Source organism: Actinosynnema sp. NPDC002837 (assembly GCF_040295345.1).
Lineage (GTDB): Bacteria > Actinomycetota > Actinomycetes > Mycobacteriales > Pseudonocardiaceae > Actinosynnema.
On sequence record NZ_JBEOVG010000022.1, the window covers coordinates 57,672 to 107,594 of the forward strand.

The 49,923-nt window shown below is 73.3% G+C and carries 46 protein-coding genes (1 of these 46 cut by a window edge); 23 read left to right on the forward strand and 23 right to left on the reverse strand.

Going from position 1 to position 49,923, the window contains the following annotated elements:
* A protein-coding gene (locus ABTZ99_RS17990) for a glycine betaine ABC transporter substrate-binding protein (RefSeq protein ID WP_498779606.1) crosses the window boundary here: on the forward strand, positions 1 to 141 show its final stretch. It extends 834 nt beyond the left edge of the window; the window shows 141 of its 975 coding nt (coding positions 835-975); its start codon lies off the left edge, out of view; the stop codon is at positions 139 to 141.
* Between the two features lie 7 nt (positions 142 to 148).
* Here the strand turns inward: ABTZ99_RS17990 and ABTZ99_RS17995 are convergent, their stop codons facing one another.
* Positions 149 to 748, reverse strand: a complete 600-nt coding sequence (locus ABTZ99_RS17995; protein WP_499612371.1) for a cysteine hydrolase family protein — start codon at positions 746 to 748, stop codon at positions 149 to 151.
* An 82-nt stretch (positions 749 to 830) separates the two neighbouring features.
* Positions 831 to 1,661: an NAD(P)-dependent oxidoreductase gene (locus ABTZ99_RS18000; protein ID WP_499612373.1), complete on the reverse strand. Its 831-nt coding sequence runs from the start codon at positions 1,659 to 1,661 to the stop codon at positions 831 to 833.
* A gap of 52 nt (positions 1,662 to 1,713) precedes the next feature.
* On the opposite strand from ABTZ99_RS18000, the gene ABTZ99_RS18005 reads away from it, so the two are divergent.
* Positions 1,714 to 2,073, forward strand: coding sequence for a MerR family transcriptional regulator (locus tag ABTZ99_RS18005; RefSeq protein ID WP_499612375.1), 360 nt, complete (start codon positions 1,714 to 1,716; stop codon positions 2,071 to 2,073).
* 67 nt (positions 2,074 to 2,140) lie between these two features.
* The gene (locus ABTZ99_RS18010; RefSeq protein ID WP_499612377.1) at positions 2,141 to 2,887 is read left to right on the forward strand and encodes a dienelactone hydrolase family protein; all 747 of its coding nucleotides are present in this window, start codon (positions 2,141 to 2,143) and stop codon (positions 2,885 to 2,887) included.
* Between the two features lie 135 nt (positions 2,888 to 3,022).
* Here ABTZ99_RS18010 and ABTZ99_RS18015 read toward each other — a convergent pair whose 3' ends face one another.
* The 4 genes from ABTZ99_RS18015 to abc-f all read right to left on the reverse strand — a co-directional run bounded on the left by ABTZ99_RS18015 (position 3,023) and on the right by abc-f (position 9,076).
* Positions 3,023 to 4,258 carry an MFS transporter gene (locus ABTZ99_RS18015; RefSeq protein ID WP_498779600.1) on the reverse strand — a complete coding sequence of 412 codons (1,236 nt, stop codon included), beginning with the start codon at positions 4,256 to 4,258 and terminating at the stop codon, positions 3,023 to 3,025.
* Positions 4,259 to 4,263: 5 nt separating this feature from the next.
* The gene (locus ABTZ99_RS18020; RefSeq protein WP_498779599.1) at positions 4,264 to 5,487 is read right to left on the reverse strand and encodes a GGDEF domain-containing protein; all 1,224 of its coding nucleotides are present in this window, start codon (positions 5,485 to 5,487) and stop codon (positions 4,264 to 4,266) included.
* Positions 5,488 to 5,785: 298 nt separating this feature from the next.
* Complete coding sequence (locus ABTZ99_RS18025) at positions 5,786 to 7,447, reverse strand: ABC-F family ATP-binding cassette domain-containing protein (protein ID WP_498779597.1); 1,662 nt, start codon at positions 7,445 to 7,447, stop codon at positions 5,786 to 5,788.
* Between the two features lie 3 nt (positions 7,448 to 7,450).
* Positions 7,451 to 9,076: a ribosomal protection-like ABC-F family protein gene (gene abc-f / locus ABTZ99_RS18030; RefSeq protein WP_498779596.1), complete on the reverse strand. Its 1,626-nt coding sequence runs from the start codon at positions 9,074 to 9,076 to the stop codon at positions 7,451 to 7,453.
* Between the two features lie 289 nt (positions 9,077 to 9,365).
* On the opposite strand from abc-f, the gene ABTZ99_RS18035 reads away from it, so the two are divergent.
* Positions 9,366 to 10,397: a DUF2330 domain-containing protein gene (locus ABTZ99_RS18035; RefSeq protein ID WP_498779595.1), complete on the forward strand. Its 1,032-nt coding sequence runs from the start codon at positions 9,366 to 9,368 to the stop codon at positions 10,395 to 10,397.
* Positions 10,398 to 10,462: 65 nt separating this feature from the next.
* Here the strand turns inward: ABTZ99_RS18035 and ABTZ99_RS18040 are convergent, their stop codons facing one another.
* Entirely contained in the window at positions 10,463 to 10,885 is a 423-nt protein-coding gene (locus tag ABTZ99_RS18040) for a cupin domain-containing protein (protein ID WP_499612381.1), read from the reverse strand.
* Positions 10,886 to 11,353: 468 nt separating this feature from the next.
* Between ABTZ99_RS18040 and ABTZ99_RS18045 the strand changes: the two genes are divergently transcribed.
* A complete protein-coding gene (locus ABTZ99_RS18045) occupies positions 11,354 to 12,265 on the forward strand; it encodes a carbohydrate-binding protein (protein WP_499612383.1) in 912 nt (303 codons plus the stop codon).
* A 268-nt stretch (positions 12,266 to 12,533) separates the two neighbouring features.
* Here the strand turns inward: ABTZ99_RS18045 and ABTZ99_RS18050 are convergent, their stop codons facing one another.
* From ABTZ99_RS18050 to ABTZ99_RS18060, 3 genes are all read right to left on the reverse strand, one after another.
* Positions 12,534 to 13,613 (reverse strand): DUF4034 domain-containing protein, encoded by a 1,080-nt coding sequence (locus ABTZ99_RS18050; protein WP_499612385.1) that lies wholly within the window; start codon positions 13,611 to 13,613, stop codon positions 12,534 to 12,536.
* A 317-nt stretch (positions 13,614 to 13,930) separates the two neighbouring features.
* Positions 13,931 to 15,691, reverse strand: coding sequence for a hydroxysqualene dehydroxylase (locus ABTZ99_RS18055; RefSeq protein ID WP_499612386.1), 1,761 nt, complete (start codon positions 15,689 to 15,691; stop codon positions 13,931 to 13,933).
* A gap of 219 nt (positions 15,692 to 15,910) precedes the next feature.
* Complete coding sequence (locus ABTZ99_RS18060) at positions 15,911 to 16,372, reverse strand: hypothetical protein (RefSeq protein WP_499612387.1); 462 nt, start codon at positions 16,370 to 16,372, stop codon at positions 15,911 to 15,913.
* A 110-nt stretch (positions 16,373 to 16,482) separates the two neighbouring features.
* On the opposite strand from ABTZ99_RS18060, the gene ABTZ99_RS18065 reads away from it, so the two are divergent.
* The 4 genes from ABTZ99_RS18065 to ABTZ99_RS18080 all read left to right on the forward strand — a co-directional run bounded on the left by ABTZ99_RS18065 (position 16,483) and on the right by ABTZ99_RS18080 (position 21,914).
* A complete protein-coding gene (locus ABTZ99_RS18065) occupies positions 16,483 to 17,154 on the forward strand; it encodes a DNA alkylation repair protein (protein ID WP_499612389.1) in 672 nt (223 codons plus the stop codon).
* Positions 17,155 to 17,349: 195 nt separating this feature from the next.
* Positions 17,350 to 18,255, forward strand: a complete 906-nt coding sequence (locus ABTZ99_RS18070) for a glycosyltransferase (protein WP_498779586.1) — start codon at positions 17,350 to 17,352, stop codon at positions 18,253 to 18,255.
* Positions 18,256 to 18,264: 9 nt separating this feature from the next.
* The gene (locus tag ABTZ99_RS18075; protein ID WP_499612391.1) at positions 18,265 to 20,130 is read left to right on the forward strand and encodes an ABC transporter ATP-binding protein; all 1,866 of its coding nucleotides are present in this window, start codon (positions 18,265 to 18,267) and stop codon (positions 20,128 to 20,130) included.
* On the forward strand, positions 20,127 to 21,914 hold the full coding sequence (locus tag ABTZ99_RS18080) for an ATP-binding cassette domain-containing protein (RefSeq protein ID WP_499612393.1): 1,788 nt from the start codon (positions 20,127 to 20,129) through the stop codon (positions 21,912 to 21,914). Before ABTZ99_RS18075 ends, ABTZ99_RS18080 begins: the two co-directional genes overlap by 4 nt.
* Before the next feature lie 9 nt (positions 21,915 to 21,923).
* Here ABTZ99_RS18080 and ABTZ99_RS18085 read toward each other — a convergent pair whose 3' ends face one another.
* A complete protein-coding gene (locus tag ABTZ99_RS18085; RefSeq protein WP_498779581.1) occupies positions 21,924 to 22,223 on the reverse strand; it encodes an ArsR/SmtB family transcription factor in 300 nt (99 codons plus the stop codon).
* 61 nt (positions 22,224 to 22,284) lie between these two features.
* On the opposite strand from ABTZ99_RS18085, the gene ABTZ99_RS18090 reads away from it, so the two are divergent.
* The 3 genes from ABTZ99_RS18090 to ABTZ99_RS18100 all read left to right on the forward strand — a co-directional run bounded on the left by ABTZ99_RS18090 (position 22,285) and on the right by ABTZ99_RS18100 (position 25,127).
* Positions 22,285 to 23,337 carry a flavin-containing monooxygenase gene (locus tag ABTZ99_RS18090; protein WP_499612425.1) on the forward strand — a complete coding sequence of 351 codons (1,053 nt, stop codon included), beginning with the start codon at positions 22,285 to 22,287 and terminating at the stop codon, positions 23,335 to 23,337.
* Between the two features lie 111 nt (positions 23,338 to 23,448).
* On the forward strand, positions 23,449 to 24,873 hold the full coding sequence (locus ABTZ99_RS18095; RefSeq protein WP_499612395.1) for a condensation domain-containing protein: 1,425 nt from the start codon (positions 23,449 to 23,451) through the stop codon (positions 24,871 to 24,873).
* Complete coding sequence (locus tag ABTZ99_RS18100; RefSeq protein ID WP_498779579.1) at positions 24,870 to 25,127, forward strand: acyl carrier protein; 258 nt, start codon at positions 24,870 to 24,872, stop codon at positions 25,125 to 25,127. Before ABTZ99_RS18095 ends, ABTZ99_RS18100 begins: the two co-directional genes overlap by 4 nt.
* 156 nt (positions 25,128 to 25,283) lie before the next feature.
* Here the strand turns inward: ABTZ99_RS18100 and ABTZ99_RS18105 are convergent, their stop codons facing one another.
* On the reverse strand, positions 25,284 to 26,147 hold the full coding sequence (locus ABTZ99_RS18105; protein WP_498779578.1) for an SDR family NAD(P)-dependent oxidoreductase: 864 nt from the start codon (positions 26,145 to 26,147) through the stop codon (positions 25,284 to 25,286).
* A 544-nt stretch (positions 26,148 to 26,691) separates the two neighbouring features.
* On the opposite strand from ABTZ99_RS18105, the gene ABTZ99_RS18110 reads away from it, so the two are divergent.
* The 3 genes from ABTZ99_RS18110 to ABTZ99_RS18120 all read left to right on the forward strand — a co-directional run bounded on the left by ABTZ99_RS18110 (position 26,692) and on the right by ABTZ99_RS18120 (position 29,872).
* Positions 26,692 to 29,049: a SpoIIE family protein phosphatase gene (locus ABTZ99_RS18110; protein ID WP_499612398.1), complete on the forward strand. Its 2,358-nt coding sequence runs from the start codon at positions 26,692 to 26,694 to the stop codon at positions 29,047 to 29,049.
* An 81-nt stretch (positions 29,050 to 29,130) separates the two neighbouring features.
* Complete coding sequence (locus ABTZ99_RS18115) at positions 29,131 to 29,532, forward strand: four-helix bundle copper-binding protein (RefSeq protein ID WP_498779575.1); 402 nt, start codon at positions 29,131 to 29,133, stop codon at positions 29,530 to 29,532.
* A gap of 100 nt (positions 29,533 to 29,632) precedes the next feature.
* Positions 29,633 to 29,872 (forward strand): DUF2795 domain-containing protein, encoded by a 240-nt coding sequence (locus ABTZ99_RS18120; RefSeq protein ID WP_498779574.1) that lies wholly within the window; start codon positions 29,633 to 29,635, stop codon positions 29,870 to 29,872.
* Between the two features lie 72 nt (positions 29,873 to 29,944).
* Here the strand turns inward: ABTZ99_RS18120 and ABTZ99_RS18125 are convergent, their stop codons facing one another.
* Positions 29,945 to 30,586, reverse strand: a complete 642-nt coding sequence (locus tag ABTZ99_RS18125) for a dienelactone hydrolase family protein (RefSeq protein ID WP_498779572.1) — start codon at positions 30,584 to 30,586, stop codon at positions 29,945 to 29,947.
* A gap of 353 nt (positions 30,587 to 30,939) precedes the next feature.
* Here ABTZ99_RS18125 and ABTZ99_RS18130 point away from each other — a divergent pair, with 353 nt between their 5' ends.
* A complete protein-coding gene (locus tag ABTZ99_RS18130) occupies positions 30,940 to 32,898 on the forward strand; it encodes an endo-1,4-beta-xylanase (RefSeq protein ID WP_499612401.1) in 1,959 nt (652 codons plus the stop codon).
* Between the two features lie 4 nt (positions 32,899 to 32,902).
* Here ABTZ99_RS18130 and ABTZ99_RS18135 read toward each other — a convergent pair whose 3' ends face one another.
* Positions 32,903 to 33,421 carry a hypothetical protein gene (locus ABTZ99_RS18135; protein WP_499612403.1) on the reverse strand — a complete coding sequence of 173 codons (519 nt, stop codon included), beginning with the start codon at positions 33,419 to 33,421 and terminating at the stop codon, positions 32,903 to 32,905.
* Between the two features lie 186 nt (positions 33,422 to 33,607).
* Between ABTZ99_RS18135 and ABTZ99_RS18140 the strand changes: the two genes are divergently transcribed.
* Positions 33,608 to 34,195 (forward strand): superoxide dismutase, encoded by a 588-nt coding sequence (locus ABTZ99_RS18140; RefSeq protein ID WP_499612404.1) that lies wholly within the window; start codon positions 33,608 to 33,610, stop codon positions 34,193 to 34,195.
* A 4-nt stretch (positions 34,196 to 34,199) separates the two neighbouring features.
* Here the strand turns inward: ABTZ99_RS18140 and ABTZ99_RS18145 are convergent, their stop codons facing one another.
* The 3 genes from ABTZ99_RS18145 to ABTZ99_RS18155 are packed head-to-tail and all read right to left on the reverse strand — an operon-like array spanning position 34,200 to position 36,009.
* On the reverse strand, positions 34,200 to 34,505 hold the full coding sequence (locus ABTZ99_RS18145; protein ID WP_499612406.1) for a GNAT family N-acetyltransferase: 306 nt from the start codon (positions 34,503 to 34,505) through the stop codon (positions 34,200 to 34,202).
* Between the two features lie 26 nt (positions 34,506 to 34,531).
* On the reverse strand, positions 34,532 to 35,518 hold the full coding sequence (locus ABTZ99_RS18150) for a hypothetical protein (protein ID WP_499612407.1): 987 nt from the start codon (positions 35,516 to 35,518) through the stop codon (positions 34,532 to 34,534).
* Positions 35,515 to 36,009, reverse strand: a complete 495-nt coding sequence (locus ABTZ99_RS18155; RefSeq protein WP_498784342.1) for a SigE family RNA polymerase sigma factor — start codon at positions 36,007 to 36,009, stop codon at positions 35,515 to 35,517. The genes ABTZ99_RS18150 and ABTZ99_RS18155 overlap by 4 nt, the downstream gene beginning before the upstream one ends.
* Positions 36,010 to 36,187: 178 nt before the next feature.
* Between ABTZ99_RS18155 and ABTZ99_RS18160 the strand changes: the two genes are divergently transcribed.
* Positions 36,188 to 36,922 (forward strand): GNAT family N-acetyltransferase, encoded by a 735-nt coding sequence (locus tag ABTZ99_RS18160; RefSeq protein WP_499612409.1) that lies wholly within the window; start codon positions 36,188 to 36,190, stop codon positions 36,920 to 36,922.
* Here ABTZ99_RS18160 and ABTZ99_RS18165 read toward each other — a convergent pair.
* Positions 36,845 to 37,753 (reverse strand): S1C family serine protease, encoded by a 909-nt coding sequence (locus ABTZ99_RS18165; RefSeq protein WP_498784338.1) that lies wholly within the window; start codon positions 37,751 to 37,753, stop codon positions 36,845 to 36,847. The genes ABTZ99_RS18160 and ABTZ99_RS18165 overlap by 78 nt on opposite strands.
* Positions 37,754 to 37,860: 107 nt before the next feature.
* On the reverse strand, positions 37,861 to 39,078 hold the full coding sequence (locus ABTZ99_RS18170; protein ID WP_499612412.1) for an SGNH/GDSL hydrolase family protein: 1,218 nt from the start codon (positions 39,076 to 39,078) through the stop codon (positions 37,861 to 37,863).
* 191 nt (positions 39,079 to 39,269) lie between these two features.
* On the opposite strand from ABTZ99_RS18170, the gene ABTZ99_RS18175 reads away from it, so the two are divergent.
* Positions 39,270 to 40,034 carry a hypothetical protein gene (locus ABTZ99_RS18175; RefSeq protein WP_499612414.1) on the forward strand — a complete coding sequence of 255 codons (765 nt, stop codon included), beginning with the start codon at positions 39,270 to 39,272 and terminating at the stop codon, positions 40,032 to 40,034.
* Positions 40,035 to 40,075: 41 nt separating this feature from the next.
* On the opposite strand, the gene ABTZ99_RS18180 is transcribed toward ABTZ99_RS18175, so the two are convergent.
* The 3 genes from ABTZ99_RS18180 to ABTZ99_RS18190 all read right to left on the reverse strand — a co-directional run bounded on the left by ABTZ99_RS18180 (position 40,076) and on the right by ABTZ99_RS18190 (position 43,011).
* Positions 40,076 to 41,221, reverse strand: a complete 1,146-nt coding sequence (locus tag ABTZ99_RS18180; protein ID WP_499612416.1) for a glycosyltransferase — start codon at positions 41,219 to 41,221, stop codon at positions 40,076 to 40,078.
* 103 nt (positions 41,222 to 41,324) lie between these two features.
* On the reverse strand, positions 41,325 to 42,470 hold the full coding sequence (locus ABTZ99_RS18185; RefSeq protein ID WP_498784329.1) for a glycosyltransferase: 1,146 nt from the start codon (positions 42,468 to 42,470) through the stop codon (positions 41,325 to 41,327).
* Between the two features lie 49 nt (positions 42,471 to 42,519).
* Positions 42,520 to 43,011, reverse strand: coding sequence for a MarR family winged helix-turn-helix transcriptional regulator (locus tag ABTZ99_RS18190; protein ID WP_498784327.1), 492 nt, complete (start codon positions 43,009 to 43,011; stop codon positions 42,520 to 42,522).
* Between the two features lie 74 nt (positions 43,012 to 43,085).
* Between ABTZ99_RS18190 and ABTZ99_RS18195 the strand changes: the two genes are divergently transcribed.
* The 3 genes from ABTZ99_RS18195 (at position 43,086) to sigJ (ending at position 46,877) form a co-directional block, all read left to right on the forward strand.
* Complete coding sequence (locus tag ABTZ99_RS18195) at positions 43,086 to 45,101, forward strand: MMPL family transporter (protein ID WP_499612419.1); 2,016 nt, start codon at positions 43,086 to 43,088, stop codon at positions 45,099 to 45,101.
* An 82-nt stretch (positions 45,102 to 45,183) separates the two neighbouring features.
* Positions 45,184 to 45,924 (forward strand): SDR family oxidoreductase, encoded by a 741-nt coding sequence (locus ABTZ99_RS18200; protein WP_498784323.1) that lies wholly within the window; start codon positions 45,184 to 45,186, stop codon positions 45,922 to 45,924.
* A complete protein-coding gene (sigJ, locus tag ABTZ99_RS18205) occupies positions 45,921 to 46,877 on the forward strand; it encodes an RNA polymerase sigma factor SigJ (protein WP_499612421.1) in 957 nt (318 codons plus the stop codon). The genes ABTZ99_RS18200 and sigJ overlap by 4 nt, the downstream gene beginning before the upstream one ends.
* A 110-nt stretch (positions 46,878 to 46,987) precedes the next feature.
* On the opposite strand, the gene ABTZ99_RS18210 is transcribed toward sigJ, so the two are convergent.
* Positions 46,988 to 47,710 carry an SAM-dependent methyltransferase gene (locus tag ABTZ99_RS18210; RefSeq protein ID WP_498784319.1) on the reverse strand — a complete coding sequence of 241 codons (723 nt, stop codon included), beginning with the start codon at positions 47,708 to 47,710 and terminating at the stop codon, positions 46,988 to 46,990.
* Positions 47,711 to 47,934: 224 nt separating this feature from the next.
* Here ABTZ99_RS18210 and ABTZ99_RS18215 point away from each other — a divergent pair, with 224 nt between their 5' ends.
* Positions 47,935 to 49,809, forward strand: coding sequence for a pectate lyase-like domain-containing protein (locus ABTZ99_RS18215; RefSeq protein WP_499612423.1), 1,875 nt, complete (start codon positions 47,935 to 47,937; stop codon positions 49,807 to 49,809).
* The last annotated feature ends 114 nt before the right edge of the window (positions 49,810 to 49,923 follow it).

Below are 49,923 nucleotides of genomic sequence, written 5' to 3' on the forward strand. Positions count from 1 at the left end.
CTGGCGCCGATCGTGGCGAAGCTGGACAACGACACCGTGCGCGCGCTCAACGCGGAGGTGGACGTCGACGGCCGGGACCCGGCCGCCGTCGCCCGCGACTGGCTCGTGCGCGAGGGGTTCGTCTCGCTGCCCGCGTCCTGACGTCCTCTCAGGACCGCGCGCGCAGGAGTTCCAGGACCTCGTCCGCGGTCAGGCAGCCCGCCGTGGTGAGGTCGAGGTTCGCCAGGGAAGCGGTGTGGGCGGCGTCGTCGGCCGCGGTCACGCAGTCGCTGACCACGTGCACGGTGAAGCCGAGGTCGGTGCCGTGGCGCGCGGTCTGCTCGACGGTCAGGTTGGTGGCCACGCCGGTCAGCAGCAGCGTGTCGACGCCCCGCTCGGACAACCGGGCGGCCAGGTCGTTGCCGGCGAGGCCGGACAGCTTCTGGTTGTCGACGACGGTCGGTGTGCCGCCCGCCAGCTCCGGGATCAGCCGCGCGCCGGGCGCGTCGGGCCGGAACGCCTCCTGCGCGTCGCCGACGGCCCGCATGAAGCCGGTGTTGCGCACCAGCCCGCCCTCGCCCTCGGGAATGGTGAACCTGGTGAAGAACACGGGGACACCGACCGCTTCGTGAAAACGCGCCGCTCGTCCGACGACGCCGCTGCGGGCCACGGGCTCGGCCAGCATCGGCCCGAAGAACCCCTCCGGCTTGATGACGTTGACCTGCCAGTGCAGCGCCAGCACCGCTGCCCGCTGTGGATCGAGGCTCATGCCACGATCCTGCCTCGCCCGCCGGACCCGGCGTTGCGAGGGGGCGGCTTCCGGGTCGGGCGGCCGTGCGCCGTGTCGGTGCTCAGAGCACGGCGAGGCGGGAGAAGCCGGCCGAGCCGTGCCCGGCGTCGATCGCCCGCCGCACGGCGGCACGTCCGGCGTCGAGGACGCCGTCGTCCAGGCCGTTGGCCCGGACGGTGTCGATCACGTCGTCCAGGATCGCCGCCGCCGAGACGAGGGTGGAGGCGTCGCCGGGGAAGTGGTCGGCGGCGAGGTGCTCGGCGACCACGTCGATGAGCCCGGGGACCAGGCCGGCCATCACCTTCGCGTGCCCGGCGAGCTCGGCCGGGGTGATCTGCTCGGCGGCGGCCAACCGGAACGCGTGCACGACTCCGAACATCGACGTCCAGAACAGGTCCAGCAGCGAGGCGTTGAACGCGGCCGCCCGGCCGGGATCCGCGCCGAGGTACGTCCCCTGCTCGCCGAGCGCGGACAACGTGGCCCGGTGCGCCTGGTAGACGTCCTCCGGTCCGCTGTAGAGCAAAGCCGCCCCCGGCCCGCCGACGACCCCGTTCAGCAGCACGCCGTCGAGGTAGTCGACGCCGTGCCCCGCCGCCCACGCGGCCATCTCGCGGGCCTGCGTCGGCGAGCCGTTGGTGAGGTTGAGCAGGGTGCGGCCCGTCAGCGCGTCGGGTTCGAGCACCGAGCGCACGGCCTGGTGGTTCAGCACGCACACGACGACGAGGGGACTGGCGGCGATCGCCTCGGCGGCGGTGGCCGCCGTGGTGGCGTCGAGGTCGTCTCCCTTGCCCGGCGTGCGGTTCCACACGGTGGTGGGATGGCCGGCGGCGGCGAGCGCGGTCGCCAGCGCCCGGCCCATCGGTCCGAGTCCGAGGACGGTCACGGGTGTCATGGCGGCTAAGCTAAACCTTGACATCGGCGTCAGAGTCAAGTCGGGAGCCGGGGTGCGGATCGGGGAGCTGTCGCGACGGACCGGCGTCAGCGAGCGCGCGTTGCGGTACTACGAGGAGCACGGCCTGCTGCACCCGGAACGGCGGCCGAGCGGCTATCGCGTCTACCGCGACGCGGACGTGGCGGCCGTGCGCCGGATCAGGGTCCTGCTCGCGGCCGGGTTGAGCATCGCGCAGATCGTGCAAGCGCTGCCGTGCATGGTCGACGACGACGATCTCTTGGCGCCCGGCTGCCCCGAGCTGGTCGACGAGCTGGTCAAGCACCGGGACCGGATCGGCGAGGCCATCGGCGAACTCGAAGCGACCCGCGGCAACCTGGACCTGATCATCGCCGCCGAACGACGAGCGGGCTGACGCCGGCGGCCCGGCCGCCCGGGTAATCGGCTCGCCACACCAGCGGGAACGCCGGTTCAATGCCGGCATGCGAATCACCTCGGACACCGTCGCCGACGGCATCCGCGAGCAGCTCTTCACCATCGGGGAGATCCCCGGGGTGCTCTGGACGCCCGCCGAGGGCTCCGGTCCCCGTCCGCTGGTCTTGATCGGGCACGGCGGCGGCGGGCACAAGAAGGGGTGGGAGGTCGTCTCCCGAGCTTTCCCCTACGTCACCTCGTGCGGCTTCGCGGTGGCCGCGATCGACGCGCCTGGTACCGGGGACAGGCCGGCGCACCCGGAGATCCGGCGGCTCGTCGCGGTCATCCAGGAACGGGAGGCAGCGGGCGAGCCCTTCGGCCCGGCGTGGCCCGAGCTCAACGACACCGTGGCGGCAGAACTCGTACCCGACTGGCAGACCACCCTGGACGCGCTCCAGGGACTCGACTCCGTCGGCAAAGGCTTGCCCGTCGGGTACTACGGCCTGTCCCAGGCCGGCGAGATGGGCCTCCGCCTCGTCGCGGCCGAACCTCGGATCACGGCCGCGGTCCTCGGTCTGGTCGGGAGCGACTGGCTCATCGACACCGCGGCGCGGATCACGATCCCGGTCGAGTTCGTGCTGCAGTGGGACGATGAAGGGAATCCGCGGGACTCCGTCATGAAGCTGTTCGACGCGCTCGGCTCCGCCGAGAAGACCTTGCACGCCAACCCCGGCAGCCACTTCCGAGTCCCGGCCTTCGAGATCGACAGTTCGATCCGGTTCTTCGCCCGGCACCTGGGCAGCCCTGGCCACTGATTGCGGCGCGGGCCGTCCGAATCACAACCGCGGGACCGACGGGGCGCGGCGCCGGAACCCCGTGGTGCGGTTGTCGTTCTGGAGCGGACGCGGCGGACGGCCTGAACGCCGCCGGGCGTCGCATCGACGAGATCCTCACGGGGCGACGGTCCGGCCCACCCGGGTGGCCCCGCTGCGCCGCCAGAGCACGCCGACGCCCAACGCCGCCAGCACTCCCAGCACCCCGCCGGCCGCGACGACCTGGTGCGGCGGCACGTGCTCGGCGGCGAGCCCGGCGGCGGCGACACCGAGCCCCTGGGCGATCTTGAGCGCGGTCACGGCCAAGCCGTAGACCTGACCCCGGGCCTCGTCCGGCGTCCACAGGGCGAACGTCGGCGAGGCGATGGCGTGGTAGCTCGACGCGGCGCCGGACGCCAGGAACAGCAGCACCAGGGCCGGCAGGCCGGGGTGCAGGAAGCAGACGACCAGCGGCGCGCTGGTGGCCACCGCCAGCACGGGTAAGGCGCGCAGCTGGGCGGCTTCCGGGCGGGTGGCCACGACCAGGCTCGCCAGCGCGCACCCGGCCGGGTAGGCGGCGAACAGCAGCCCGGCCGCGACCGGCCCGCCGCCGAACTGGTCGGCCAGCGGCACGGCCAGCGCCTCGCCGCTGATGTAGAACGCGGACAGCGACGCGAAGCAGATCAACGCGAGGAGCCTGCGGTCGCGCCACACCAGGGTCGCGCCGGCCGTCATCGCGCGCCACCACCCCGGCCGTCGCGCGCCGTTGCCACCGGGCGCGGGCCGGCCCTTCACCCACCAGGCCACGGCGGCGGCCGACACCGCGAACGACACCGCGTCCAGCAGCAGCACACCGCCCGTGCCCACGGCGATGACCAGGACACCGCCGGCGGCGAACCCGGCGACCTGGGCGGCCTGGCTCACGGTGGACAGCGCGGCGGCGCCCGCGCGGAACGCGGGACCGGGCAGGACGTGCGGTAACAGCGCGGTCCGGGCCGGCACCGCGGGCGCGCCGGCCAACTGCAGCAGCACCAGCAGCCCGCACACCACCGGCCACGGCAGGACCGGCACGGCCATCAACGCGACCAGCACGGCCCGCACCAGGTCGGAGCACACCATCACGGCGCGCCGCGGGTACCGGTCGGCCAAGCCGGCCAGCAGCGGACCGCCGATCAGGTCCGGCAGGAACGTCAACGCGTAGGTGATCGCCGCCCACGCGGGCGAGCCGGTGTCGCGGAACACCAGCACCGTGAGCGCGACCCGGGCGAACTGGTCGCCGATGGTGGAGACGGTGTGGGCGGCGAACAGCGCCCGGAACTCGGTGGAGGCGAACACCTCGCGGTACCGGGCCCGCCCGGCGTCCTGGTCGACCATCCGGGTCAGCCGGCGGTGCCGGAGGGCGCGGTTTCCACCCGGTCCCGACCGTTGTGCTTCGCGCGGTACAGCGCGGTGTCGGCGGCCAGCAGCAACTCGTCCACGGTGCGGCCGTGCACGGGGAACACCGCCACGCCCAGCGACGCGGTGATCCGCAGCGCGCCGTCCACGCCGAAGGCCGCGCCCGGCACGTCCGTCAACGGCTCGCGCACCGCGGCGCGGATCCGCTCGGCCACCTGCCGGGCGTCGGCCGGGTCGGTCCCGGGCAGCAGCACCACGAACTCCTCGCCGCCCCACCGGCCGACCAGGTCGCCGTCGCGGACCTGGCGGCGCAGCTCGGTGGCCACGGCGCGCAGCGCGTGGTCGCCGGCCAGGTGCCCGCGGGTGTTGTTGATCGCGCTGAAGTGGTCCAGGTCGAGCAGCAGCACGGCCATCGGCGCGTCGGTCGCCGCGGAGCGGGACAGCTCGGCGGCGGCCCGCTCGGTCCAGGCCACGGAGGTCAACGTGCCGGTCTTGCCGTCCACCCGGGCGGCGGTGCGGTAGACCGGCAGCAGCAGCCCCAGGTGCATCCCGAGCATGGTGACCACCAGCACCGGCACCACCCACGGCGCCGTCACCAGCACCACGGCCAGGCCCGTGCCCAACCCGATCGACGCGGCGATGACCAGCTGCTGGCTCAACGGCCCCAGCACGTCGCGCCCCGGCCGGACCGGGGTGGACAGCAGGATCGCGCCGACCACCAGCGCGAGGTTGACCAACCAGTACGCGACACCGGCCGCCACGAGGGCGCCCAGGTCGACCGGGCCGGTCAGCTGCGCGGCGTGCGGCAGCGCGGGATCGGGGTGCGCCGCCAGCAGGATCGCGCCCGCCGAGAAGCAGGCGAGCAGCACCGTGGCGGCGGAGAAGACCTTGCGGTGCAGCGGGCTGCGCCGGTAGATCCGCACCCACCCGTAGCCGTAGCTCACCGCGACCAGGCAGGCCAGCAGCGGCGGCGGCAGCACCAGCACGCCCGCGAACAGCCAGATCGACTGCGGGTGCGCGTACGGGCTGCCCTCGGCCGCCACCTCGCGCACCCGTTCCAGCCCCCGCGCCGCCTCGAAGTGCACCACGGCCGCGCCGGCCAGCACCGCGAACCACACCCAATGGCGACCCGTCACCGGCGTCAACGTCGCCACGGACGCCACCGCGACCACCGCCACGGCCTCGACGCCCAGCACGTACGCCAACACGGCGCGCGGCAGCCGCCACAGCGACCAACCGCGCCACCACCCCAGAGGGGATGCGCGCTGTCGTCGACTCCCAGCGACCATATGGGTGTCACCGCCTCAAAACCAGGTGATGACACCGTAACCAAGCCCTCACACAGAGTCGAGCACCCCGGGAGAGCACATGAGCACCGTCACGATCACCACCGGCAACGGTCGCCCCAACGACTGGCGCACCAGCCGTCCGAACGACTGGCGCCGCTGAACACCGCCGGCCCGGCCGCCACCCCCGCACGTGCGGCCGGGCCGCCCCACTCCAGGGTCAGCCCCGCTCGTCCACGATCGCCGGCCCGACCTGCGGCGTCTCGGTTGGCACGGGGTCGACGCGGACCTCGGCGCCCGGCCACCGCGAGCGCAGCCTCCGGTCGTGACTGGCGAGCACGATCGCGCCCGGCCCCGGCCCGAGGGCGTCCTCCAGCTCGTCACAGAGCGTAGGGGAAAGGTGGTTCGTGGGTTCGTCGAGCAGCAGCAGTTCGGGCGGGTCGGCCACGACCAGCGCCAGCCCGAGCCGCCGCCGCTGACCCACCGACAGCTCGCCGACGGGCTTGTCCACGTCCCACTCGTGCAGCAGCCCCAGCGAGACCAGCGGAACGGACTCGGCCCGCGCCGTGCCGAGCACCGCTTCGTACGTCTCCCGCGCGGTGCGACCGGGCCGGTCGAACCGGGTGTCCTGGCCGAGCAGGCCGACCCGGAGCCCGGGGCGTCGGCGCACACCGCCCGGTTCGAGCACGCCCGCCAGCACCAGCAGCAGGGTGGACTTGCCCGCGCCGTTCGGACCGGTGACCAGCAGCCGCCCGGTGGCGGGCACGTCGAGTCGGGCGAGCGCGAGCCGTCCGGGCACGACCACGTCGCGCAGGGACACCAGCACATCGTCGGGCGACCGCTCCGCGGGCGCGTCCGCGAGGACGTCCGGGTGGAAGCGCAGCGGCCTCGGCGGCGCGGGGACCTGCCGCCGCTCCAGCTCTTCGAGCCGGCGCGCCGTGTTGCGCACGCGGCGCGCGATCTGGTTCTGCACCCGGCCGGCCCGGTGCCCGTAGCCCATCTTCTCGCTGTCGCGCGGGGCGCGGTTCGGCGCGACCCGGTGCGCCGTCACGCCGAGCGCGTCGCGCAGGGCGGCGAGCGCTTCCTGCTCCGCGGTGTAGCGCTCCTGCCACCGCACCCGTTGGGTGCGCTTCTCGGCCAGGTAGGCGGTGTAGTTGCCGCCGTGGCGCACCGGACCGCCCGGCGCGGGATCGAGGTCGACCACGTCCGTGCACACCGCGTCGAGGAACGCCCGGTCGTGGCTCGCGACCACCACGGCGCCCGGCAGGCCCCGCAACTGCTCCTCCAGGAAGCCGGCGGCGTCGTCGTCCAGGTGGTTGGTCGGCTCGTCCAGCAGCAGGGCCGACGGCCGGCGGACCACCAGCGCCGCCAACGCGAGCCGCGCGCGTTGGCCACCGGAGAGCGAGGCCAGGGCGCGGTCGTGCGCGACGTCGTCCAGGCCGAGGCCCGTGAGCACGATCTTCGCCCGCCGGTCGGCGTCCCACGCCTCGTGCCGCTGCGCGTGGTCGAGGCGCTCGGCGTAGGCGGCGAGGAGGTCCGCGTCGTCCGGGGAGTCGGCGAGCAGGCCGGCGAGCCGGTCGAGCTCGGCGAGGTCCTCCCGCGCGCCGGCCAGCGCGTCGTCGAGCACGTCGGCCACGGTGGCCGCCGGGTCGAACGACATCTCCTGGTGCAGGTAGCCGAGGTCGGCCGGCCGCTCGACGCGGCCCCGGTCCGGGTGGTCCACGCCCGCGAGCAACCGCAGCAGCGTGGACTTGCCGGCGCCGTTCTCGCCGATCAGGCCGATCCGACGGCCCGGCGCGGCGGTGAGCGAGACGCCGTCGAGGACGCGCCGGCCACCGAGGACGCGCACCAGGTCGTGCGCGAGCAGTGCTGCTTCGACCATGGTTCAGCCCGCCACCGGCTCGTCCAGCAGCCGGCCGTCGGCCAGCCGGAGCCGGCGGCCGACCCCGATCTCGGCGAGGAACCGCTCGTCGTGGCTGACCACGACGAACGCGCCCTGGTAGGCGTTGAGCGCGCGCTCCAGTTGCCCGGCGCTGATCAGGTCGAGGTTGTTCGTCGGCTCGTCCAGCAGCAGCAGTTGCGGCGCGGGTTCGGCGAACAGCACGCAGGCCAGCGTGGCCCGCAGCCGCTCGCCGCCGGACAGGACGCCGACCGGGAGGTGCGCCCGGGCGCCGCGGAACAGGAAGCGGGCGAGCAGGTTCATCCGCTGCGCCGGCGGCATCGCCGGTGCGAACGCGGCCAGGTTCTCGGCCACCGTGAGCTCGCCGTCCAGCAGGTCGAGCCGTTGCGACAGGTAGGCGATCCGACCGTCGGCCCGCTTCACCTCGCCGCCGTCGGGCTCCAGGTCGCCGTGGACGATCCGCAGCAGGGTGGACTTGCCGACGCCGTTGGCGCCGGTGAGCGCGATCCGCTCGGGCCCGCGGATGGCCAGGTCGGCTCCCGCGAGCACCTCCCGCTCGCCGTAGCCCGCGCGCAGGCGTTCGCCCAGGAACAGCGTCCGCCCGGCGGGCACGGCGGTCTGCGGCAGCTCCAGGGAGATCTTCTGCTCGTCCCGCAACGCCCGCTCGGCCTCGTCCAACCTGGCCTTGGCCGCGTCGACCCGCGCCGCGTGCGTCCCGCTCGCCTTGCCCGCCGACTCCTGCGCGTTGCGCTTCATGGTCCCGGCGAAGATCCGGGGCAGCCCCGCGCTGCCGAGGTTGCGCGCGGCGTTGCTCGCCCGCCGCGCGGCGCGTTCACGCGCCTGCTGCATCTCCCGCTTCTCGCGCTTGAGCTCCTGCTCCACGTTGCGGATGTTCTTCTCGGCGACGTCCCGCGCGGCCTCGACCGCCCGCTCGTACTCGGTGAAGTTGCCGCCGTAGTAGCGGAGTTCGCCGCCGTCGATCTCGGCGATCCGGTCCACGCGGTCGAGCAGGGCGCGGTCGTGGCTGACCACGAGCAGGCAGCCGTGCCAGTCGTCCAGCACGTCGTAGAGCCGGTGGCGCGCGTCGAGGTCGAGGTTGTTGGTCGGCTCGTCCAGCAGCAGCACGTCCGGCCGCTTGAGCAGCTGGGCGGCCAGGCCGAGGGACACGACCTGGCCGCCGCTGAGCGTGTGCAGGCGGCGGTCCAGGGCGAGGTCGCCGAGACCGAGCCGGTCGAGCTGGGCGCGGGTGCGCTCTTCGACGTCCCAGTCGTTCCCGATGGTGGTGAAGTGCTCTTCGGCGACGTCGCCGGACTCGACGGCCGCCAAGGCGCGCAGGACCGGTGCGACGCCGAGGACCTCGGCGACGGTCGGCTCGCCGGTCAGCGGCAGGTCCTGCGGCAGGTAGCCGAGCACGCCGTCGACCACGACGCTGCCCGCCGAGGGCCGCAGCTCGCCCGCGATCAGCTTGAGCAGGGTCGTCTTGCCCGCGCCGTTGGGCGCGACGAGACCGGTGCGGCCGGTCGGGACGGTGCAGGACAGCCCGTCGAAGACGGGGGTGTCGTCGGGCCAGGAGAAGGACAGGCCGGACACGACGACGCAGGTTTCGGACATGGGTGAGAGACCTCTGAGGTGATGCGGGCGACGAATGCCCAAGAGGAAAGGTGGACGACTGAAGACGGCCACGGCACTGGCGCCGGTGGCCGATCACATCCGGGGCTCACCCGGAGATGTCGTCTTCACCACTCACGTCGAGTCTCCTTCACACGGCTCTCCGACTGCACGATAGCAAACCCCGGCGGCCGCCGCCGAGAGCGGACCCGGGCGGTGTGGCCGCCCCCACTGATCAGGACCGGCGGCCGGATGGCGGAACCCGGCGGTCGTCGGCGGCGTCGGACGGGGCATGGCAATCGGCCGAATGGCGACCCGGATCCCGGTGGTGCTCGCGCTCGCCGCCACGCTCGTGGCGGTCGACCCCGCGATGTCCGGTGCGTGCGCGTGCGGGGCGTTCGTCGCGAACGACAAGCTGCGCGCGCAGCAGGAGACCGCGCTGGTGGAGCTGACCGGCCGCACCGAGTCGATCACGCTCTCCGTGCAGGCGCGTTCCGAGGCGACCCAGGCCGCGTTCCTGATGCCGGTGCCCGCGCGCGCCCGGTTCGACGTGGCCGAGGGCGAGCTGTTCACCGAGCTCGACCGGATCAGCCGCCCGGACGTCGAGGTGCGGCGCGTGGTGGTGGACGGTGACGGCGCGGGCGCTCCACCGGGGTCCGATCGCGGGGCCACCGTCGTCGACCACGTCGAGATCGGGCCCTACGAGGTCGCCCAACTCGCCGGCACGGACGCCACCGCCGTGACGGAGTGGTTGGGGCAGCACGACTTCACGCTGCCCACGGCCCTGGGAGGCGCGCTCGGGCCGTACCTGGCGGAGGGCTGGCTCGTCGTCGCGGTGCGCCTGGCGCCGACGTCCGGCAGCCTCGCCGACGGCCTGCCGCCGATGCGGCTGGCGTTCGAGACCGACACGCCGGTCTACCCGATGCGGCTGTCGGCCACGGCCGAGGGCAGGCAGCCGCTGCGCCTGTACGTGCTGGCCGACCACCGGATGGACGTCACCAACCCGGCGCCCGCGGGCAGCGCGCCCGACCTCACGTTCGCGGGCGAGGTGCGGCCGGACCCGCGGTATCCGACGTTGTCCGCGGCGCTGACCGGGCCGCGCTTCCTGACCCGCTACGACGCGGAGTTCCGGCCGGCGCACATCACCGACGACATCCGCTTCACCCGCTCGGCGACCGACGAGCCCCACCGCGCGGTGGTGGTCGTCAACGAGTACGTCCGCTCGTCGTGGCCGCTGCCCGCGTTGCCGTTGACCCTCCTCGGCCTGGCGCTGGTCGTCGGCGCGGTGGTGCTCGTGCGGCGTCGCCGGCCGGTCGGGGAGTGAGGGCGGGTCGGCGTTCTCGGTCACGGGGTGCCGTCGCTCAGGACACCCGCTGTGCCGTCCGGCGGTCACTCGAACGGGCAGCCAGGGTTCGGTGCGTCGACCGCCAGCGGGTTGCCCACCGGGTTCACGTACAACACCTCCAGCACCAGTGGTTCCGCCTCCAGGTTCCGTCCGAAGTGGACGTAGCCGGGCCCGCTGTCCTCGGCGATCGCCTCACCGCGGCGGTACACGCCGTCCACCGCGCAGTCGGCGCGGTGGTGGGTCAGGGTCCCCGCTTTGACGAGACCGAACACCGGACCGGGGTGGTAGTGCCAGCCCGTCGCGCCACCCGGCGCGATGGTGACCTCCCGGACGACGTACTCCGTGTCACCGACCACGTGCTGGAACAGCGTGACGCCGCTGACCCCGGTCCCCGGGGTGGCCGACGCCGCGGGCGCCAGACCCAGGCCCAACACCACCGCCGAGCAGATCCCCACCACGTTGCGCATGACTCCAGCATCCTCCTCACCGCCGGCGCCTCCACGATGATCACCCGGACGGACGATGAGCGGCCCTCGCGCCGTCGTGTGAACCTCGTCGTTCCACAGGGTGGGCCGGCGAACTTCGTCCTCCAGCGGGAACCCGTAGGTTCGCGGCACCGCCGACCGGAGGCCGCGAACCGCGTTCGTCGAGCCCGAACGTGGAGTGCCGGGGGCACTGGGCACACCGAGGGGCGACGGTTCGGACGTCCGCACGCACCGTGATCGCGCTCTGGCCGCGGTCGCGGGGGAGGAGCAGGCTTCGGACGCCGCAACGTCCTGGGGGACATCGCACGCGTCGTTCGCGCCCTTCCACGTCCGCGGTACGCCAATCCCCTTTGTCGGAAGGAAACGGCAGTGCCGTCTTCATCGCTCCCACCACGCCGATCGCCACTCCGCCGGATCGCCGTCGCGGTGGTGGCCGCAGGCGCGCTCCTGGTGCCCGCAGTGCCCGTGTCGGCGGCGGCGGACGAGCCGGCCGCGGTCGCCCAGCCCACGCCCGACTCGCCGGTCAGCGGGAGAACCGTGCCCGCGCTGCGCGGCGACGCGGCCAGAGCCGCGGCCGGCGCGAAGCTCAGCGAGCAGGTCCTCGAGCGGGGCGCGGCGTTCCAGGCGGGCCACGACCGGCGGCGGCCGGGTGCCGACGCGGTGCCGCTCCCGCCGTGGAGCGGTGCCCTGCACTCCGTCTGGGGCGCGTTCCCGACCGTGGTCTCCGACGGCGCGCAGGCGACCCACACCATCAACCCCGGCATCAGCATCCCGTCGGGCAACCCCGACGTGGTGTACGCGCCGACGCTCGTGCCGAGCGGGAAGACCTGCATCGAGGTCACCACGTTCTACTGGCAGGGCGGCAACGGCGTCGGCGCGTGGGACTGGTGCGCGGCCTCGCCCGGCTTCGCCGCCGTGGCCTGGATCGACTCGACCTTCCTGAGCACCTACACCACGACGTTCCAGGGCCTGCCCGCCTACACCGTGCTGGACGTGCAGACCGACGCCGTGACCAACTCCTGGACGGCCTACCTGTACAACTACACCACCTCGACCTGGGACGCGTTGTTCACCAGCGCCGACCCGATCAAGCTCGTCGACCCGCACGGCGGCTGGAGCATGTTCGAGGTCTACACCGAGTACGACGCGACCACCGGAGAGGGCTACTACTGCTCGGAGACCTACGGCACCCAGTTCCACGCGGCAAACCTCCAGATCAAGGTCAACGGCACGTGGACGGCGCTGACGACGGGCAACTCGTCGGTGACGCCGCCGGGCAGCGTGTCCAGCACCGACTTCGGCTGCTACGGGCTGTCGTTCACGTTGCAGACGGCGAACAGCCACTGGCAGGTGTCGCACTGACCCGCCTCGGGCCGCACCGGCGGTGACCGCACCGGCCCGACCTCGGTGCGGGCGGTCCTGCGCCGCCCGCACCGAGGGCGATCGCCACCCACACGGGCGACCTCCCCGGGCGTTTGCCTCCCCGAAGCGCGCTCGGGTTCACACCGGTCGACGAGCGCGACACCGAGCAGCCGTTGCGGGAGCGGCTGATGCGCAGGCTGCGCGAGACGTACCGCCCCGAGTTCCTCCGGCACTGCGGATCGCGCGTCCGCTGTTCCCCCAGCCGGGCCTAGGAAGGCTTGCGCGCGCCCTTGCACGCCTCGATGCGGCCTTGGAGGAAACCGAGGCGGGGGTTGGAGAAGTAGTTCTGCCACGGCTCGCCGTCGGCGTGCGGGCCGAGGACGCGGAACTGGTCGAGCGCCTCGTCGTAGCGCTTGGTCACCAGCAGGGCGGCGATGGCGAGGCCCCGGTCGGAGCGCAGCGCCTTCGTGGCGGCCCCCTCACCGGCCAGGCGCGGCAGCAGGACGTCCAGCGCGTCGCGCACCATCGGCGACCGCCACACCTTCGGGTCGTCCCCGACGCCTTCGAGGGCGGCCATGAGCGGCAACGCCGCCAGCGCGGGCGACGTGTTCATCGCACGCACGGCGAAGTCGCACATCAGCTCGTGCGACCCGCTCCACTTGCGGCACCAGTACTGCAGGGCCTGCACGTGCCCGGACCGGTGGTGCGGCGCGCGTGCGACGAGCTCGTCCCACACCCGGCCGAACCGGTCGTGGTCGTTGGACAGGCCGCGGGCCGTCATCGCCAGCGAAGTCCACGGCGTGGGGTCCTCCGGCAGGGCGTCGGCCGCCTGGTGCGCCGCGACCTGCGCCCGGGACAGCACGCGGTGGAACCCCTCGAACTGGGCCCGGCTGGTCTGCGCGGCGCGCGCCGTGCCACGCGCCTCCCACGCCAGGTACACCAACGACTGCGCGTACAGCACGGCGAGGTCGCCGTTGCCGGGGTCGACCTCGTGCCACTCCTGGAGGAAGCCGCCGTTGCGGACGGCGCACTCGGCCAGCGCCCGCACCACTTCCTCGCGGCGGTCCCAGTTGCCCCAAGTGGACGACAGCAGCCGGGCGGCGGGCTCCCACCGGCCCTCGTCCGCGGCGGCGGTCGCGGTGTCCAACTCCGCGTCGACCGGTCCCCGCGCGACCACCTCGGCGTCGGGCACGAGACCCCAGCGGGTGACGTCGACGCGCCCCGTGAGCCGGGCCGCGACGACCTCGTCGGGCAGGTCCTCGAACTCGACGCCGCGCCGCTTGGCCTCCCGCATGAGCGAGATGACGGCGAGGAGCTTCCCGGGCTGCTTCAGCAGGGACAGGACCACGTGGTGCTCTCCTGGGTCGAACCGGCCTCGGGCGGGCACGCCTTCGGCGGTGGGCGGTGCGCTCCGCGCGGCCGGGGCCGTTGGCGGCAGCTCTGGTCCGACGCGGTCGGTGACGCCCGTCGGTCTCTCCCGGACGGTGCCCACCGGAGGTGTCGAAGCGCGCCGAAAGGCGGCCCGCCGGACGCTACCGCCATGATCTACTCGCACAAAGACGGTGAGCTGAGAGGAAAGCCACACCCCTTGGTGTAACGCGGTGACGGCCTCCCGGCGGACCGGCTGAGCCGCCATCAGCCCCGCCCTCCGGCAGGCCGGACGGCTCAGAGGTCGAACGCGTTGGGCAGGCCGAGCCGGTAGTTCACCTCGTCCTGGGCCTTGAGGAGCTCGAACTCCGGCGCCCGGTACAGCTCGTGCACCACCGCCCGCGGAGCGCTCGACCCGGCTTCGTCCAACAGCGCGTTGACCGCCAGGCGGGCGGTGCTGTTCGCCGCTTCCATGCTCGCGCCGTTGATCGGCGCCCGGACGTAGTCGCCGGCCAGGAAGAGGTTGGGCACGGCGGTGCGCGCGGTGGGGCGCCGGCGCCAGGAACCGACCGGCTGCACGACGAGCTCGTCGGCGTTGACGGGGTTCGGCCCGCCCAGCCCGGTCAGACCCGGGTCCAGGAACCAGGTCACCAGGGACGACCGGTCGAGCACCGTCCGACCGGAGTCGTTGAGGTGCTGCTCGAGCTGGGCCAGCACCTCCTGGACGATCTGCTCCTCGGTGAGCTGCTTCGCGGGCCGGCCGAAGAGCACGCCCGGTTCGTCCCAGTCCGAGATGATGACGGACACGCAGTCCGCCGCGCGGCCGTCGCCGTAGTCGGCCGGGAAGTCTCGCGCCGGCCAGAACGCGGCCTGGCTGATCGAGCTTAACGACCACGGCGCGTGGATGTAGTACACGTGACCGCGCACGAGGGGAGTGGGCCGGTCGAAGTAGAGCATCAGGCCGGCCATCCACTGCGTCTCCAACGTCGCCGCGTCGCGCAGACGAGGATCGGCCGCCAGGAGGTCGGCGTTCCACACGCGTCGGGCGTGGTCGACGGGCAGCGCGCAGACGTAGTAGTCGGCCTCGACCGCTTGCGACCGCCCCTCCGGGTCGCGGGTGCGCACCGCCGAGATCCGCCCGTTGTCCACGACCAGGTCCTCGATCGCCCACCCCAGGCGGAACTCGACCCCGAGGTCGCGCAGGTGCCGTTCCCAGGGATCGACCCACGCCTCGTTCGTCGGCAGGTTCAGCACCCGGTCCAGCGGACCTTCGCCACCGCGGCCCAGGAGGTTGAACAGCACCTGCTCGGTGACGAGGCCGGCGGTGTGCGCGCTGGCGTTGTCCGTCCTGGTGGAGCTGAGCACGCGGGTCGGCCCGTAGACGAAGATCCGCTGGTAGTCCTCGGACTTGCCCCGCGCCCGCAGGAAGTCCGGCCAGGTCGTGTGCTCCCACTGGCCGAGCCGGCGTTGCTCGCAGCTGGTGAGGTAGACCAGCACGCGCTGGGCGAACACCGCGGCCTCGTGCGGCGGCAGGTGGAAGGCCGTCTCGACCGCGGCACGCACCTGGCGCAGCAGGAGGTCCGGCGTCAACCACGCCAACGGGTCGTCGGGGAGCGTGAGCGGGATGCGCAGGTCCTCCCGGCCGCCGGCGAACGAGGCCAGGAACTCGGAGGCGGGGACCAGGTTGTCGTGCACGCCGTTGGCGTTGCCCGGGAACGGTATCCGCCGCAGCGTGTCCGGGAGGTCCTGGTAGAAGCCGAAGAAGATGCGGAAGCCGTGCTCACCCGGCAGGTCGCGCCGACCGCCGTGCCCCGTGCCCGGCACCGGCATGCTGCGGACCTTGCCGCCGAGGGCGCGCCGCTCGTAGAGCGTGACCGGGAACCCGCGCTCGGCCAGTTCGTGCGCCGCCGTGAGGCCGGCGACCCCACCGCCGAGGACGGCGACGGTGGCCGCCGGGGAACCGCTGCCCGCCGCGGCGAGCCCCGGCAAGCCCAACCCCGCCAGACCGGCGCCCGCGCCCGCCAGGAAAGCACGACGACTCAGCCCGAACCCGTCCACGAATCCGCACCCCCTCGACCGAGGTCACCGGGCAGCACTCTAGTCCCGTCGACCAGCTCGCCCGGTGATCGCTCGATCGGGAATCCGTCCCTGGAAACCCTTTCACCGCAACGGTTCTGTGCCCTCGAATCGGTCGGAACGTCACCTTGGTCGCCGGGGCCTACACCGTACGAGGCGGCAGAGAATCACCTGTTCGGGCGTCCCGCTGCGGACGCACGGTCACCGCGGGCCCAGCTTCAGCACCGCCTGGTCGCCCCGCACCTCCCCGACCGTGAACGCCTGGTCGTTGAAGATGCCCACCCAGCCCGGAGGACCCGCCAACAGGCCGGTCATCCCGCTCGACGGATCGGGCCGCACCCCGGCCCGACCGCCGCCGACCACCACCGTCAGCGGGCCGGTCGGGACGTGCAGCACGTCACCGGTCTTGACCACCACCTCGCAGCTGCCGTCCGCGCACGCGGCGAGGTCCGTGCCGTCGGCGGCGGTGGGCGGCGGGCCCGGAGCCTCGGTCGTGGTCGTGGTCGTGGTGGTGGTGGTGGTTGGACGGGCAGTGGTGGACGAGATCGTCGTGGACGCGACCGACGACGGCGCAGCCGCGGTGGTGGTCGTTCCGGTCCCGCAGGCGGCCAACAGGACCACCGGCAGCGCGACGAGTACCCGGCGGGCGGGGTGAGTGACCATGTGCCGAACGTAGCCGGCCGGCCGCTCCGGAGGTCGCCGGCCGGCAGCTACCGGCCAGGACGCCCGCCGGCTCGTAGGCTGACCCGAGGACGAGCGGACCGGAGGGTGGGATGGTCGGGACGACGGTGGCCGAGGTGATGGCCGAGCTGTTCGCGCTCGAGGACCCGCGGGCACGCGCGGTGAACGAGAAGCACGGCGACGACCACGGCGTGAACCTGGGCGAGCTGCGCGCGATCGCCAAGCGGCTGAAGACGCAGCAGGAACTCGCGCGCGAGCTGTGGGAGACGGGCGACACGGCGGCGCGGCTGCTGGCGCTGCTGATCTGCCGCCCGAAGGCGTTCGAGCGCGACGAGCTGGACGCCATGTTGCGCGACGCGCGCACCCCCAAGGTGCACGACTGGCTCGTGAACTACGTGGTGAAGAAGCACCCGTCCGCCGAGGAGCTGCGCCTGGCCTGGTCCGCCGACCCGGACCCGGTGGTCGCGAGCGCGGGCTGGGCCCTGACCACCGAGCGCGTGGCCAAGAAGCCCGAGGGCCTCGACCTCGACGGGCTGCTCGACGTCATCGAGGCCGGGATGGCCGACGCGCCCGAACGGCTGCAGTGGGCGATGAACCACTGCCTGGCCCGGATCGGGATCGACCACCCCGACCACCGCGCCCGCGCGATCGCCATCGGCGAGCGGCTGGAGGTGCTCAAGGACTACCCGACCCCGCCGAACTGCACCTCGCCGTACGCGCCCGTCTGGATCGCCGAGATGGTGCGCCGACAGCACGACCGGTAGCCGACCACCCCCGGTCGGCGGTGCGAACCGCGGCCGGCGGGACTTCGTGCGCGGTGTTGACCGGCGCTCGCGCGGCTCGGCAGACTTGCGCGGTGATCGGCGGGGACTCGCCCAGGAGAGCGGATCTCCCTCATGGGCCCGCAGGATCCCCTGCCCTCGTCGTACGGGGCGGGACCTCGACAAGGAGAGCCTCTCGTGGGTAGCTCGTTACGCTGCACGGTCATCGTCCCGACCTACAACCGGCGGCGGTTGCTGGAACTGACGCTCGACTCGCTCGCCAAGCAGGACCTGTCCCGTGACCGGTTCGAGGTGTTCGTCGTCGACGACGGTTCCACCGACGACACGGCGGCCGCGGTGCGCGGGTTCGAGGACCGGTTGGACCTGCGGTACTTCTACCAGCCCGACGAGGGGTACCGGGTCGCCGAGGCCCGGAACCTCGGCATCCGGCACGCCACCGGCGAGGTCTGCGTCTTCGTCGACTCCGGGGTGCTGCTGCACTCCGGGAGCCTGAGCGCGCACGCGGCCCGTCACGAGGCGTCCGGGGAACCGTTGGCGCTGAACGGTTACGTGTACTGCTTCAACCTCGACAACGAGGACGCCGACCTGATCCGCAAGGTCGTGGACGTCGAGGACGTCGACGGCTCCATCGCGTCCATGGCGGGCACGGGGGCGTGGCCGGACGTGCGCGAGCCGTTCTACGCCCGGCACTCCGACGACTTCGGCCACCTGCCCGCGCCGTGGCTGATGTACTGGACCTGCCACGCGTCGGCGCGCACGGAGCAGGTGCGCTCGATCGGCATGTACGACGAGGAGCTCCGGCAGTGGGGCGGCGAGGACCTCGACCTCGCCTACCGGCTGCACCGCGACGGCGCCCGGTTCGCCGTGGACCGGGCGGCGAGTGCCATCCACTACCCGCACGAGAAGGACCAGGGCGCGAACACCAAGGCCGCCCTGGAGAACTACCGCTACATCGCGGAGAAGTACCGGACGCCGATCACCCGCCTGCTGGTCGAGGAACCCCGGATCCGCTTCTCGGACTTCAACGACGTCATCGCGGAACGCGGCCTGCCCCGTTGCGCCGACTACCCGACCGCCGGGTAGGTGGCCGGCATGTGGGACGTCGCGCGGGAGCAGTTCGCCGCACGACGGGACATCGCCCGCCTGCTCCCCCGCGCGGGCGGCCCGCTGGTCGCCGCGCTGGTCGGGGTGAACCTGCTGCTGGGCTGCCTCCCGGTGGTGTTCACCGTGGCGACGGCCGTGGTGCTCGGACGCGTGCCGGCGGCCGTGGCCGGCGGGCCGGACTCCGCCGCGTGGGACTCGCTGGTCGCGGTGTTCGGCGTCGCGGCGGGCGCGTTCGTCGCCCGGCAGCTGCTCTCGCCGGTGGAGCGCGCCCTGGGCGAGCTGGTGACGCGCCGGATCGACGGCGGGGTGTTCGACGAGCTGATGGCCGCGTCGCTGCGCAGCCCCGGCCTCGGCCCGCTCGAGGACCAAGAGGCGCTGGACGCGCTGCGCACCGCCGCGCGGGAGGTGGAGTTCGGCGTGCAGAGCCCCGGTCGGGCGGCCACCGGACTGCTCGCGCTGATCGCGCGCTACACCGAGCTCGTCGGCTGCGCGGTCGCGGTGGGGGCGGTGTTCTCGTGGCCGGCCGCGGCGGCGCTGGTCGTCACCGTGCTGCTGTTCCGCCACGGCCAGCGCGGCGGGCTGCGCCGGTACGCCAGGACCCGGTCCCTGCTCGCCGCCGACCAGCGGGAGATCGACTACCTGCGGGAGCTGGCCGGCGGCGGCGCCGCGGCCAAGGAGATCAGGGTCTTCGGCCTGGCCGGCTGGTTGCGGCAACGCCTGCGCGACACCCACTACCGCTTCCTCGAACCCCTCTGGGCCGAACGCCGCCGCATCTACCTGTGGCCGTTCGTCCGGTTCTCGGTCGCCGCCCTCGCGGTCACCGGCGTGGTCTTCGCGGTGGTCGGCGCGACGGCGCACGAGCTGACGCTCACCGGGTTCGTCCTCGTCGCGACCGCGACCCTCGGCCTGCTGCGGCTGGCCGAGCACTACCCGGAGGCGGACCTGCCGACCGCGATCGGCATGAGGGCCTACGACGCGGTGCGGCGGTTCGCCGAGCACGTCGACGCGCACGAGGAGGAGCCCGCTGCCGTGCGGCGGCCCGCGGTGCCCGAGCCGGTCGGCGCCATCCGGTTCGAGCGGGTCTGCTTCCGCTACCCCGGACAGCGGCGCGCGATCTTCGACGGGCTGGACCTGACGATCCCGGTCGGCCGGTGCACGGCCATCGTCGGCGTGAACGGCGCCGGCAAGACCACCCTGGTCAAGCTGCTCGCCAGGCTCTACGAGCCGACCTCGGGCACGATCACGCTCGACGGCGTCGACCTCCGCGCCTTCCCGGTCGACGAGTGGCGCGCCCGGCTCAGCGTGATCTTCCAGGACTTCGTGCGGTACGAGTCGTCCGTCGCCGACAACGTCGGGCTGGGCGCCGTCGGCTCCCTGCACGACCGCGACGCGATCCGCGAAGTGCTCGACGCGGTCGGCCTCGGCAAAGCCGTGGACCGCCTGCCCCTCGGGCTGGACACGCCGCTGGCGCGGCACCTCACCGGCGGAACGGAGCTCTCCGGCGGCCAGTGGCAGCGCGTCGCGCTGGCGCGGGCGTTGTTCGCGCTGCGCCACGGCGCGCGGGTCGTCGTGCTCGACGAACCGACGGCGAGCCTGGACGTGCGCGCGGAGGCCGGCTTCTTCGAGGAGTTCGCCGGCCTGGCCGCCGGCGCGACCACCCTGCTGATCTCCCACCGGTTCTCCACCGTGCGGCACGCCGACCACATCGTCGTCCTGGAGGACGGCCGGGTCGTCGAGCAGGGCGGCCACGCGGAGCTGCTGGCCCTCGACGGGCGCTACGCGGAGCTGTTCCGGTTGCAGGCCGACCGGTTCGTCGGCGCGGCGGGCGCCGTGGTTGAGGGCGTGGCCGGGTGAAGGTCCTCCTGACCGGCGCGTGGACCATGATCGCCACGGCGTGGCGGCTGAACCCGCGCAAGACGGCGCTGGCGGTGGTCCTGATGACGGCCGGCGCCGTCGCCGCTCCGCTGCTGGCCGCCGCGCTCGGGTGGATGACCCGCGAGGTCGTCGCGGGCGAGGTCGGGTCCGCGGTGCTCGCGGGCGTGGCGGTGGCGGTGCTGGCGGTGACGGCGCTGGCCTTCGCGCACTTCGCCCACCTGGCCTACTACGAGCTGTCCGAGCTGGCGGAGCTGGACTTCGACGAGCGCGTGATCGAGGTGGCGAACGCCTCCGCCGGCATCGAGCACCACGAGCGGGCCGAGCACGCCGACACGTGGACCGTGCTGCGGCAGGAGGGCAGGCAGTTCCGGACCGGTCTCGAAGCGCTGCTCAACGGTGTCGGCCTCGTCCTCGCCGTGGTGCTCACCGCCGTCCTGCTCGCCGTGCAGAACCCGCTGCTGTTGCTGCTGCCCGCGGCCGCCGTGCCGCCCCTGCTCGCCGGTCGCCTGGCCGAGCGGGTGCTCGACCGCGCCCGGACGGCGACCGCGGAGCCGACCCGGACCGCGCTCAACCTGTTCCACCTGGCCACGTCCGCCCGCCTGGCCGGCGAGCTGAGGGTGTCCGGGGTGCGGGACGAGCTGCGTGCCCGGCACGGCCGGCTGTGGGAGCAGGCGACGCGAGGGCTGTGGCGCGCGCACCTGACCGCGACGTGGGCCCGCGCGGCGGGGCAGGTCGTCTTCGCGCTCGCATACGTCGCGGGCGTGCTGCTCGTGGTGCGCGACGCGATAGCCGGCCGGCGCGGCGTCGGCGACGTCGTGCTGGTGATCGTGCTCGCCGCCCAGGTCAACCAGCAGGTCGCCACGGCGGTCACCCTCCTGCAGGACTTGCAGAGGATGGCGGGGGCGTACCGCCGGCTCACGGAGGTCGCCGCGTCGGTGACCGCCGCCGACCCCGCTCCGCCCCGCCACTCCCCGCCGCCGCGGCGGCTGCACGACGGCATCGACCTCGCCGGGGTGGCCTTCGCCTACCCGGGCGCCGACGTCCCCGTGCTGCGCGACGTCGACCTCCACCTGCCCGCCGGCGCCACCGTCGCGATCGTCGGCGAGAACGGCGCGGGCAAGTCGACCCTGGTCAAGTTGCTCTGCGGGTTCTACCGGCCGACCGAGGGGCGGATCCTGGTCGACGGCGTCGACCTGCGCGCCGTGCCGGTCGACGAGTGGCGCACGCGGATCGCGGCCGGCTTCCAGGACTTCGTCCGCTACGAGTTCGCGGCCCAGCAGGTGGTCGGCCTCGGCGACCTGCCCCGGGTGTCGTCGGAACCGGCCGTCCGCGCGGCCCTGGAGCGCGCCGACGCCACCGGCGTGCTGGACGACCTGCCCGACGGCCTGCGCACCCGGCTGGGCAAGAGCTACGCCGACGGCGCCGAGCTGTCCGGCGGCCAGTGGCAGAAGCTGGCGCTGGGCCGGGCCATGATGCGGGAGGCCCCGCTGCTCCTCGTGCTGGACGAGCCGACGTCCGCGTTGGACCCGGAGGCCGAGCACGTCCTGTTCCAGCGGTACGCCGACCACGCGAGACGGGTCGCCGCCCGCACCGGCGGGATCACCGTCTTCGTGTCCCACCGCTTCTCCACGGTGCGCATGGCCGACCTGATCGTCGTCGTCGGCGGCGGCCGGGTGGTGGAGACCGGCGACCACGCCGCGCTCACCGCCCGCGGTGGCCTCTACGCGGAGCTGTTCGCGCTCCAGGCGAAGGCGTACAGCTGACGCGCCGGCTCAGTCCGGGGGTGGGCAGCAGGTCGCCAGGTACGCCTGGAGCTCGGCGAGCGCGGTGGCGATGCCGGCCGGGTGCGCGCGGTAGTGGACGGTCTTGCCGTCGCGGCGGGCGGTGAGCAGACCGCCTTGGCGCAGCAGGGAGAGCTGCTCGGAGGCGGTGGAGTGGGCGATGCCCGCCCGTGCGGCGACCTCGCCGACGGTGAGCTCGGTGTTGCCCGTGAACGCCAGCATGAGCTGCTGCCTGGTCTCGCTGGCCAGGGCTTTGAGGAAGAGGCGTGAGGTCTCGCCCAGATCGGCCACGGCTCCAGGATCGCAGACGTATCGTCATTTCGCGAATCTCCGATACTATCGGTGTATGTCGATGGACGAGTGGGTCGTGATCGGCGGTGGCCAGTCCGGGTTGGCGGCCGCGTGGGCGGTGAAGGCGGCGGGCGGTCGGCCGGTAATCCTGGAGGCGGGGGAGCGGCCGGTGGGGTCGTGGGCCGGCTACTACGACAGCCTGACGCTGTTCTCGCCGGCGCGGTTCAGCTCGTTGCCGGGGTTGGCGTTCGGCGGTGACCCGGAGCGGTACCCGCACCGGGACGAGGTGGTCGACTACCTCGCCCGGTACGCGGAGTGGCTCCAGGTCGACGTCCGCACGGGGTGCCGGGTGGCGAAGGTCGTGGCGGGTGACGGCGGGTTCGAGGTGCTGCTCGCGGACGGTCGGCGGCTCGGCGCGGCCCGGGTGGTCGCGGCGACCGGCGGCTTCGGCACGCCCCACCGGCCGGCGCTGCCGGGGTTGGACCGGTTCACCGGGCCGGTCGTGCACGCGGCGGAGTACCGCGATCCGGCGCCGTTCGAGGGCAAGCGGGTCGTGGTGGTCGGCGCGGGGAACTCCGCGGTGCAGATCGCGGTCGAGCTGGCGTCCCGCGCACGGGTCACGGTGGCGAGCCGGCAGCCGGTGAAGTTCGTGCCGCAGCGCCCACTCGGGCGCGACGTGCACTGGTGGTGGCGGGTGACGGGGGTGGACCGCGCGCCGATCGGGCGGTGGCTGCCTCCGCAGTTCTCCACGCCGGTGTTGGACGCCGGCGCCTACCGGGCCGCGATCGAGGCCGGGCGCCCGGACCGCAGGCCGGTGTTCACCGGTCTGGACGGCGGCACGGTCACGTGGGCCGACGGCCGCCGCGAGCCGGTGGACGCGATCGTGCTGGCCACCGGCTACCGGCCCGGCCTGGGATACCTGGAGGCGATGGGGGCGCTGGACCCCGACGGCCGACCACTGCACCGTGATGGACTGTCCACAAAGCACCGAGGACTGGGCTACGTGGGCCTGGAATGGCAGCGCACCTTGGCTTCGGCCACCTTGCGCGGCGTCGGCCCTGATGCCCGGCACGTCGTGCGGCGCCTGCGGGGCGGTCGACGTCACCGATCGTGATCACTCGAAAGTGCAAGCCCGTCACGCTCACGAGGGATCGACGCCCGCGGGCCCAGGGTGAAGGCTGTGCCCTTCACCGGCCACCAAAGGGAGCTGATCAAGGGCATGCTGATGACGACGCTCTCTGAGTACCGCGTGCGTCCTGGTCGGCTCAGGGAGTGGTCGCTGGATGATGCGCCCTTTCGGGAAGCGGCACGGTCGGTCGAGCGCGGCACACCCCTGTCCTACAACCAGGAATGGCACCTGAGGTTCGTCTCCTCGCTCGCCGAGCGCGGCGCCTGGGTCCCGCACTGGATGGGGTTCAGGTTCGAGCTGGCCGGGCCGCTGGACGTCGAGGCGTTCCGCGAGACGGTGCGCACGTGGGTGGAGCGGCACGAGACGTTGCGCAGCGGGTTCCACGTGGTGGGGGCCAAGGCGGAGCGCGTCACCGTCGACCCCGCCGCGGTGTCCGTCCAGGACGTGGTCGTCGGCGACTTCGCGAGCGACGACGACCTCCGCGCCTGCCTCCAGCAGCGCATCGACGACGCGACGGGCGCGTTCAGCTGGCCCAGCTACGTGGTGGAGACCGTGGAGCGCGCGGATTCCACCACGGTCGTCGTGGGGATGGACCACGCGCACACCGACGGGCTCTCCATCATGACCGCCGTCGGGGAGTGGCAGGACCTGTACGCCGCCGTGGCCGCCGGGCGCCCGGTCGAGCACCACGGGGTCGGCAGCTACGTGGACTACGGCGTGGCGGAGCGGGCCGCCGCCCGCGAGGTCGACGCCGACCACCCGGCCGTCCGGGAGTGGGCCCGGTTCATCGAGGCCGGTGGTGACCGGCTGCTGCGGTTCCCGCTCGACCTCGGTGTCGCGGACGGCGACGTGCTGCCGCACACGAAGCAGGACGTGCTGCTGCTGGACGCGCTGGAGGCCGACGCGGTCGAGGAGGCGTGCCGCGACGCGGGCGGCGGGTTCCTCGCCGGGCTGCTCTGCGCCCTCGCGGTCGTCGCCCACCAGGTCACGGGCGAGCCCGTCTACCGGACGGTGATGCCGGCGACCACCCGCACCAGGCGGGAGTGGCTGCGGTCGATGGGGTGGTACATCGGCGTGGGCCCGGTCGAGGTCGACCTCGGCGCGGCGGACGGCTTCCTCGACGTGGTGCCCGCCGCGCACGAGTCCGCGAGGACCGCGCTGCGCCTCAGTCGCGTGCCGATCGCGAGGATCGCGGAACTCCTCGGCCTCGAACGGGAATTCGAGCGCCGGATGCCCGAGGTGTTCCCGTTCGTCTCCTTCGCCGACATGCGGGTGGTGCCGGGCATCCGGCACTGGCCGGAGTGGGACGCCCGGCCCCTGATCCGGATGAGCACCAGCGGCAGCAAGGTGAACCTCTGGGCCCACCGCACCGACGAGGGGTTGTGGCTGACCGCCCGCTACCCGGCCACGGCGACGGCCGACGCGAGCGTCGCCGGCTACCTCGACCGGGTGCGCGAGGTGCTCCAGAGCGTGGCGAAGACCGGTGACTACCCGTTGAGGACAGAGGGAGAGACGGCATGAGTTCCGCCCAGGCGATCGTGGGGACCATCCTGGTGGGTCAGTTCAAGATCCGCCCGGAGGACATGACCCCCGAGGCGACCCTGGCCGACCTGGACATCGACTCGCTGACCGTGGTCGAGCTGATCGAGGCCGTCGGCGAGGAGGTGGGTGTCCGGATCAGCGAGCACGAGGTGAGCCAGTGGCACACGATCCCGGACCTGGTGGCCACGGTGGAGGCGAAGCTCGCGCAGCGGTCGGCGGAGGCAGGCCGGTAGCGATGCGGCAGGCCCGTCCGAAGTGGACGGACGGGTGGCCGGCCCAGTCGGCGTGCGGTCCCAGTACGTGACCCCGTCCCACGACGTGCGGCCCCGGGTGCTCGTCAGCCCCCGGACCGCCGTCACGGATGACCCACCGGCGTCGGGCGGGGTCGGTCAGGCTCCCGCCGAGGGCGCCTCGACGGCGCGGTGGCCGTGCGCCTCGGCCGACAGGTCCTGCCAGTCCTCCCACATCTTCAGCCGGGCCGCGTAGGCCTGCTGGATCAGCGGGTAGAAGCCCTGGCCGAAGAGCACCCGCAGGGGTGGCTGGTCGAGGTCGACGATCTTGAGCAACGCCTGGGCGGCGGCGGCCGGGTCGCCGGCGGGTTGCTTCGCCACGAGCCCGGCGAGCCGCCGGCGCAGGCCGTCGTAGACCGGGCTGGTCTCGGCCATGTGCCCGTTGTCCAAGGGGTCGGGGTTCTTGCCGTTCCTGGTGGCGAAGCCGCCGGGCTCGATCACGGTCACCTTGATGCCGAACTCGGCGACCTCCTGGGCGAGGGCCTCGTTGAAGCCCTCGACCGCCCACTTGGACATGTGGTACGCGCCGCCGAGCGGCATCGCGACGAGCCCGGCCGCCGAGGACAGCTGGACGATGTGCCCCGAGCCCTGCTCCCGCAGGTAGGGCAGCGCGGCCTGGACGACCCACACCGCGCCGAACAGGTTGGTCTCCAACTGGTCGCGCAGTTCCCGCTCGGTCAGCTCCTCGATCGCGCCGACCTGGGCGTAGCCCGCGTTGTTCACGATGACGTCGAGGCGGCCGAAGTGCTCGTTCGCCCGCTTCACGCCCTCGAAGACGGCGGCCTTGTCGGTCACGTCCATCTCCAGGGGGAGGACCGCGTCGCCGTAGGTGGCGACGAGGTCGTCGAGGGTCGCGGCGTTGCGGGCGGTCGCGACCACCTTGTCGCCGCGCGACAGGGCGGCCTCCGCGAAGTTGCGGCCCAGGCCGCGCGACGAACCGGTGACGAACCAGATCTTGCTCACGATGTCGTTCCGTTCTGTTGCCTTGTGCTGACGCGCATAAGGCACCGGTGACCCCGGTCCTGTGACAGCGCGGCGGCGTGACGTGCGCCACAGGGCGCCGGCGGGCGGAGTGGCGCGAACGGAAACCGGCCGGCCCGGCGGGATCCGCGAGCGACGGGCCGGTTGGGGCAGCCTCCGGCCGTGCTGGGGGAGAGCAGCGGCCGGAGGCTGGTTCGAGGGTCGGCGCGGCGGTCGCCTCTCGGCGAGTGGCTCGACGCGGCTCCAGCCGAACGGTGTTCCGCGAAGGCGATGAGTGAGGCCCGGGGGACACGGACCGCACCGACCAGTCCGTACAACGCGCGGGGCGCGATCGGCTGTTCCCGATCCGGAGTGTCCTCCGCCTCACCCGTTCGAGTGGCCAGGCCGCGGTCGGTCCCGGGCGTCGCGGTCGGCGGTCCTGGCGTGGCGGCCGGTGGTCGGTCCCGGGCGCGGCGGGCGGTGGTCCCGGGCGTGGCGGACGGTGGTTCCGCGTCGGTTCGGCTGGCCTTGCGGGGGTGGGCGGGCGATGCTGGACGCGATGGCGGTGCAGCGGGATCCGACCGGTTCTGCGCTGGCCGACCTCGTCGCCCGGCAGCGTGACGAGATCGACCGGCTGAGGTCCGCTGCGCGCAGGCAGGCCGTGGTCGAGCAGGCCAAGGGCGTCCTGGCCGAACGGCTGTCGTGCCGTCCCGACGAGGCGTTCGAGGACATGGTGCGGCTGGCGCAGGCGACGGGCAGCGAAGTGGCCGCCATCGCGGCCGGCGTGCTCGGCGTGCCGCCGCCACCGCCCGCGCCCGGTCTGCCGCCGCCGGCCGGGGACGGCCTGTACGACGCCGCGCGCTACCCGCGGCAGATCGAGATCCCGGAACCCTCGCCGGCGCCGTTGGGCGAACGCACGCCGCAGCCGGTCGCGCTCGCCGCGATCGGCACCGCGGCCGACCCGGAGGAGCTGGCCGAGCTCGTCCGCGAGCACGTCGGCTGCGACGGCGTGCTGGTCTACCTGCTCGAACCCGACGGCGGGCCGCGGCTGGAGGCCGCCGCGAACGTGCCGGCCACCGTGCGGCTGGAGTGGGAACGGGTGCCGTTGCGCCTGAGCACGGGCGTCCTCGCGTCGGTGCGCAGCGGCCTGCCGCAGTGGCTGCCCGACCTGGAGGACGCCCGCCGGCGGCACACCCTGATCGGCGACCCGGAGACGGTGTGGCGGTCGCGGGCGTGGCTGCCGTTCCGGGACCAGACCCGCATCGTCGGCGTGTTCGGGCTGCTGTGGACCGACGAGCACGACTTCACGTCCGAGGAGCAGTGGGAGCTGGAAGTCATGATCGGCGCCGCCGGTTCCACGCTCCTGGCGCTCCAGGGTCCCGACGGCGCGGCGCGGGGCCGCCGCTGGACGCTGTGGGTCCAGCACCTGCTCGACGTGCTGCCGGGCTCGGTGGCGCTGCTCGGCGCGGTGCACGACGAGAACGGCGAGGTGGTCGACTTCCGGTTCGAGGCCGCCAGCCCGGACGCGGTCGACTTCTCCGGCCGCCGGTACCGGCAGCTCGTCGGGCGCAGCATCCTCACCAGCTACCCGACGGTCGCGGGCACCGAGCTGTGGGCGGCGTACTTCCGGGTGCTGCGCACCGGGGTCAGGGAGGTGGTCAGCATCTTCGACTACGAGGAGAACACGCCCGGCCTGCCGCAGCACGGCCGGTACACGTTGACCATCGGCAAGTTCGGCGACGGCCTGATCCTGGCCTGGCACGAGCACGAGGACCCGTTGCAGCTGGAGCGGCTGCGCAGCGTGCAGCGCCTGGGCAACATCGGCTGGGGCGAGTGGAACCTGGTGACCAACGAGATCGACTGGTCCGACCAGCTCTACGTCATCTTCGACCGCGACCCGGCGCTCGGCCCGATGTCGCTGGACGAGATCCGGGCGTCCGTGGTCGCCGAGGACCTGCCGATCCTGCAGAACGCCGTGCGGCGGATGCTGGAGCGCGGCGAGGGCGCCGACTCGGAGCTGCGCCTGCGCGCCGGCGACCAGATCCGGTGCGGGCGGTTCATCGGCGAGCCGGTGCTGGACGTCCAGGGCAGGCCGGTCCGGTTGGACGTGGTGCTGCAGGACGTGACCGCGATGCGGCGGGCGGAGAAGCGGGTGTTCGACCTCAGCGAGCAGTTCGCGCAGGAGCACCAGGTGGCGAACCACCTGCGCTCGGCCGTGCTGCCGTTGCCGAGCCGGCCGCTGGAGCTGCCGGGGATGCGGGTGGTCGTGCGCTACCTGGCGGCCGAGCAGTGGGCCGAGGTCGGCGGCGACTGGTACCACGCGTTCCCGATCGACGACGGCAGCACGCTGCTGGCGATCGGCGACGTGGCGGGCCACGGCCTGGCGACCGCGGCGGCGATGGCGAAGCTGCGGTACGCGTTGACCGGGGCCGCGCTGACCAACCCGGACCCGGCCGGCGTCCTGGACGTGCTCAACCGGATGCTGACCGGCGGCGGTGGCGTGACGCTGGCGTCGGCGGTCGTGGGGCGGTTCGAGCCGACCACGCGCCGGCTGTCGTGGGCGCAGGCGGGCCACCCCGCGCCGCTGTTGCTGCGGGAGGACGACGTGCAGCGGCTCGACCGGCCCATGGGCCCGATCCTGGGCGCGGTGCGGGGAGCGGTGTACGCGACGGCGCGGACGCTCCTGGCGCCCGGCGACACGGTGCTGATGTTCACCGACGGCCTGATCGAGCGTCGGCCGTCCGCCGGCGCCCGCGGTGACGACCTGGAGCGCCTGATGGAGGAGATCCGGGGGTTCGTGGCGGAGCTGGACCCGGCGGAGATGCCCGAGGCGCTGACCTCGCGCCTGGTGCCCGCCACCCCGCTGGACGACACGTGCATCGTGGCGGCCACGATCACCGCCTGACCCGGGCCGCGGCCGGTTGCCGGCGGCCCGACCGGGTACACGTCCTGGTGAGCACGGGACCGACGACGAGGAGTGGTCCGAGTGAGCACCACGACGATGCTGGAGACCTACCCGGCGGAGATCAACCTCGACCGGCGCAGGCTGGCGAGGACGATCGACGCGCTGATCGAGTGCGCGGAGGCGTGCACGGCGTGCGCTGACGCCTGCCTGAGCGAGAGCTCGGTGGCGGAGCTGACGAAGTGCGTGCGCACGAACCTGGACTGCGCGGACATCTGCGGCACGACCGCGCGCGTGCTGTCCCGGCACACCGGCTACGACGCGAACATCAGCCGGTCGCTGCTGGAGGCGTGCGTGATGGCCTGCAAGTCGTGCGGCGACGAGTGCGGCGCGCACGCGAACGTGCACGAGCACTGCCGCCTGTGCGCCGAGGCGTGCCGGGCGTGCGAACGGGCGTGCCGCGAGCTGCTCGCCACCATGGGCTGAGCCGACCACGACCGCACCGGGGAGTGGGCACGTCCGGCCCGACGTTTCCGGGGGTCGAGCGGGGGTACCGCCCGAGGACGAGGAACGCACGGAGGTGGCGATGACCGCGTACACCACTCGCGAACGGCTGCGGGACTGCCTGAAGGAGATCGACTTCCCGGCGACCAAGGACGAGCTGGTCCTGGCGGCGCGGGAGCGGGGCGACGAGATCACGGCGCGCGCGCTGCGCGCGATCCCGCCGGCGGACTACGCCAACCTGACCGAGGTGGTGGGCTCCGTCCGGTTCGAGGACGACGCCACGCCGGCGGACCCGAGCGTGGCGCGGCGGCCGAAGGGGTGATCCCGCCGTGGTCGAGCACGGCGGGCTGGTCGAGGCCTCGCCGAGGCCCGCTGTGCCCTCGACCCGCGCGGTTCAGGGGGCCGGTGGCATCGCCGGTGCGGTGCCGACGTGCCGGTGGAACCACCGCGCGGTCAGCCTGGTCACTCGGTCCAGCGCACCGGGCTCCTCGGCCGGGTGATCCGCGCCCGGCACGACCTCCAGCCGCCCGGTGGAGCGCAACCGCCGCACGGCCTCCCGGTTGAGCGCCGCACCGTCCTCGTCCTGCTCGCCGACGATCAGCAGGGTCGGCGCCAGGACCCGGGTCAGCGCGTCCCCGGCCAGGTCCACCCGCCCGTCCCGGCAGACCACGGCGCGCACGGCGACCGGTCGTTCCGCCGCGGCGAGGAGCGCGACCGCCGCCCCGCCGCCCGCACCGAACAACCCGATCGGGTGGCCGCTGGTCGCCGGCTGGTCGGCGAGCCAGTCCACGACCGCGGCCAGGCGGCCGGCGAGCACGGGCACGTCCGCGGGCCGGTCACCGGCCGGGCGCAGGTCGACCAGCACGGTGGCCAGGTGCTCCCGCTGGAGCGTGCGGGCCACGTGCAGGTCGCCTCGGGGGTGCGGACCGCCGTCGTGCGCGAACACCACCACGCCGCTGCGGCGGGTCGGCATCGAGAGCCGGGCGTCCAGGCGGACCCCGTCCAGCGGGATCGGCACGTCCTCGTCGATGAACACGACTTCCTCCACCCCTTGGCGGCCGGTGCGCGGTCGATCCCTGGTTTGCCACCGGCGACCGGTCGAAACCGGTCGCGGCCGACGTGGTCGGTCGGGCGATGACGTCCCGAGGACGTGCGGCACTCCACCGCGTTCGCGCCCCGACCGGGCCGGTTCGAGCGGTGCCGGGACTGGTCGAGCACCGACCTGGGGCCGTGGGCCGGCGGCTGCGCGATGTGCCGGCGCAGGTTCCGAGCCGACCAAGGCGTTTGGGCTGAACGGCGGCTGGGCGGGGGTCGGCGGGCCTGCCTATAGTCCGGGCGAGATGTTCTGGGAGCGCTCCCAGAACGCGTCCGACGGAAGAGGGATTCTCGATGAGGAGAGTTCTCGCCGGTGTGCTCGCGACCTCGGTCCTGGCCGGCCTGGTCACGTTGGCGGCGCACGCGAGCCCCCGAGCAGCCGCCGACGAACCCGTGGTCGTCGTCTCCAGCACGTTCGACGACGGCACGGCGCAAGGCTGGACGGGCAGGGCGAGCGAGGTGGTCGCGCCGAGCACCGCGGTGGCCCACGGCGGCACGCACAGCCTCGCGGTCACCGGACGTGCCCAGAGCTGGCAGGGTCCGACGCTGAACCTGCTGGAGAAGGTGCAGAAGGGCATCCGCTACGACCTCTCGGTCTGGGTGCGCCTGGCCGCGGGTGAGGCGGCGACGCAGGCCCGCCTGTCCGTCGAACGGCGCACCGCCGGCACCCCGAGCTACGACCAGGTCGTGGGCGACACCGCGGTCACCGCGGACGGCTGGGTCAACCTGCGCGGCAGCTACACCTTGGCCGCCGACGTCGACTTCCTCGGCACGTACGTCGAGCTGGGCAGCGCCACGGCGTCCCTGCACATCGACGACTTCTCCCTCTCCTACACGCCGCTGCCGCCGATCCAGACCGACATCCCGTCGGTGAAGGACGTGCTGGCCGACCACTTCGCCGTGGGCGCCGCCGTGGGGAACGCGGAGCTGCTCAACAACCACGGGCAGCTGCTCGCCAAGCACTTCGACTCGATCACGCCCGGCAACACGTTGAAGTGGGACGCCACCGAGCCCACCGAGGGCACCTTCCGCTTCGCCGACGCGGAGGCCCTCGTCGCCTGGGCGAAGGCCAACGGCGCGGCCGTGCGCGGCCACACGCTGGTGTGGCACCAGCAGACCCCGGCGTGGGTGTTCAAGGACGCGGCGGGCAACGACATGACCGCCACCCCGGAGAACAAGGCGCTGCTGCTGTCCCGGCTGGAGGCCCACATCCGCGGCGTCGTCGGCCACTTCGGCGCGGACATCCCGGTGTGGGACGTGGTCAACGAGGTCATCGACGAGAACCAGGCCGACGGCCTGCGCCGCAGCAAGTGGTTCGAGATCACCGGGTTGGACTACCTGCGCACGGCGTTCCGGGTGGCCCGCGAGGTCGCGCCGAACGCCCGGCTGGTGATCAACGACTACAACACCAACGTCCCGTCGAAGCGCGACAAGCTGCACGACCTGATCGTGAAGCTGCGCGCGGAGGGCGTGCCGATCGACGCGGTGGGCCACCAGATGCACGTCAACGTGCAGTGGCCGTCGTTGGCGGAGACCGAGGCGATGCTGGCCAAGTTCGTGCCGCTCGGCATCGACCAGCAGATCACCGAGATGGACGTCTCGATCTACACCGACAACAGCCAGTCCTACCCCACGCCGCCCGCCGAGGTGCTGCTCACGCAGGCCTACCGGTACCGGGACTTCTTCGAGCTCTACAAGAAGTACTCGCAGCACATCAGCTCGGTGACGGTGTGGGGCCTGGCGGACGACAACACGTGGCTGGACAGCTTCCCGGTGACCCGCAAGGACCACCCGTTGCTGTTCGACACGCGGTTGCAGGCCAAGGACGCGTACTGGGGCGTGGTGGACCCGAGCAAGATCGGCGGACCCACCAGCACGACCACGACCACGACCACAACAACGACCACTACCACTACCACCACTACGGTGCCGCCGGCGACGTGCGCGGTCGCTTACACGATCGGTAGCCAGTGGCAGGGCGGTTTCCAGGGCGAGGTCCGGATCACCAACCGGGGCGCCACCGCGATCACCGCGTGGACGCTGGAGTGGTCCTTCCCCGACGGTCAGCGGATCACGCAGCTGTGGGGCGGCGCCCACACCCAGACCGGCGCGGCGGTGAGTGTGCGCCACGCCGGGTGGAACAGCATGATCGCGCCGGGCGGCTCGGTGTCGTTCGGGTTCCTCGGCAGCTGGACCGGCGCCAACGGGAAGCCGACCGCGTTCACGCTGAACGGGGCGCCCTGCCAGAGCTGAGGCGTCAGTCCTCGGTGACCCGGTAGTAGCGGATCGCGGTGTAGGCGCTCGCCGCCTGCGCCGTCCACTTCCGCTCCACGGGAGGCGCGCCGTCGGGGCCGGTCTGCTCGCGCACGACCGGCTCCGACTTCGCGTCGTCGGCCCAGCGCACGAACAGCGCGGCGTGGTAGGAGGTGATGAGCGCGTCACCCGGGCGCAGGTCGGCGTGCGCGATCGGGGTGGCCACGTCGCCGAGCGTGACCGTGGTGCGGGAGTGCGTCAGGCCCCACGCCATCGAGACGTAGCCCGAGCAGTCGGTGCGGTAGCTGCCGTGCTCGTTCTGGTGACAGGCCTGCTGGCTGTACGGCACCCCGGCGTCCAACCAGGACTGCGACCGGGTCAGCGCCTCGCCGCGCGAGGTGACGCGGTCCTCCGCGGTCGTGCCGCACGCGATCAACGCGCCGGGCTCGTCGGCCGCGTGCGCGATCGGCGCCTGGAACGCCGCCGTGCACGCGAGGGCGGCGATCAGGGTGCGGGTGCTCATCGAACCCCCTCGGGTCCCGGTGCGCCGCCCTCTCGGCGGGCGGCGACGTGGCACCACGAGGTTTCCCCGCGTCCGGCGGACCAGTGCCGAACCACTCGGCCGAGTGGTCCGCCACGCGCGCGGTTTCACCCGGAGCGGCGAGGGTAGTCGAGCGGCGATCGCAGCGGACGCGTGGAGGGAACCGGCATGCGCATCGTCTTCGTCGTAGCCGCGCTCAGCGTGGCGGTGGGGTGCGGCGGCGACCCGGGACCGGACGACGCCAGGTCGTCGGAGGAAGAGGTGGGCGTCCGGGAGATCGGTGTGCTCGCCCCGGTCGAGGCGGCGGACGTGGCGTTCACCTACGACCCCGAGGCCGCGCCGCCCGGCGCGGAGCTGGAGTTGGAGGTGGTCCCGGGCGACGGCGCGACGACCGTGCGGCTGTCCGCCGGCCTGCTCCAGCCCGACCGCGGGTACGCCGTCCACGCGCACACCGACCCGTGCGGCAAGAACGGCACCGACGCCGGTCCGCACTACCAGCACGAGGTCGACCCCGCCGCGACGCCCGAGCGGCCGTCGGTCGACCCGGCCTACGCCAACCCGCGCAACGAGATCTGGCTGGAGCTGACCACCGACGGCCAGGGCAACGGCCTGGCCGAGACCACCGTGCCGTTCGCGTTCGACGACCGCGCGCCGTCCTCGATCGTGCTGCACGAGCAGCCGACCACCGCGACCGAGCACGGCCGGGCGGGCAGCGCGGGCGCCCGGCTCGCCTGCTTCACCGCGTCGTTCCGCTGAGCGCTCAGTCCACGGCGGTGCTCTTCGGCGCGCGGTAGACGATGTCGACGTACTCGCGGTGCCGCTCGATGTAGCCCTTGATGAACGGGCACAGCGGCAGCACGGGCAGCTCCCACGCCCGCGCCTGGTCGAGCGCGGCGCGGGCGAGCGCGCTGCCGACGCCCTTGCCCTCGAACGCGGGCTCCACCTCGGTGTGGGTGAACACGATCAGGTCGGGCGTGCGGAGGTAGACCGCCTTGCCCGCCGTCGTGCCGTCGACCACGGCCGCGAAGTGCTTCTCCGCGGGAACGTCGTGCACCTCGATGACCATGGCGGGATCCTCGCACGGCCCACCGCTCACGTCTCCTTGAGGACCACGGCCCAGTCGCCGCTGGTGCGCTCGACGATGACCGTGAGGTCCACCGTGGCCCCCGGCTCCACCGCGACCTCCCAGTACTCCTGACTGGTGTCCATCAGGTAGGAGGACCGGTAGGCCCACGTGGCGTGCTCGATCACCTCGACCCCGTTGACCAGCACCCGGATGCGGCCCGGGGTGTTGACGGCCACCCCGACGTAGACCGGCCGGCCCGGCAGGCTCACGGTGCTCCGCCACGTGCCGTTCGGCTGGTCGGGGTCGGCTCGCAGCTCGTAGACCCTCCGTTGGCCCGGGTTGGTGTTGTCCAGCGCCGGGTCGATGGGCTCCAAGGTCTCCGGGCGGGGCGGGAACGGGTAGTCCTCGGGCGCGACCGGGACGCCGACGGCCAGGCCCAAAGTGGCGTCGGGCGGCATCGGGCCGGAGTGCGGCCACCGCTCCTCCTCGTCCCAGAGCTGCTCTCCCGCCGACAGGGTCACCGTCACGGGCGTGCCGACCCCGATGCCGTGCTTCGCCCACTCGAAGGTGACGTTCATCGGGGGTCCGCAGGTCAGGCCGTCGCCGTACGGCACGCCGTTGACGACGAGGGTGGCGTACATCTGCTTGTCGTCGTCGTTCGCGTCGCAGGCGATGAACAGCTTCGGGTCGGGCGTGGTGGGCGCGAACCGGAGGGTGATGGCCGACGCGGGCGCCCGGCCGGACGTCTGCGCGACGATCCGCGTGCCTTCGTGGTGCTCGGAGAACACGATCGGCTTCGGCTCGGCGGGTTGGGACTCGCGCTGGACCGGCGTCCGCAACGCGAAGGCCACGCCCAGCACGGCCACGAGCGAGGCCGCGACCGCCGCCACCACCCGTCGCCGCCGTGAGGCCTCGACCCTGGCCTGGATACCGGACATGCGGGGGCCGTGCGCGGCGTCGGGCGGCAGTTCGGCGTGGTGGCGCAGCACCTCGGTGAGGTCGGTCAGGTTCATCGCCGCACCCCTTCCCGGGTGATGGTGTCGTCCAGCCGCAACCGGGCCAGCGCCTTGCTGGTCTGGCTCTTCACCGTGCCGACGGAGACGCCGAGGGCGTGCGCCGCCTGTGCTTCGGTCAGGTCCTCGTAGAACCGCAGCACGACCACGGCGCGTTGGCGGCGGGGGAGGCGTCCCAAGGCCTGCCACAGCCAGTCGCGCTGGTCGACGGCGGCCTCCGGGGACGCGCCGACCGGCTCGGGCAGCACGTCGGTCGGCCGTTCGTCGCGCCACTTGCGGCGCCACCAGGTGGCATAGGTGTTGACGATGATCCGGCGCACGTACGGCTCCGGGTCGCCCTGCACCCGCCGCCACGCCCGCCACGCCCGCGCCAGCGCCGTCTGCAGCAGGTCTTCCGCGTGCCCCCTGTCCCTGGTCAACAGGAACGCCGTGCGCAGCAGGCGTGGTGACGCCCCCGCCACGAACTCCTCGAACCCCTCGGGTACTCCCACCACCACGGCCCTTCGCCTCGTCCGACGCACCTACTACCAGTCGGCGTGCGCGGATGGTTGCCGTCGGCCGGGAATCCGGCCGGCCTGTCGACGACGTGCACCTTCTTTCAGGTGGTCCGCCCTCGGCGATCGGAGAAATCAGTGCACCTGGGTGGAGGCGATCGGGCAGGCTGTCGCGATGGGGTACGCGGTGCGCGACTACGTCGCCGGTGACGAACCGTCGTGGCTGCGGTGCCGGGTGTCGTCCTTCCTGGGAACCGCGTGGCACGACGACGCGGTCGCGGCGAAGCCGGCGGTGTCCGGCGCGGAACTCGTGGCGGTGGACGGTGACGTGGTGGTCGGCATCCTCGACCTGGCGGTCGACGGCGAGCTGGCCACCATCGAGACGATCGCCGTGCACCCCGACCACCAGCACCGGGGGATCGGCGGCGCGCTGCTGTCGCGGGCGCGTGCTCGGGCCACGGCGTTGGGGGCGACCACGTTGGACGCCTGGACCCGGGACGACCCGCCGACGGTGCGCTGGTACCGCGCCATGGGCTTCGCCGAGAGCGACCACCACCTGCGGGTGATCGCCGACGGGGCGGCGCGCGCCGTCGTGCCCCGCCCCGGTCCGCGCGTGGCGCAAGCGTTCCCGCGCGCTGGTCGGGTGGAGGAGGCGGGGGCGCGTGGGGAGCCCTCGCACGCCGACCGGGCGGTGTCGCGGCGGGAGGTCACGCGCGTCGATCGGGCGGACGGGGAAGGGGTACGGGAGGTCGCGCGCGCCGATCAGGCGGACGGGGCGCGGTCGCGGCGGGAACTTGCGAGGGTGCGCGAGCACCGGCGGTTCGCGATGGCGTTACGTGGTGAGCTCGCTGGGCGTGGCGATGACGTCGACCATCGCGCCGTTGCGCAGGACCGTCACCGGCAGCGGTAGGCCGATGGCCTCGGCGAACAGCTGCCGCTGGATGCCCTGGGCGTCGCTGACCGGCGTGCGCGCCACGCTGAGCACCAGGTCGCCGTCGCGCAGCCCCGCCCGCTCGGCCGGACCGCCCGGCACGACCTGCACCAGCCGGACGCCCGCGCGTTGCCCGGTGCGCTCGGCGACGGCGTCCGGCAGCGGCGCGGGGGCGCCGATCACGCCGAGGTAGGCCCGCCGCACCCGGCCCTCGACCATCAGGGTCGACAGGATGCGCCGGGTGGTGCTGTTCATCGGGATGGCCAGGCCGAGGCCGATGCCCGCCAACGCGGTGTTGATGCCGACCACCTCGCCGGCGGAGTTGGCCAGCGCGCCGCCGGAGTTGCCCGGGTTGAGCGCCGCGTCGGTCTGGATCACGTCCTCGATCACGCGTCCGGCCCGGCCGTTGCTCACCGGCACCGCGCGGCCCAGCGCGCTGACCACCCCGGCGGTCACCGAGCCGGCCAGGCCCAGCGGGTTGCCGACGGCGATGACGAGCTGGCCGACCTGGAGGTGGTCGGCGTCGCCGAACCTCGCCGCGCCGGGGGCCTCCGCCGACGCCTTGAGCACGGCGAGATCGGCGAGCGGGTCGGCGCCGACGACCGTGAACGGCGACTCGGCGCCGTCGGCGAACACCGCCGTGCCGTCCCGCCCGCCGCCGACGACGTGCGCGTTGGTCAGCAGGTAGCCGTCGTCGGTGAACACCACCGCCGACCCGGTCCCGCGCGGCATGCGCACGCTGGCCACGTGCGGCGTGACCGACTTCGCGACCGCGATGACGGCCTGCGAGTAGGCGTCCAGCGGATCCATCGGCGCCTCCCTCGATTACACGATTACGCACTCAATCGTGCTCTCGCGCGGGCCGTGCTGTCCGGGGCGTTCGCCGACAGCGGACCCACCCCGGACAGCGCAGCGGCTCAGCGGCGCAGCAGCATGGCCAGGTCGACGGCGTTCGCCATGGCTTCCGTGCCCGCGTCGTTCGGGTGCAGGTGGTCGCCGCTGTCGTAGGCCGGGTTCAGCGTGGCCGGGTCGCCGGGCACGCCCGTCGCGGCGGCGAAGTCCACCACGCCGTCGAACTCGCCGGACGTGCGGATCCAGTCGTTGAGCGCGCGCCAGGTCGCTTCGCGCTCCTCGGTCCAGATGAAGGAACCCTTGAACGGCAGGATCGTGCCGCCGTAGACCTTCACGCCCGCGGCCCGCGCCTGCGCGATCACGTCCCGGTGCCCGGCGATCAGGTCCTCGGCCGACGCGCTGTAGCCGATGTCGTTGACCGCCTCCAGCAGGATCATCGCCTTGACGCCGGTCTGCGACAGCACGTCGCGCCGCACCCGCGTGACGCCCGCGACGCCCCAGAACGGCTCGTCCCGGTCGGCGATGAGGCGGTTGCCGCCCAGGCCCGCGTTCACCACGGACAGCGTGCGCCCCGGCACCGCGTTCAGCCGCCTGGCCAGGAAGTCCGGCCAGCGGCGGTTCGCGTTGCCGGTGGTGTTGGCGGTGTCGGTGATCGAGTCGCCGAACGCCACCACCGTGCCCGCGACCCGCCGCGCGGGTGCGACGTCGACGCCGTTGACGACCATCCAGCAGGGCGTGTCCCGGAACCCGCCCGACAGCGCGCCGGTCCGGTCGCCGGGCGCCAGGTAGTTGCCCTGCGCGGTGAACGGGTGGTTGGTCAGCGGGCCGGTGGCCTCCGGCACGTAGGCGCTCACCAGCAGCGTGGACAGCGCCTCGACGTCCAGCCGGACCGGGTCGCTGAAGACCTCCCGGCCGGCCGGCACCGTGACGTCCCGCCTGCCCTTGAACGTCAACGCGCGCAACGTGCCGGGCACCGCCGCGTCACCAGACTGCTGCACGGCGACCGTCGCGCGGCCCACCCGCAACGGCGTCGTGCCGAACGCGTTGGTCACCCGGACCCGCACCGACCCGCCGCCGGCGCTGAGGAACACCACGTTGCGCACGGTCTGGTCCCGCAGCCCCTCGCCCGCCGGGCAGTCGCTCCACGGGATCTCGCTGCCCACCACGGGACTCGCCGCCCAGCCGGCCACCCAGGGCCTGCCGTGCGCGGTCGCGGCCGACGGCAGCACGGCCGTCGCCACGAGCGCGGCTACCACGGCCAGTGTCCCCACGTGTCTTGCCATGAAGGTCTCCCAACGCCGGTCGTCTTTGGTGGCGTCGCCGACCGTGGCAGCGGGTCGATTAACCGGTCAAGCGCCTCACGACGAGCGGCGCGATAGTTGCGATGAGTGGCCCGGACTTACGTGTTAAGCAGGGCTGCGGGTGGGTGGTCACACCGATGCGCCGGGCCCGCCGACCCGCCGAGACTGGCGGCATGGACTCGGTGCGGATCTACGACAGCATGGCCTGCAACGTCTACTGGGACTTCGACGGTTCCGGCCTGCCGCGCGAGCAGCACAAGTTCCTGGTGTCGTTCCACCCGACCGACAGGCCGACGCCGGAGCTGATCGAGTCGATCGTGGCCCGCGGGCCGGGTGGCTACCGGGTCGAGTTCGCCAACGAGCCCTTCACCCAGCGCAACCTCAACGGGCACATCCACGACTCCGCCATCGGCTTCTACTGGTACATGGTGAACCTGCCGACCGGGTACCTGCCGGAGGGCGAGTACACGATCGAGGTCACCGCGAAGGACGGTTCGGTGACGAGCCGGTCGCGCGTGCAGCGCCAGGAGCCGACGGACCGGATCGTGCCGGTCTACCGGGAGAACCGGGCGAAGGTCCTCGACGCGTTCACGCCGTCGCGCACCGCCGAACCCACCGGCGCCGTGCGGCGGGTCGACTGGCTCACCCTGGACGAGCTGGGCGGCCCGGACGCGTTCTACGTGTTCCGGCTCGCCGAGGGCGGCACGCTGCGCGAGTTCGACACGCAACGCCTGCTGTGGTGGGACAACATCTACCTCGACGCGGTCCGGTCGGGCGAGCCGACCACCGGCCTCAACCGCGGCGGGGTCGCCCTGCCGGTCCCGCTCGACCCGGGCAGGTCCTACGGCTACTTCGTGGAGATCACCGACGGCAACGTGCAGAGCGACGCCAACATCTGCGTGTTCCAGCCGCACCAGTTCTTCACGGTGCCCGCCTGACCGCGACCCCCGGGGTTGCGCGGTCAGGCGGGTGCGCGGTGTCAGGCGTAGTCGGGCAGGGTGCGGGCCACGTCGTGCGGCGACGGCATGGCGGCCACCTCGTCGGCGATCGCCCGCGCCGCGCCGAGGACCGCCTCGTCGGCGAGCAGGCGCCGCGCCTCGGTCGCGATCGCCTCGGCGGTCACGTCCGCGCCGAGCAGCTGCCGGCCCAGCCCGGCCTCGGTGACCACGGCGGCGTTGCTGAACTGGTCGGCGCCCTGCGGCAGGATCAGCTGCGGCACGCCCGCGCCGAACGTGCCCATCGTCGTGCCGCTGCCGCCGTGGTGCACCACGAGGTCCACGTGCGGCAGCAGGTCCGCCTGCGGCACCCACGGGAGCACGACGACGTCGTCCGGCAGCTCGCCGAGCGCGCCGGCGTCGACCGTGGGTCCGGCGGCGACGAGGACCTTGGCGCCCACGGCGGCGAGGCCGTCGATGGCGGTGCGCAGCACGCCCGTCTCGCCGAACGCCGTGCCCAGCGTCAGGTACACCAGCGGTTCGCGGTGTTCGAGCACCCACGGCGGCAGCTCGCCCGGCTCCGCGAAGGGCACCGGCCGCAGCGGGATCCGGTGGCGCGCCGTGGCCAGGAACGTCGGGTCCTGCACCGACGGCGGGCAGATGTCGATGTACGGGTTGCCGAGCCCCATGACGTCGTCCTCGGGGATCTCGACACCGAGCTCCGCGGCGACGTCGAGGAGGTGCCCGCGCGCGGTGCTCGCGAACTGGTCCGCCTGCCACATCCGGCCGAACGAGTGGCACAGCCCGGGCACGCCGGCCACCTTCGCGGCCAGTCCCGCGCCGGGGTTGCCCAGCTCGTGCACCACCAGGTCGGGCTTGAGGTCGGCGATGACCGGCGCGAGCTCGGCGGCGAAGTTGCGCGGCAGCACCGAGGCGAACGCGGCCGCGATCCGGGCCGGGTCGGCGTCCTGCGGCTTGCCCACGGCGACGCCCTCGTTCGCGAGCTCGAACGCCGCGCGCAGGTCCATGCCGCCCACGACGTGCTCGATGCCGTGCGAGGTCAGGGCGTTCGCGAACGCGGCGCCGGTGAAGTAGGAGACGTCGTGGCCCAGCTCGCGGGCGGCGATCGCCAGCGGCAGCAGCGGGTAGGTGTGTCCGTGTAAACCTAGGCTGGAGAAGAGGATTCGCACTGGTTCGAGCGTAGCGAGATTTTTTCCACGATGGGTGAATTTCGTCCGATTGGCGCTCTTCGCACCGTGAGGCGAAGATCACCTCACGGCGTCCGCGCCGCGGTCAGGCGTAGTCCGGCAGCACGCTCACCACGTCGGCCGGCGACGGCATGGCGGCGACCTCGTCGGCCATCGCCCGCGCCGCGTCGAGCACGGCGTCGTCGGTGAGCAGGCGGCGCGCCTTGTCGGCGATCACCTCGACCGCCACCTCCGCGCCGAGCACCTGGTCGCCCAGCCCGGCCTCGGTCACCATCGCGGCGTTGCCGAACTGGTCGGCGCCCTGCGGCAGGATCAGCTGCGGCACGCCCGCGCCCAACGTGCCCATCGTGGTGCCGGCGCCGCCGTGGTGCACCACGAGGTCCGCGTGCGGCAGCAGGTCGGCCTGCGGCAGCCACTCCCGCACGACGACGTTGTCCGGCAGGTCGCCCAGGTCGCCCACCTGCACGACCGTGCCGGTGGACACGAGCACCTTCGCGTCCAGCGCGGCGAGGCCCCCGATGGCGGTGCGCAGCACGTCCACCGTGGTGAACGCCGTGCCCAGGGTCAGGTACACCAGCGGTTCGCGGTGGTCGAGCACCCACGGCGGCAGCACGCCGGGCTCGGCGAACGCCACCGGCCGCAGCGGGACGCGGTCCGTCGCGGTGGCCAGGAAGTCCGGGTCCTGCAACGAGGGAGGGCAGATGTCCAGGTAGGGGTTGCCGAACCGCATGACGTCGCCGTCGGGCAGCTCCACGCCGTGCTCCGCGGCGACCTCGGCCAGGTGCAGGCGGATGTCCTCCATCGGGCCGCTGGGTCGCCAGTACCTCCCGAACGAGTGGCACACCGCGGGCACGCCGGTGGCCCTGGCCGCGAGCGCGACGCCGACGTTGGCCACCTCGTGCACGACCAGGTCGGGCTTGTGCTCGACGATGATCGGGACCAGGTCCGCGGCGTGGCGGCGCGCCAGGATCGAGCCGAACACCTTCGACACGCGCCTGGGGTCGAAGTCCGCCGCCTTGCGCGCGGCGGGGCTCGCGTTGCCGAGCTCGAACGCGTCGAGCATGTCCATCCCGCCCGTGACGTGCTCGATGCCGAGCGCGGTCAGGGCTTTCGCGAACGTGTCGGTGGTCGCGAACGTGACGTCGTGGCCCTGCTCGCGGGCGGCGATGGCCAGGGGCACCAAGGGGAACGTGTGCCCGTGCGAGCCGAGGCTAGAGAAGAGGATCTCCACTCGTGAGAGTTTGTCGCTTTGGGTTCGGCGCGGTCCGGTTACCCGCTGGTCACTGCGGGTCCGGCGAGGATGACTTCGGGTCCGGTGACCGCGTCAGCCCCGCCCGCACCGCCACGGTCGCGTCGATGCTCGCGGTCAGGAACCGGGCGATGACCTCCTTGTCGGCGTCGTCGAACTGCCGCCACGCACGGGTGAACGCGTGGTCCAGCGGCTCGAAGAAGTCGCGGCCCAGCTCCAGCGCCTTGGCCGGGACGCGCAGCTCGACCTTGCGCCGGTCGTGGGGGTTGCGCGCGCGTTCGACGTGCCCGGACGCCTCCAGCCGGTCGAGCACGGACGTGGTCGCGGACGCGCTCAGGTGCAGGGCCTCGGCCAGCCTGGTCGGCGACATCGGCTCGTCGCCCCACCGCGCGTCCATGATCACCGCGAGCGCGTCGAGGTCGGTTCGGTGCATCCGCTGCCGCTCGCCGAAGATCTCCACGAACCGGTCGGTTTCGACCGTGAGCTGCCGGAGCAACCTGACCAGGACCGAGTGGTCGGCCATGCGCCCTCCCGTTATTGTTTCGACGGTCGAATTATTGGATCGTCGAACTACATGGTCTCGGAGGTCATTGTCCCGTGCACACGACCCGGTCCCGCACGCGCTGGTTGCTGCCCGCCCTCGTGGCGGTCGCGTGGCTGGCGCTCGGCGGGTTCTCCGGCCCGTTCGCGGGCAAGCTGAGCGAGGTCGCGGTCAACGACAGCACCGCGTTCCTGCCCGCCTCCGCCGAGGCGACGGAGGTGTCCGAGCGGGTCAAGGCGTTCGGCGACGCGCGCGGCCTGCCCGCGGTCGTGGTGGCCGAACGCGCCTCCGGCCTCACCCCGGCCGACCGCGACTACCTGGGCGGCCGGGAGTTCCCCGGCGAGGCGTCGCCGGTGATCCCGTCACCGCGCGACGACCAGGCCGCGCAGGTCGTCGTCGCCGTCGACCCGGGCGACCCGGCCGGCGCGGTGGAGGCCATCCGGGCGAAGCTGACGGACCCGCCCGAGGGGCTCACCGTGCTGGTGACCGGGCCCGCCGCGCAGGTCGCCGACCTGAAGGAGGCGTTCGGCGGCATCGACGGCCTGCTGCTCCTGGTCGCGGGCGCGGTGGTGGCGCTGATCCTCGTGCTCGTCTACCGCAGCCCGTTGCTGCCGCTGGTGGTGCTGCTGTCCGGGGTGTTCGCGCTCGGGGTGGCCAGCCTCGCCGTGTACCTGCTCGCGGACGGCGACGTGATCGACCTCAACGGCCAGAGCCAGGGCATCCTGTTCATCCTGGTGTTCGGCGCGGCGACGGACTACGCGCTGCTGCTGGTGTCCCGGTTCCGCGAGGAGCTGCGCGACACCGAGGACCGCTACCGGGCGATGCGGGTGGCGTGGCGGGCCACCATCGAGCCGATCGCCGCGTCGGCGGGCACGGTCGTGCTCGGTGTGCTGTGCCTGCTGTTCAGCGACCTCAACTCGAACAAGGGCCTCGGCCCGGTGGCGGCGATCGGGATCGGCGCGGCGCTGCTCGCCTCGGTGACGTTCCTGCCCGCCGTGCTGGTCCTGCTGGGGCGGTCGGCGTTCTGGCCGTTGCGCCCGAAGCTCGGCTCGCCGCACCCGGAGGCGAGCGGGCTGTGGGCGCGGGTGGCCCGCGTGATCTCCGCCCGGCCGCGCGCGACGTGGGTCGTGACGACGGTGGTGCTGCTGGTGGGCGTGGCGTTCGTGCCGCAGCTCAAGGCGTCGGGCACGGCGCAGTCGGACGTGTTCCTCACCGAGGTCGACTCGGTGGCCGGGCAGGAGGTGCTGTCCCGCCACTTCCCGGGCGGCAGCGGCGCGCCGACCGTCGTGCTGGCCCGTGCGGGGCAGGCGCAGGCGGTGGCGGGTGCGGCGGACGTGGACGGCGTGTCCTCGGTGCGGCCGGCGGGCGAGGCGGCGGGGCTGGTGCGGCTCGACGTCGTGCTGGAGGACCCGGCGGACTCCGAGGCGGCGCTGGCGACCGTGCAACGGCTGCGTGAGGCCGTGCGCGCGGTGCCGGACGCCGACGCCAAGGTCGGCGGGCCCACCGCCACCCAGCTGGACACGCAGCTCACGTCCGAACGCGACCGGCTGGTGATCATCCCGATCGTGCTGCTGGTGATCTTCCTGGTGCTGGCGCTGCTGCTGCGGTCGCTGCTCGCGCCGTTGCTGCTGATCGCCACGGTGGTGCTGTCGTTCGCCGCGACCATCGGCGTGGCGGCGCTGGTGTTCAACGGGATCTTCGACTTCCCGGGCGCCGACCCGGTGGTGCCGCTGTTCGGGTTCGTGTTCCTGGTGGCGTTGGGGATCGACTACAACATCTTCCTGATGACGCGGGTGCGCGAGGAGTCCGCCGAGCTGGGCACGCGGGCGGGCGTGCTGCGCGGGCTGACCATCACCGGCGGGGTGATCACCTCGGCGGGGGTCGTGCTCGCGGCGACGTTCTCGGCGTTGGCGGTGCTGCCCATCCTGTTCCTCGCGCAGATCGCGTTCATCGTGGCGTTCGGCGTGCTGCTGGACACGTTCGTGGTGCGGTCGCTGCTGGTGCCGGCGCTGGGCGTGGACGTGGGCAGGCGCATCTGGTGGCCGTCCCGGCTGGCCCGGGGGAGTGACTGAGACCGGGTGATGTCACAGTCCGCGCCGGCCGGGTCGTCCTGTCCGTGACAAGGTTTTCCGGCAGATCACGAGGACGGGTTCGATGATGAGGATCGCGGTGGTCGGCGGTACGGGCGCGGCGGGGCGTCGGGTGGTCGACGAGGTGCGGCGGGTCGGGCACGAGCCGGTGGTGCTGAGCCGTGCCGACGGGGTCGACCTGCTCACCGGCGCCGGGCTCGACGCGGCGCTGGCGGGGGCCGAGGCGGTGGTCGACGTGTCGAACCCGGCGAACTGGCGGAGCCTGGAGGAGGTCGAGCGCTTCTTCACCGAGGGCACCGGCCACCTGCTGGCGTCGGCGGCGCGGGCGGGCGTGCGGCACCTGGTGGTGCTGTCGATCGTGGGCTCGGACGTGGTCGACCTCGACTACTACCTGGGCAAGCGGCGTCAGGAGGCGCTGGTGGCGGCCGGGCCGGTGCCGTGGACGGTGCTGCGGGCCACGCAGTTCTTCGAGTTCGCGTGGCAGGTGCTGGCGGGCGCGACCGGCCCGGTGGCGCAGGTGCCGCCGATGCTGTCGCAGCCGGTGTCGACGGCCGACGTGGCGGCGCGGCTGGTGGAGCTGGCGGTGGGTGAGCCGCAAGGGCTGGCCTTGCCGATCGCGGGGCCGGAGCGGATCCGGGTGGTCGACATGGCCCGGCGGGTGGTGGCGCGGCGGGGTGACGCGGTGCGGGTCGAGGAGGCGGCGGAGGGTCCGGCCGGGCTGTCCACGGGCGCGCTGTGCCCGGCGGGCGAGTACACCGAGGGCAGGGAGACGTTCGCCGAGTACCTGGAGACGGTGGGCCCGTGACCGACCGCCGCACCCGCCCCGCGACCGGCCCCGCCGCCGACCGGGTCGCCGACCCCGCGACCGACCCCGCCGCCGATCGGGTCGCCCGGCTGGCCGCCGAGTACACCCGCCTGCGGCCACGGCTGGTCGGTGTCGCGTACTCCCTGGTCGGCACGGTCGCCGAGGCGCAGGACGTGGTGTCGGACTGCTGGCTGCGGCTGGCCGCCGCCGACGAGCAGGAGACCGTCCGCGACGTCGAGGCGTGGGCGGTGGTGGCGGTGGCGCGACGCGCGGTGGACGTGCTGCGGTCCGCGCGGGTGCGGCGCGAGGAGTACGTCGGGCCCTGGCTGCCCGAGCCGCTGGTGGACCCCGTCGCCGACGACCCGGCGGATCGGGTGACGCTGGACGACGCGGTGAGCTTCGCGCTCATGGTCGTGCTCGAAACCCTCACGCCCGCCGAACGCACCACGTGGGTGCTGCACGAGGTGTTCGGCATGCCGTTCCCGGAGATCGCCGGCGTCGTCGGCCGCAGTCCGGCCGCCGTGCGGCAACTGGCCGTCCGGGCCCGGGCGCACGTCGCGGCCGGCGCGCCGAGGGTCGACGTCGGCACGGTCGAGCACCGCCGCGCCGTCGACGCGTTCCTGCGCGCCGTCGGCCACGGCGACCTGCGCGGCCTGCTGGCCGTGCTCGACCCGGACGTCGTGCTGACCAGCGATGGCGGCGGCCTGCGCGGGGTGGCCCGTCGGCCGGTGCTCGGCGCGGACCGGGTGGCGTGGTTCCTGGTCGCCGTGCACCGCAAGATGCCCGCCGGTCAGGGCATCACGCCGATCGCGGTGAACGGCGGTCCCGGGTTCGCCGCGACGACCGGCACGGCCACCAGGTTCGTCTGCTCCTTCACCGTCCACGACGGGAAGGTCCGGCGGGTGGACATCGTGGCCACGCCCGACAAGCTGCCGCCCGAGCCGGCCGGGTAGGACACCGCACGCCGCCGGGCGTCACGTCCGGCGGCGTGCGGGCCGCGACGGCATGACCGGGCTGTCGGCCGGGGCCTGGTCGACCCCCGTCGTGATAGCGCTCGCGCTCCCTACGGCGTCGGCCGCAGCACGAGGGTGACGAAGCCGAGCACGCCGCGATAGCCGTTGAGCCAGCTGTCCCGGTGCGCGGCGGAGGTGGCGAGCACCTGCTCGCGGTCCGGGTGGTCGGGGTGGTCCAGCGCCCACGCGGCCAGCGAGCCGGTCCAGCTCCACTCGTACTCGTCCCACTCCGCGAGCGTGCTCACGTGGCCGTGCACCGGGGTCCAGCCGTCGGCGACCACGCGCGCGACCGTGGTCGCCAGGTCGGCGTACTTCTGCGGGCCGTCCTCCAGCTCCGCCCGCAGCTCCGGGCTCGGCTCGCGTTCCCAGAAGCAGTCGCCGAGCACTACCACGCCGTCCTCGGCGAGGTGGCCCCGCGCGGCGGCGAGGGCGGGCAGCAGCTCGCCGAAGGCGTAGGCCGCGCCGACGCTGAGCACCACGTCCGCCTTGCGGTCCGACCGGTACGCGGTCACGTCCTGCTGGAGGAGTTCCAGCCGGTCGGCCACGCCGAGCCGGGCGGCGTCGGCGAGGGTCCCGTCGAACCCCGCGCCGGAGATGTCCACGCCCACCGCGGTGATGCCGTCGTGCTCCTGCGCCGCGCGCAGCAACCACGCGCCCTCGCCGCAGCCGAGGTCGAGCAGGTGGGCGTCCGGCCGACGGATCGCCCGGTCCAGGAGGTCGCTGACGGTCGCGTCGCCGAGGGGCGCCGCGATCGGGTGTTCCGCATGCGCCAAGGCGCTGATTGTCTGTCGATCCACCTTCAGTGACCAGCACAACGCGCAGGGGAACCGCGCGCGCGTTTCCCGGTCGTACCGGGACGAATTCGTGCTCGTCGGGCATGGCGCGGGAGCGGATCGTGAAGTAGAAATAGCCAACTCCACACCGCCAACGCCTGACCTCCCCGAACCTGAGAGAGCGCTCTCACGTTCGAGTGGTCGGCGTCACTACCCTCAGAGGCATGTCAATGACGATCATGCGCCACGCCAGACGCGAGAGCGCTCCCGCGAGACTGCGCCGGGTGTTCGTGCTCGGTCTCGCCCTGGCCGCCGCCACCACGGCCGCGGCGCCGGCCGTGAGCGCCGACCCGCCCCGGCGCACGCAGGACCTCGGCGTGAACGTGAAGGTGTTCGACCCGTCCATGCCGGTCGCCGAGATCCAGGCCGCGCTCGACGCCACGCACGCCGCCCAGGTCGACAACGAGATGGGCGCCCAGCGGTACGCCTACCTGTTCAAGCCGGGTCACTACGGCACGGCCGAGCGGCCGTTGCAGATCAACGTCGGCTACTACACCGAGATCGCGGGCCTCGGCGCCTCCCCGACCGACGTCGTGATCAACGGCAAGGTCGAGGTCTACAACCGCTGCCTGACCGAGGGCGGCACGGCCAACTGCCTGGCGCTGGTGAACTTCTGGCGCACCCTGGGCAACCTCACCATCAACATCGACGGCAAGGGGCAGGACGGCTGCCGCGCCGGCGCCAACTTCTGGGCCGTGTCCCAGGCGGTGTCGCTGCGCCGGCTCAACGTCACCAGCGGCACGTTCACGCTGATGGACTACTGCACCGCCGGCCCGCAGTACGCCAGCGGAGGCTTCATCGCCGACTCCCGGCTGCCCGCCGTCGTCAACGGCTCGCAGCAGCAGTGGCTGACCCGCAACAGCGAGCTGGGCAGCTGGTCGAACGGCGTGTGGAACCAGGTGTTCTCCGGTGTCGCGGGCGCGCCCGACGACGCGGCGTTCCCGAACCCGCCCTACACCACGCTCGACACCACGTCGCTGAGCCGTGAGAAGCCGTACCTGTTCGTCGACGACAAGGGCCGCTACAACGTCCGCGTCCCGGCCGCCAAGCGCGACACCAGCGGTGTGTCGTGGGCGAACGGCGTGACGCCCGGCCGCACGATCCCGCTGTCGGAGTTCTTCGTCGCCAAGCCCGGCGACTCGGCGCGCGACATCAACAACCAGCTGGCGCGCGGCAAGCACCTGCTGCTCACGCCGGGCGTCTACGACATCGCCCGCAGCATCGAGGTCAAGCGGGCCGACACCGTGGTCCTCGGTCTCGGGCACGCCACGCTGACCGCCGTGAACGGCTCGACCCCGCTGGTCGTCGCGGACGTGCCGGGCGTCGTCATCGCCGGCGTCACGATCGACGCGGGCACCGAGCTGTCGCCCGTGCTGCTGCGCGTGGGCAAGAAGCACGGCAACCGGCCGGCCGACCCGGCCAACCCGACCACGCTGTCGGACGTGTACTTCCGCGTCGGCGGCCCGCACGTCGGCAAGGTCGACACCGCGCTGGAGGTCAACAGCGACCACGTGCTCATCGACCACACGTGGGTGTGGCGCGCGGACCACGGCGTGGAGGGCTTCACCGACACGCAGCGCTGGAACACCAACACGGGCCTCACCGGCGTGGTCGTCAACGGTGACGACGTGACCGCGACCGGCTTGTTCGTGGAGCACTTCCAGCGGCACAACACCGTCTGGAACGGCGAGCGCGGCACCGTCGTGCTCTACCAGAACGAGCTGCCCTACGACCCGCCGACGCAGGCGGACTGGATGAAGGGCGACGTCGAGGGCTGGGCCGGCTACAAGGTCGGCGACCACGTCCGCGAGCACACCCTGCACGGCGCGGGCGTGTACGTGTTCAACCAGAACAACCCGACGATCCACACCGAGAACGGCTTCGAGGTCCCCGAGACGCCGGGCGTGAAGCTGCGCCACATCATGACCGTCAACCTCAGCGCGGGCGTGATCGACCACGTCGTCAACGGCGTGGGCGGCCCGGCTGACCTGACCGGAGTCGGCGTTCCGGTCTACATCGCGGAGTACCCGGCTCCGTGAGCCTGAAGCGGTGCCCGACCCGCCCGAGGGGGTCGGGCACCCCGACCCGTAAGCCGCAGACCCCGCCCCCGGAGGCGGAGCCGACGAGCATCGAGAACGGGAGAGCGTCGGGTT

Excerpts from the sequence above, each read along its gene's own strand:
- ABTZ99_RS17995 (WP_499612371.1), bottom strand. The coding sequence starts at position 748 with ATGAGCCTCGATCCACAGCGGGCAGCGGTGCTGGCGCTGCACTGGCAG.
- ABTZ99_RS18000 (WP_499612373.1), bottom strand. The coding sequence starts at position 1,661 with ATGACACCCGTGACCGTCCTCGGACTCGGACCGATGGGCCGGGCGCTG.
- ABTZ99_RS18010 (WP_499612377.1), top strand. The coding sequence starts at position 2,141 with ATGCGAATCACCTCGGACACCGTCGCCGACGGCATCCGCGAGCAGCTC.
- ABTZ99_RS18015 (WP_498779600.1), bottom strand. The coding sequence starts at position 4,258 with ATGGTCGACCAGGACGCCGGGCGGGCCCGGTACCGCGAGGTGTTCGCC.
- ABTZ99_RS18025 (WP_498779597.1), bottom strand. The coding sequence starts at position 7,447 with ATGGTCGAAGCAGCACTGCTCGCGCACGACCTGGTGCGCGTCCTCGGT.
- abc-f (WP_498779596.1), bottom strand. The coding sequence starts at position 9,076 with ATGTCCGAAACCTGCGTCGTCGTGTCCGGCCTGTCCTTCTCCTGGCCC.
- ABTZ99_RS18035 (WP_498779595.1), top strand. The coding sequence starts at position 9,366 with ATGGCAATCGGCCGAATGGCGACCCGGATCCCGGTGGTGCTCGCGCTC.
- ABTZ99_RS18040 (WP_499612381.1), bottom strand. The coding sequence starts at position 10,885 with ATGCGCAACGTGGTGGGGATCTGCTCGGCGGTGGTGTTGGGCCTGGGT.
- ABTZ99_RS18060 (WP_499612387.1), bottom strand. The coding sequence starts at position 16,372 with ATGGTCACTCACCCCGCCCGCCGGGTACTCGTCGCGCTGCCGGTGGTC.
- ABTZ99_RS18065 (WP_499612389.1), top strand. The coding sequence starts at position 16,483 with ATGGTCGGGACGACGGTGGCCGAGGTGATGGCCGAGCTGTTCGCGCTC.
- ABTZ99_RS18075 (WP_499612391.1), top strand. The coding sequence starts at position 18,265 with ATGTGGGACGTCGCGCGGGAGCAGTTCGCCGCACGACGGGACATCGCC.
- ABTZ99_RS18090 (WP_499612425.1), top strand. The coding sequence starts at position 22,285 with ATGGACGAGTGGGTCGTGATCGGCGGTGGCCAGTCCGGGTTGGCGGCC.
- ABTZ99_RS18095 (WP_499612395.1), top strand. The coding sequence starts at position 23,449 with ATGACGACGCTCTCTGAGTACCGCGTGCGTCCTGGTCGGCTCAGGGAG.
- ABTZ99_RS18100 (WP_498779579.1), top strand. The coding sequence starts at position 24,870 with ATGAGTTCCGCCCAGGCGATCGTGGGGACCATCCTGGTGGGTCAGTTC.
- ABTZ99_RS18110 (WP_499612398.1), top strand. The coding sequence starts at position 26,692 with ATGCTGGACGCGATGGCGGTGCAGCGGGATCCGACCGGTTCTGCGCTG.
- ABTZ99_RS18120 (WP_498779574.1), top strand. The coding sequence starts at position 29,633 with ATGACCGCGTACACCACTCGCGAACGGCTGCGGGACTGCCTGAAGGAG.
- ABTZ99_RS18130 (WP_499612401.1), top strand. The coding sequence starts at position 30,940 with ATGAGGAGAGTTCTCGCCGGTGTGCTCGCGACCTCGGTCCTGGCCGGC.
- ABTZ99_RS18135 (WP_499612403.1), bottom strand. The coding sequence starts at position 33,421 with ATGAGCACCCGCACCCTGATCGCCGCCCTCGCGTGCACGGCGGCGTTC.
- ABTZ99_RS18140 (WP_499612404.1), top strand. The coding sequence starts at position 33,608 with ATGCGCATCGTCTTCGTCGTAGCCGCGCTCAGCGTGGCGGTGGGGTGC.
- ABTZ99_RS18145 (WP_499612406.1), bottom strand. The coding sequence starts at position 34,505 with ATGGTCATCGAGGTGCACGACGTTCCCGCGGAGAAGCACTTCGCGGCC.
- ABTZ99_RS18150 (WP_499612407.1), bottom strand. The coding sequence starts at position 35,518 with ATGAACCTGACCGACCTCACCGAGGTGCTGCGCCACCACGCCGAACTG.
- ABTZ99_RS18160 (WP_499612409.1), top strand. The coding sequence starts at position 36,188 with ATGGGGTACGCGGTGCGCGACTACGTCGCCGGTGACGAACCGTCGTGG.
- ABTZ99_RS18165 (WP_498784338.1), bottom strand. The coding sequence starts at position 37,753 with ATGGATCCGCTGGACGCCTACTCGCAGGCCGTCATCGCGGTCGCGAAG.
- ABTZ99_RS18170 (WP_499612412.1), bottom strand. The coding sequence starts at position 39,078 with ATGGCAAGACACGTGGGGACACTGGCCGTGGTAGCCGCGCTCGTGGCG.
- ABTZ99_RS18175 (WP_499612414.1), top strand. The coding sequence starts at position 39,270 with ATGGACTCGGTGCGGATCTACGACAGCATGGCCTGCAACGTCTACTGG.
- ABTZ99_RS18190 (WP_498784327.1), bottom strand. The coding sequence starts at position 43,011 with ATGGCCGACCACTCGGTCCTGGTCAGGTTGCTCCGGCAGCTCACGGTC.
- ABTZ99_RS18200 (WP_498784323.1), top strand. The coding sequence starts at position 45,184 with ATGATGAGGATCGCGGTGGTCGGCGGTACGGGCGCGGCGGGGCGTCGG.
- ABTZ99_RS18215 (WP_499612423.1), top strand. The coding sequence starts at position 47,935 with ATGTCAATGACGATCATGCGCCACGCCAGACGCGAGAGCGCTCCCGCG.